Annotated in this window: 47 protein-coding genes and 2 pseudogenes; 29 read left to right on the forward strand and 20 right to left on the reverse strand. The window is 62.3% G+C overall.

The window, feature by feature from the left end; genetic code table 11:
- Nucleotides 1-84: 84 nt before the first annotated feature.
- Nucleotides 85-402, reverse strand: a complete 318-nt coding sequence (locus tag ACU18_RS15975; protein ID WP_050687152.1) for an HPr family phosphocarrier protein — start codon at nt 400-402, stop codon at nt 85-87.
- A gap of 157 nt (nt 403-559) precedes the next feature.
- Between ACU18_RS15975 and ACU18_RS15980 the strand changes: the two genes are divergently transcribed.
- Complete coding sequence (locus ACU18_RS15980) at nt 560-1,330, forward strand: GntR family transcriptional regulator (protein ID WP_050687154.1); 771 nt, start codon at nt 560-562, stop codon at nt 1,328-1,330.
- 139 nt (nt 1,331-1,469) lie between these two features.
- On the opposite strand, the gene qcrB is transcribed toward ACU18_RS15980, so the two are convergent.
- The 4 genes from qcrB to ctaE all read right to left on the reverse strand — a co-directional run bounded on the left by qcrB (nt 1,470) and on the right by ctaE (nt 5,801).
- The gene (qcrB, locus tag ACU18_RS15985; RefSeq protein WP_050687156.1) at nt 1,470-3,140 is read right to left on the reverse strand and encodes a cytochrome bc1 complex cytochrome b subunit; all 1,671 of its coding nucleotides are present in this window, start codon (nt 3,138-3,140) and stop codon (nt 1,470-1,472) included.
- On the reverse strand, nt 3,118-4,188 hold the full coding sequence (qcrA, locus tag ACU18_RS15990) for a cytochrome bc1 complex Rieske iron-sulfur subunit (protein WP_050687157.1): 1,071 nt from the start codon (nt 4,186-4,188) through the stop codon (nt 3,118-3,120). The genes qcrB and qcrA overlap by 23 nt, the downstream gene beginning before the upstream one ends.
- A 99-nt stretch (nt 4,189-4,287) precedes the next feature.
- Nucleotides 4,288-5,076 (reverse strand): cytochrome bc1 complex diheme cytochrome c subunit, encoded by a 789-nt coding sequence (gene qcrC, locus ACU18_RS15995; RefSeq protein WP_050687159.1) that lies wholly within the window; start codon nt 5,074-5,076, stop codon nt 4,288-4,290.
- 86 nt (nt 5,077-5,162) lie between these two features.
- Nucleotides 5,163-5,801, reverse strand: a complete 639-nt coding sequence (gene ctaE / locus ACU18_RS16000; RefSeq protein WP_197273605.1) for an aa3-type cytochrome oxidase subunit III — start codon at nt 5,799-5,801, stop codon at nt 5,163-5,165.
- 148 nt (nt 5,802-5,949) lie between these two features.
- Between ctaE and trpD the strand changes: the two genes are divergently transcribed.
- Nucleotides 5,950-7,005, forward strand: a complete 1,056-nt coding sequence (gene trpD, locus ACU18_RS16005) for an anthranilate phosphoribosyltransferase (RefSeq protein ID WP_050687161.1) — start codon at nt 5,950-5,952, stop codon at nt 7,003-7,005.
- A 33-nt stretch (nt 7,006-7,038) separates the two neighbouring features.
- Here the strand turns inward: trpD and ACU18_RS16010 are convergent, their stop codons facing one another.
- Together ACU18_RS16010 and ACU18_RS16015 are read right to left on the reverse strand one after the other, a co-directional pair.
- Complete coding sequence (locus ACU18_RS16010) at nt 7,039-7,320, reverse strand: Lrp/AsnC family transcriptional regulator (RefSeq protein WP_050687163.1); 282 nt, start codon at nt 7,318-7,320, stop codon at nt 7,039-7,041.
- Between the two features lie 118 nt (nt 7,321-7,438).
- Nucleotides 7,439-7,840 (reverse strand): DUF3054 domain-containing protein, encoded by a 402-nt coding sequence (locus ACU18_RS16015; RefSeq protein ID WP_050687165.1) that lies wholly within the window; start codon nt 7,838-7,840, stop codon nt 7,439-7,441.
- Between the two features lie 591 nt (nt 7,841-8,431).
- Here ACU18_RS16015 and ACU18_RS19970 point away from each other — a divergent pair.
- Nucleotides 8,432-8,581, forward strand: coding sequence for a hypothetical protein (locus ACU18_RS19970; protein WP_197273606.1), 150 nt, complete (start codon nt 8,432-8,434; stop codon nt 8,579-8,581).
- A 51-nt stretch (nt 8,582-8,632) separates the two neighbouring features.
- On the forward strand, nt 8,633-9,307 hold the full coding sequence (locus ACU18_RS16025; protein ID WP_050687168.1) for a DNA alkylation repair protein: 675 nt from the start codon (nt 8,633-8,635) through the stop codon (nt 9,305-9,307).
- 79 nt (nt 9,308-9,386) lie between these two features.
- Here the strand turns inward: ACU18_RS16025 and ACU18_RS16030 are convergent, their stop codons facing one another.
- Nucleotides 9,387-9,785 carry a VOC family protein gene (locus tag ACU18_RS16030; RefSeq protein WP_050687170.1) on the reverse strand — a complete coding sequence of 133 codons (399 nt, stop codon included), beginning with the start codon at nt 9,783-9,785 and terminating at the stop codon, nt 9,387-9,389.
- A 398-nt stretch (nt 9,786-10,183) separates the two neighbouring features.
- Between ACU18_RS16030 and ACU18_RS16035 the strand changes: the two genes are divergently transcribed.
- From ACU18_RS16035 to ACU18_RS16060, 7 genes and pseudogenes are all read left to right on the forward strand, one after another.
- Entirely contained in the window at nt 10,184-11,023 is an 840-nt protein-coding gene (locus tag ACU18_RS16035; RefSeq protein WP_050687172.1) for a sulfurtransferase, read from the forward strand.
- A 497-nt stretch (nt 11,024-11,520) separates the two neighbouring features.
- Entirely contained in the window at nt 11,521-12,009 is a 489-nt protein-coding gene (locus ACU18_RS16040) for a hypothetical protein (protein ID WP_157407779.1), read from the forward strand.
- Nucleotides 12,010-12,332: 323 nt separating this feature from the next.
- The gene (locus ACU18_RS16045; protein WP_157407781.1) at nt 12,333-12,716 is read left to right on the forward strand and encodes a hypothetical protein; all 384 of its coding nucleotides are present in this window, start codon (nt 12,333-12,335) and stop codon (nt 12,714-12,716) included.
- 86 nt (nt 12,717-12,802) lie between these two features.
- Complete coding sequence (locus ACU18_RS16050; RefSeq protein WP_050687177.1) at nt 12,803-13,735, forward strand: alpha/beta fold hydrolase; 933 nt, start codon at nt 12,803-12,805, stop codon at nt 13,733-13,735.
- A 228-nt stretch (nt 13,736-13,963) separates the two neighbouring features.
- Nucleotides 13,964-14,074 (forward strand): annotated as a pseudogene (locus tag ACU18_RS20285) (ABC transporter ATP-binding protein); the annotation flags it as partial.
- A gap of 580 nt (nt 14,075-14,654) precedes the next feature.
- The gene (locus tag ACU18_RS16055) at nt 14,655-15,074 is read left to right on the forward strand and encodes a hypothetical protein (protein WP_050687179.1); all 420 of its coding nucleotides are present in this window, start codon (nt 14,655-14,657) and stop codon (nt 15,072-15,074) included.
- A gap of 580 nt (nt 15,075-15,654) precedes the next feature.
- Nucleotides 15,655-16,443 (forward strand): hypothetical protein, encoded by a 789-nt coding sequence (locus ACU18_RS16060; protein ID WP_050687181.1) that lies wholly within the window; start codon nt 15,655-15,657, stop codon nt 16,441-16,443.
- Between the two features lie 683 nt (nt 16,444-17,126).
- Here the strand turns inward: ACU18_RS16060 and ACU18_RS16065 are convergent.
- Nucleotides 17,127-17,591 (reverse strand): hypothetical protein, encoded by a 465-nt coding sequence (locus ACU18_RS16065; protein ID WP_050687183.1) that lies wholly within the window; start codon nt 17,589-17,591, stop codon nt 17,127-17,129.
- Nucleotides 17,592-17,792: 201 nt separating this feature from the next.
- Here ACU18_RS16065 and ACU18_RS16070 point away from each other — a divergent pair, with 201 nt between their 5' ends.
- The 3 genes from ACU18_RS16070 to ACU18_RS19975 all read left to right on the forward strand — a co-directional run bounded on the left by ACU18_RS16070 (nt 17,793) and on the right by ACU18_RS19975 (nt 20,556).
- The gene (locus tag ACU18_RS16070; RefSeq protein WP_050687185.1) at nt 17,793-18,101 is read left to right on the forward strand and encodes a hypothetical protein; all 309 of its coding nucleotides are present in this window, start codon (nt 17,793-17,795) and stop codon (nt 18,099-18,101) included.
- The gene (locus tag ACU18_RS16075; RefSeq protein WP_157407783.1) at nt 18,098-19,276 is read left to right on the forward strand and encodes a hypothetical protein; all 1,179 of its coding nucleotides are present in this window, start codon (nt 18,098-18,100) and stop codon (nt 19,274-19,276) included. The genes ACU18_RS16070 and ACU18_RS16075 overlap by 4 nt, the downstream gene beginning before the upstream one ends.
- A gap of 626 nt (nt 19,277-19,902) precedes the next feature.
- Nucleotides 19,903-20,556: an META domain-containing protein gene (locus tag ACU18_RS19975; protein ID WP_050687189.1), complete on the forward strand. Its 654-nt coding sequence runs from the start codon at nt 19,903-19,905 to the stop codon at nt 20,554-20,556.
- A gap of 1,019 nt (nt 20,557-21,575) precedes the next feature.
- Here the strand turns inward: ACU18_RS19975 and ACU18_RS16085 are convergent.
- The 3 genes from ACU18_RS16085 to ACU18_RS19980 all read right to left on the reverse strand — a co-directional run bounded on the left by ACU18_RS16085 (nt 21,576) and on the right by ACU18_RS19980 (nt 22,789).
- The gene (locus ACU18_RS16085) at nt 21,576-22,109 is read right to left on the reverse strand and encodes a helicase associated domain-containing protein (protein WP_050687191.1); all 534 of its coding nucleotides are present in this window, start codon (nt 22,107-22,109) and stop codon (nt 21,576-21,578) included.
- 218 nt (nt 22,110-22,327) lie between these two features.
- The gene (locus tag ACU18_RS16090) at nt 22,328-22,528 is read right to left on the reverse strand and encodes a hypothetical protein (protein WP_157371001.1); all 201 of its coding nucleotides are present in this window, start codon (nt 22,526-22,528) and stop codon (nt 22,328-22,330) included.
- 42 nt (nt 22,529-22,570) lie between these two features.
- Entirely contained in the window at nt 22,571-22,789 is a 219-nt protein-coding gene (locus tag ACU18_RS19980; RefSeq protein ID WP_157371002.1) for a hypothetical protein, read from the reverse strand.
- Between the two features lie 584 nt (nt 22,790-23,373).
- On the opposite strand from ACU18_RS19980, the gene ACU18_RS19755 reads away from it, so the two are divergent.
- On the forward strand, nt 23,374-23,673 hold the full coding sequence (locus tag ACU18_RS19755) for a hypothetical protein (protein ID WP_157407785.1): 300 nt from the start codon (nt 23,374-23,376) through the stop codon (nt 23,671-23,673).
- Between the two features lie 165 nt (nt 23,674-23,838).
- Here the strand turns inward: ACU18_RS19755 and ACU18_RS20475 are convergent, their stop codons facing one another.
- From ACU18_RS20475 to ACU18_RS16120, 5 genes and pseudogenes are all read right to left on the reverse strand, one after another.
- Complete coding sequence (locus ACU18_RS20475) at nt 23,839-24,228, reverse strand: RCC1-like domain-containing protein (RefSeq protein ID WP_050687198.1); 390 nt, start codon at nt 24,226-24,228, stop codon at nt 23,839-23,841.
- Between the two features lie 576 nt (nt 24,229-24,804).
- Complete coding sequence (locus ACU18_RS16105) at nt 24,805-25,887, reverse strand: Ig-like domain-containing protein (protein ID WP_197273607.1); 1,083 nt, start codon at nt 25,885-25,887, stop codon at nt 24,805-24,807.
- Nucleotides 25,888-26,433: 546 nt separating this feature from the next.
- Entirely contained in the window at nt 26,434-26,709 is a 276-nt protein-coding gene (locus ACU18_RS16110; protein WP_050687202.1) for a hypothetical protein, read from the reverse strand.
- 36 nt (nt 26,710-26,745) lie between these two features.
- Nucleotides 26,746-28,027: pseudogene (locus tag ACU18_RS16115) on the reverse strand (Y-family DNA polymerase).
- A 29-nt stretch (nt 28,028-28,056) separates the two neighbouring features.
- Complete coding sequence (locus tag ACU18_RS16120; RefSeq protein ID WP_050687204.1) at nt 28,057-28,488, reverse strand: LexA family protein; 432 nt, start codon at nt 28,486-28,488, stop codon at nt 28,057-28,059.
- A gap of 284 nt (nt 28,489-28,772) precedes the next feature.
- Between ACU18_RS16120 and ACU18_RS19760 the strand changes: the two genes are divergently transcribed.
- Together ACU18_RS19760 and ACU18_RS16125 are read left to right on the forward strand one after the other, a co-directional pair.
- Complete coding sequence (locus tag ACU18_RS19760; RefSeq protein WP_157407788.1) at nt 28,773-29,006, forward strand: hypothetical protein; 234 nt, start codon at nt 28,773-28,775, stop codon at nt 29,004-29,006.
- Nucleotides 29,007-29,466: 460 nt separating this feature from the next.
- Nucleotides 29,467-30,189 carry a hypothetical protein gene (locus tag ACU18_RS16125; protein ID WP_157407790.1) on the forward strand — a complete coding sequence of 241 codons (723 nt, stop codon included), beginning with the start codon at nt 29,467-29,469 and terminating at the stop codon, nt 30,187-30,189.
- A 233-nt stretch (nt 30,190-30,422) separates the two neighbouring features.
- Here ACU18_RS16125 and ACU18_RS20480 read toward each other — a convergent pair whose 3' ends face one another.
- The gene (locus tag ACU18_RS20480; RefSeq protein WP_442853719.1) at nt 30,423-30,662 is read right to left on the reverse strand and encodes a DUF6924 domain-containing protein; all 240 of its coding nucleotides are present in this window, start codon (nt 30,660-30,662) and stop codon (nt 30,423-30,425) included.
- Between ACU18_RS20480 and ACU18_RS16130 the strand changes: the two genes are divergently transcribed.
- Nucleotides 30,627-31,250, forward strand: a complete 624-nt coding sequence (locus tag ACU18_RS16130; RefSeq protein ID WP_157407791.1) for an SRPBCC family protein — start codon at nt 30,627-30,629, stop codon at nt 31,248-31,250. The two genes, ACU18_RS20480 and ACU18_RS16130, sit on opposite strands and share 36 nt — an antisense overlap.
- A 72-nt stretch (nt 31,251-31,322) precedes the next feature.
- On the forward strand, nt 31,323-31,859 hold the full coding sequence (locus ACU18_RS16135; protein ID WP_050687209.1) for a DUF3090 domain-containing protein: 537 nt from the start codon (nt 31,323-31,325) through the stop codon (nt 31,857-31,859).
- Nucleotides 31,860-31,917: 58 nt separating this feature from the next.
- Here the strand turns inward: ACU18_RS16135 and pcp are convergent, their stop codons facing one another.
- A complete protein-coding gene (pcp, locus tag ACU18_RS16140; RefSeq protein ID WP_050687232.1) occupies nt 31,918-32,559 on the reverse strand; it encodes a pyroglutamyl-peptidase I in 642 nt (213 codons plus the stop codon).
- Nucleotides 32,560-32,611: 52 nt separating this feature from the next.
- Between pcp and arr the strand changes: the two genes are divergently transcribed.
- The 5 genes from arr to ACU18_RS16165 all read left to right on the forward strand — a co-directional run bounded on the left by arr (nt 32,612) and on the right by ACU18_RS16165 (nt 36,667).
- Nucleotides 32,612-33,022, forward strand: coding sequence for an NAD(+)--rifampin ADP-ribosyltransferase (gene arr / locus ACU18_RS16145; RefSeq protein WP_050687211.1), 411 nt, complete (start codon nt 32,612-32,614; stop codon nt 33,020-33,022).
- Nucleotides 33,023-33,073: 51 nt separating this feature from the next.
- Nucleotides 33,074-33,514, forward strand: coding sequence for a VOC family protein (locus ACU18_RS16150; RefSeq protein ID WP_050687213.1), 441 nt, complete (start codon nt 33,074-33,076; stop codon nt 33,512-33,514).
- 106 nt (nt 33,515-33,620) lie between these two features.
- A complete protein-coding gene (locus ACU18_RS16155) occupies nt 33,621-34,817 on the forward strand; it encodes a type III polyketide synthase (protein WP_050687215.1) in 1,197 nt (398 codons plus the stop codon).
- Nucleotides 34,818-34,866: 49 nt separating this feature from the next.
- The gene (locus ACU18_RS16160) at nt 34,867-35,517 is read left to right on the forward strand and encodes a class I SAM-dependent methyltransferase (RefSeq protein WP_050687235.1); all 651 of its coding nucleotides are present in this window, start codon (nt 34,867-34,869) and stop codon (nt 35,515-35,517) included.
- Nucleotide 35,518: 1 nt separating this feature from the next.
- A complete protein-coding gene (locus tag ACU18_RS16165; protein ID WP_050687217.1) occupies nt 35,519-36,667 on the forward strand; it encodes an FAD-dependent oxidoreductase in 1,149 nt (382 codons plus the stop codon).
- Nucleotides 36,668-36,679: 12 nt separating this feature from the next.
- On the opposite strand, the gene ACU18_RS16170 is transcribed toward ACU18_RS16165, so the two are convergent.
- Complete coding sequence (locus ACU18_RS16170) at nt 36,680-37,093, reverse strand: nuclear transport factor 2 family protein (RefSeq protein WP_050687219.1); 414 nt, start codon at nt 37,091-37,093, stop codon at nt 36,680-36,682.
- 61 nt (nt 37,094-37,154) lie between these two features.
- Between ACU18_RS16170 and ACU18_RS16175 the strand changes: the two genes are divergently transcribed.
- The 5 genes from ACU18_RS16175 to ACU18_RS16195 all read left to right on the forward strand — a co-directional run bounded on the left by ACU18_RS16175 (nt 37,155) and on the right by ACU18_RS16195 (nt 40,939).
- The gene (locus ACU18_RS16175) at nt 37,155-37,835 is read left to right on the forward strand and encodes a peptide deformylase (RefSeq protein ID WP_050687223.1); all 681 of its coding nucleotides are present in this window, start codon (nt 37,155-37,157) and stop codon (nt 37,833-37,835) included.
- A 59-nt stretch (nt 37,836-37,894) separates the two neighbouring features.
- Nucleotides 37,895-38,773, forward strand: coding sequence for a methyltransferase domain-containing protein (locus tag ACU18_RS16180; RefSeq protein WP_050687226.1), 879 nt, complete (start codon nt 37,895-37,897; stop codon nt 38,771-38,773).
- Nucleotides 38,774-38,900: 127 nt separating this feature from the next.
- On the forward strand, nt 38,901-39,368 hold the full coding sequence (locus ACU18_RS16185) for an NfeD family protein (protein ID WP_050687227.1): 468 nt from the start codon (nt 38,901-38,903) through the stop codon (nt 39,366-39,368).
- A gap of 33 nt (nt 39,369-39,401) precedes the next feature.
- Entirely contained in the window at nt 39,402-40,343 is a 942-nt protein-coding gene (locus ACU18_RS16190) for an SPFH domain-containing protein (RefSeq protein ID WP_050687229.1), read from the forward strand.
- A gap of 248 nt (nt 40,344-40,591) precedes the next feature.
- Nucleotides 40,592-40,939, forward strand: coding sequence for an RNA polymerase-binding protein RbpA (locus tag ACU18_RS16195; RefSeq protein ID WP_013600997.1), 348 nt, complete (start codon nt 40,592-40,594; stop codon nt 40,937-40,939).
- Nucleotides 40,940-40,966: the final 27 nt, after the last annotated feature.

Consider the following 40,966-nt stretch of genomic DNA (forward strand, 5'->3'; position numbering starts at 1 on the left):
TTGGTGGGGCCCGCCGTCGTTAGTGGTCAATTCAGCAGGGGAGGGCGGGTACCGGAGCAGCCCGCGCCGGCTTGCGGGCCGCGGTCAGGAAGCCTGCACGGGCGCCTTCGCGGCGGCATCCTGTGAAGCGATCAGGGCGGCAAGGCCACGCAGAGTTTCCTCCGCCGCCTGCAGCGCGGCCGCCCCCGCCAGGGCGTTATCGCTGATGCCGAGCTCCACTTCACAGCCTTGTTCAAAGTCGGCGGCCATCACCTGGAGGAGGGAGCGGGCGTCCACCGCTTCGGTCCCGCGTTTACTGATGGTGACCGGCAGGCCCGTTTCCATCACGGCACGGACAAACACGGCCGCGGGCCGGGCATGCAGGCCTACGGCTGCTGTGATCACTGCCTTGTGTACTGGCAAAGGGGACTCCTTCGTGATGACGGCCCCCACCGTCGCATCGTGCTGTCCAGATCAATATATCGGCCGTGCCGGCCGGCAGCTAAACCCGGACCTTGCGCACCTGACTGGTCTAGACCTGACCTAAAATGGTGGCAGGACAGATAACAGGGAGACCACCATGGCCGCTGGCGCCACAGCCATCACCGGAACCATCGACCGCACCAGCGGCACGGCCATCTACGTGCAGCTGCGCGAGATCCTGCGCGCCCACATCACCGGGTACTGCAAGCCAGGGGCGGCCCTGCCCTCCGAACGGGACTTGGCCGAGCGGTTCGGGCTGGCCCGCATGACGGTGCGGCAGGCCATCGACGCCCTTGTGGGTGAAGAAGTCATTGAGCGGGTGGTGGGGCTGGGCACCTTCGTCCGCCGGCCCAAGATGGACCTTCAGGTCAAGCTGACGTCCTACAGCGAAGAGATGCAGCGGCGTGGCATGGTTCCCGCCGCCAAGGTCCTCAGCTTTGAACAGATCGCCGCCAGCGCCTTCCTGGCACGAGAACTCCAGCTGGAGGAGGGAACGCCGCTGGTCCGGTTCCGCCGGCTTCTCCTCGCGGACGGTGAGCCCATGAGCGTGGACGAGAACTTCATTCCCGCGCACCGTGTTCCGGGCCTCCTGGACGGGGAACCGCCCACATCGCTCTACAACGTCCTCAACGAACAGTTTGGCCTGGTGATGGAGTGGGGCGAGGACATGATCGAAGCGACGGCAGCCTCACCGTCAACGGCCCGGCTGCTGAACGTTGAAGTAGGGGCGCCGCTGCTGAAGATCCAGCGGCACGCCTTTGTTGCCCGGGCCATGGTGGACTATTCGGTATCGTACTACCGGGCGGACCGCTATAAGCTCTGGGTGCCGCTTCAGCGGCCCGGCGCCCGCCGGACCCGCAACCACTAGCCGCGCACGGGGGAGGCCCTGCAGGGTGCCTCCGTTGGGCTGCAGGAGCGGTAGGTGGTCTGTGGCATCAATTCCGGGACGAGCATTGAACGCAGAAAGGCCCGGTCCGCAGGGACCGGGCCTTTCTTGTGCTGCGCAGTTAGTGCGTCAGGGACTTGGAGTCCTCGGAAGCCTCAACAGCTGCATGGCCGTGACCGTGCGCTGCTTCGAGTTCCGCCGGCGTTGCCGGGGCAACACGGTCTTCGAAGAACCACTTGGAGAGGAACGCGCGGCGCTTCTCCTTGCCGGTGACGACACCGTGTTCGTTCGGCTCCGCAGGAAGTACCTTGGGAGATTCGAATCCTACGAGCTTGTAGCGCTTGTACTCATCGAGCGGTGCGTGCACCTCAATGAACTCACCGTGCGGGAGCCGGACAATGCGTCCGGTCTCGCGGCCGTGCAGGGCGATCTCGCGGTCCTTGCGCTGCAGCGCCAGGGCCACACGCTTGGTCACGATGAACGCGATGATCGGGCCGATGAAGAAGAGTGTGCGCAGCCAGTACGTCACATCGTTCAGGGACACGTGGAAGTGCGTGGCGATGAGGTCGGAACCGGCAGCGGCCCACATCACGCAGTACCAGACGAAGCCTGCCATGCCGATGGCCGTACGGGTCGGGGCGTTGCGGGGACGGTCAAGGACGTGGTGCTCGCGGTCGTCCTTGGTGATCCACCGTTCGATCCACGGGTACATAAACATTACGGTGAACAGGATGCCTGCAGGCACCAGGGCCGGGAGCAGGACGTTCAGCGTCAGCGTGAATCCGAAGATGACGTACTCGAAGTGGAATCCGTTGATCACACCCGGCATCAGGCGCAGGGCGCCGTCAACGAATCCGATGTACCAGTCAGGCTGGGTACCGGCGGAAACGGGGGAGGGATCGTAGGGACCGTAGTTCCAGATCGGGTTGATGGTGAAGAAGCCTGCCATCAGGGCCAGCACGCCGAAGACGATGAAGAAGAATCCACCGGCCTTCGCAGCGTAAACCGGGCCCAGCGGGTAGCCCACAACATTGTTGTCGTTGCGGCCGGGGCCGGGGTACTGGGTGTGCTTGTGGACAACCACCATAAAGAGGTGCAGGACGATCATCAGCAGGATCAGGGCCGGTACCAGCAGGATGTGCAGCATGTAGAGGCGGCTGATGATGGCCGTGCCGGGGAACTCGCCGCCGAACAGGAAGAACGAGATGTACGTTCCAACGATCGGGATTGACTTGATCACGCCGTCGATGATGCGCAGGCCGTTACCGGAGAGCAGGTCATCGGGGAGTGAGTAGCCGGTGAAGCCGGCAGCCATGGCAAGGATGAGCAGGACGCTGCCCACAACCCAGTTCATTTCGCGGGGCTTGCGGAAGGCTCCGGTGAAGAAGACCCTCAGCATGTGCACGGCGATGGAGGCTACGAACAGCAGGGCTGCCCAGTGGTGGACCTGGCGCATGAACAGGCCGCCGCGGATGTCGAAGGAGATATCCAGCGAGGAGCTGTACGCCACGGACATTTCGACGCCCTTGAGGGGCACATACGAACCGTCGTAGTGGGTCTCGGCCATTGACGGATCAAAGAAGAACGTCAGGAACGTGCCGGAGAGCAGCAGGATGACGAACGAGTACAGGGCCACTTCGCCGAACATGAACGACCAGTGGTCCGGAAAGACCTTGCGGCCGAATTCGCGGAGAATTCCGGAACCGCCCACACGGGAATCGACGAAGTCGGTGACCCGGCCTGCCTTGGTTTTGGCGACGAAAGCGGGCTCAGCTGTTGTTGCTGCGCTCATGCATATCACGCTCCCAGTAACTCGGTCCTACGGGTTCTTTGAAGTCGCTGGTAGCGACCAGGTATCCCTCGTCGTCAACTGCGATGGGCAGCTGGGGGAGCGGACGGCTGGCGGGGCCAAAGATCACTTTGCACTCTTGCGTGAGGTCAAAGGTGGACTGGTGGCACGGGCACAGCAGGTGGTGCGTCTGCTGCTCATAGAGAGCAACGGGGCAACCGACGTGGGTGCAGATCTTGGAGTAAGCAACGATGCCGTTGTAACCCCAGTCCTCGCGGCCCGCGGACGGGTTGAGCGAGGAAGGGTCGAGGCGCATCAGCAGAACGACGGCTTTGGCCTTTTCGTTCAGCTTGCCCTCGTGGAGTTCGTTCAGGCCTTCGGGAATGACGTGGAAGGCTGAGCCCAGCGTCACGTCGGAGGCCTTGATGGGCGTTCCGTCGGGGTCGCGGGCGAGGCGCTTCAGGTTCCCGTCCTGGGGAGCCCACATGGTGTGTGCGAGCTTCTCGTCCGGGCGCGGTCCGAGGTCACCGAAAATGGCGATCGCGGGAAGCGGTGCCAGGGCCACGGCGCCGAGGAGCGTATTGCGGATGAGGGGGCGGCGTTTGATGCCGGTCTCTTCGACAATGTCATCGACAATGCGGACAGCTGCTACGCGGTCTTCCTCGTAGCGGATCGCATGGCGTTCCTCGGATACCTCGTGATCGGGCATCAGGGCCTTGGCCCAGTGCACGATGCCAGTACCGATGCCCAGCATGGCGAAGGCGGTGCCTACACCGAGGAGGGCGTTCTGGAGGCGGATGGTGGCAATGCCGGCATCCTCGCCCAGATCGATGGCGAAGTACGCCACCAGGAAGATTACGGTTCCAACAACAGAGAGGCCAAAAAGTAAGGCGACCTGCCGTTCTGCCCGCTTTGCGGCCTTCGGGTCCGTGTCAGCCAGGCGCAAACGGTGCGGGGGAATTCCAGGATCCTGGAACTTCTCCACCTCATTCTGACCAGCCGTAGCTACGGTGCCCGAGTGGTTCGGACTGCCGTCACTATGGTTGCCCATAATTCGCCTCATCCTTCTCTCGTCCCGGCGGCTGCCGGGTTAGTTTTCAATTTCAAGCTGCTGACGGATCAGCAGAAGTGCTGTGGTGCTGCGTGGACGTCAGGACGTCCGGGAGGTGAGCCAGATGGTGAAGGCGATGATGACACCAAGGCCTGCGACCCAGACGAACAGGCCTTCAGCAACCGGGCCAAGCGAACCGAGGTCGGCTCCGCCCGGGGAGCCGGTGGATTCGATCTGCTTCAGGAACGTGATGACGTCGCGCTTGCCTTCGGGGGTGATGTTCGTGTCGCTGAACACCGGCATGTTCTGCGGGCCGGTGACCATGGCCTCGTAGATGTGCTTGCCGGAAACGTCCGCCAGGGCGGGAGCGAACTTGCCACGGGTCAGGGCCCCGCCGGCTGCTGCCGCGTTGTGGCACATGGCGCAGTTGGTACGGAAGAGCTCGCCACCTGCAGCGGCGTCGCCGCCTTCGTCCAACAGGCCTTCTTCAGGAACTGCCGGGCCGGCTCCCAGGGAAGCCACATAGGCTGCAAGCTGGTGGGTCTGTTCGTCGTTGAACTGGGCCGGCTTTTCCATGGCCTGCGGGCCGTTCATCTGCATCGGCATACGGCCGGTGCCCACCTGGAAGTCAACAGCAGCAGCGCCGACGCCAACCAGCGACGGACCCGCCTGGGTTCCGCTGGCGCCCATGCCGTGGCAGGTGGCGCAGTTGGCGGCGAAAAGCTTGCCGCCCTCTTCGGTGTCGTTGGCGCTGTACGAGGTGGTGGAGGCCTTGGCCTCGTTCACCGTGGTAGCGACGGCGTAGAGCCCGCCCATGACGAGCAGCCCCATCAGTAGCAGCGCTACGGCTGCCAGTGGGTGACGCCGCTTTTGCGAAAGTGCCTTCACGTGGTGGTTCCTTTATTCGATCCTGCGCCGGCTCCGGGAGCCGCTACCTGAAATTCTGCCTCTTGTAGAAAAAGAATCAAAGCTGGCTACTTGAGGACGTAGATGACCAGGAAGAGGCCAATCCAGACGACATCCACGAAGTGCCAGTAGTAAGAGGTGACAATCGCGGACGTGGCCTCGAAGTGGCCGAACTTCTTCGCCGCGAAGGACCGGCCCATGATGAGCAGGAAGGCGATGAGGCCGCCGATGACGTGCAGGCCGTGGAAGCCGGTGGTCATGTAGAAAGCGGAGCCGTAGGCGTTCGAGGACAGCGATACATGCTCGGAAACGAGCATGGCGTACTCGAAGGACTGGCCGCCGACGAAGATGGCACCCATGATGAAGGTCAAGGTGAACCATTCATTCATTCCCCACTTGGAGAACTTGAGGGCGCCGCCGCTTCGGCGCGGCTGCAGCCTTTCGGCGGCGAAGACGCCCATCTGGCAAGTAAAGGAACTGGCCACAAGGACGATCGTGTTTGCTAGCGCGAAGGGGAAGTTGAGCTTGGCCGTCTCTTCCGCCCACATGGCACCACTCGTGGAGCGCAGTGTGAAGTACATGGCGAAGAGACCGGCGAAGAACATCAACTCGCTGGACAGCCACACCACGGTTCCAACGGAAACCATATTGGGGCGGTTCAGCGTGGGGTGCGCCGGGGTACTGGGGGCATGGGTCGCAGATGTCACATAGACATTATGTCTGTAAAAGTCCGTGCTGCCCAACGCAAACCGCCTTTTGGGGGGACTTTTTCTACAAAGACGCGAAATTGCCCGGAAAAGTTCCCGGGAGGGTTCATATTGGTCAGTCCCGGCCCTCGGTCGATAGCATCAGGGGGTGACTTCTCCGGCAACTGCAGCCCCCGCCAACACGTGGCCCCGGCTGATCTCGGCACTGATCAGCGGTTCGGACCTTACTGCCGCGAATACTTCATGGGCCATGGACACCATCATGTCCGGAGCGGCGACGCCCGCGCAGATCGCCGGTTTCCTGGTGGCGCTGAGCGCCAAGGGCGAAACGGTGGAGGAGCTTTCCGGCCTGGTGCACGCCATGCTTTCGCACGCCAACCCGATCTCAATTTCCGGCGAAAAGCTGGACATCGTGGGCACCGGCGGAGACCAGCTCAACACCGTCAACATCTCCACGATGGCCGCCCTGGTCGCTGCCGGCGCGGGCGCGAAAGTGGTTAAGCACGGCAACCGGGCGGCGTCGTCGTCGTCCGGTTCCGCCGATGTCCTCGAGGCACTGGGCGTGCGGCTGGACCTGGGAATCGAGCAGGTGGCGCGGAACGCGGAACTGGCAGGAATCACGTTCTGCTTTGCCCAGGTCTTCCATCCGTCATTCCGGCACACGGCCGTCCCGCGGCGGGAACTTGCCATCCCGACGGCGTTCAACTTCCTTGGTCCGTTGACCAATCCAGCCCAGGTCCAGGCATCAGCCGTTGGTGTTGCCAACGCGCGGATGGCGCCGCTCGTTGCCGGCGTACTTGCCCGGCGGGGCAGCAGGGGCCTGGTGTTCCGCGGGAACGACGGCTTGGATGAGCTGACCACGACCGGCCCGTCGACCGTTTGGGAGATCCGGAACGGCGGCGTGGCCGAGCTTGTCTTTTCGCCGCAGGATCTCGGCATCAGGCTCGCCACCGTCGACCAGCTCCGGGGCGGCGATGCGCAGGTGAATGCCGGCGTGGTGCGCGACGTCCTGGCAGGAAGTGCGGGGCCGGCGCGTGACGCCGTGCTGCTGAATGCTGCCGCCGGCCTGGTGGCGTTTGACCTGACCGCTGACGGGCCGTTCCTTGACCGCATGGCCGGTGCTTACCACCGCGCCGCCGAATCCATCGATTCGGGAGCCGCGGCCGCGGTTCTGGAGAAATGGGTGTCGCTCACCACGTCCTGACCCGGGAAGTGGGCCCAGCTGCGGTGGGGAGGATTACTGTTCGAACCCCAGCGAAAACGCGGCGTCCAGGTCATGTTGGGAGTAGGCGCGGAACGCAATGTGCGTGGTGGTGTGGACCACGGCGGGGACCTTCGACAGCCTGTCGGCAATGACGTCTGCGAGGTCCTCGTGCCGGGGGACCCGCGCCACGGCAATGAGGTCCCACTCGCCTGTGACGGAATAGACCTCACTGATGCCTTCGATGGCGGAGATTTCCTCTGCCGTCTCTGGAATGCGGGCGGCGTCGGTCTTGATCAGAACGAATGCGGTGATCACGTTTAACCCTTCCGGATCAGTTGCGCCGTAGCTTTGCCCGGCCAGCTTGTCAGTTCTGCCAGCCTATTACAGAAGGGCGCCGCAGGATCTCTGTCCGTGGCGGGCAGCAATGCCAAGGTCACGGGTGCCTGCGGCGGCGGATCAGTGCCGCAACAAGCCGGTAGCCCAGCAGCAGGACTGCAAGGCTGAGAGTGGCCACGATGATGAAGGGCAGCACCACGCCCTGCCCGGTCACGGCGCGCAGCAGCATTCCGCCCACCAGGGCGCCCAGCCAGACGGGAACTCCTGCCCGTGTTGGTGAGAATGGGTTCCGCCAGGCCCGCGCCGCAGCCCACCCGGCGGCGGCTCCCAGCAGGAACGGCCATGCGGTCAGCAGAACCCCGGTCACCACATCGCCGCGATGGTGGGCATCGCGGCCGACGGCGGCAAACACCAGGATCAGCACCACATCAACAAGGGCGGCGGCCGCCCAGGCCCTGGTGGCGGTGGGTTGAGGGGTCCGGCTTTTCAGGAAACTCATGGCTTCGAGCCTATCGCCCGGAACCGTTGTGCCCGCGCGGTCCACAACGAGCCCTGCAGGCAATGCTGGACGGCGGGAACGCGGCGGACGGCGGGGATCGTCAAGGTCCCCGGGGCGTGCGTCTGACCAGGCAGCCAGGCTCCCAGTGGTAGCTGCTGTCCGCGCCTTCGCCGTATTCCATCAGAATGTGGGTCACCGTATACGCCAGCGCCCGCCCTGGCCGGAAGCGGGCCTGTGCCTGGACGGGATACCGGAGCAGAACCGGCCTGCCGGGTGACTGATGCAGCGCGTCCGCTAAAGGGGTGGTGCCCTCAAAGGCGCGTGCCAGCGCCGCACCGACAGCAGGGGCGCTTGGGAAAAAATCCGGCATGGCAATCCTTCCGCAATCCGGCGGGCTACGGGCCTGAAAGCATTGGACAGCCAGGGCCCCCGAAGGTGAGTGCCGCCGTCGGCCGCCGTTTTGTGAGCCTACGGCTACGTGTCCTGCTGCGCACCCGTAGTGGCTACGCGGATCCGGCCGGCCCGTTACTTGTGCGGGCGCCCGGCACGACGGGTGTGGCTTACGCTGGACTTCCGACGAGTGGAGGCGCCATGAACAAGCCGCTGTGGATTTGCTGTCTGGTGGGGGCGGCGCTTGGCATCGCCCTGGGCCTGGCGATTTTTGACAGCCCTGTGGTGGGGGTTGCCTTGGGACTCGGGGTGGGCGCGGTGGTGGGTGCTGGACTCAAGCAGCGGCACTGAACCATCCCGGCCGATACGCTTGAATGGTAGGCGCTGATGCAGGAGGCTGGCATGAACGGGACGACGCTGGACGCCGTGATGGCGGAACTGTCCGGATTGCAGGATCCGAGGGTGCGTGAGGTCAACGAAAAACGCGGGGACGACCACGGCGTGAACCTGTCGAAGCTGCGCGGTGTGGCGAAACGGCTTAAGACCCAGCAGGACCTGGCCCGCGGGCTGTGGGCCACCGGGGACACTGCCGCACGGCTGCTGGCGTTGCTGATCTGCCGGCCCAAGGATTTTCCGGCGGCGGACCTGGATGCGATGCTGCGTGAGGCGCGGGCTCCCAAAGTGCACGACTGGCTGGTGAACTACGTGGTCCGGAAGAGTCCCCACGCCGAAGCCCTGCGCCTGGCGTGGACCGGGGATCCCGACCCGGTGGTGGCAAGTGCGGGCTGGGCGTTGACCGGTGACCGGGTGGCGAAGTCGCCGGACGGACTTGACCTGGCCGGCCTGCTGGACACCATCGAAGCGGAGATGAAGGACGCGCCGGACCGCCTGCAGTGGGCCATGAACAGCACGCTGGCGCAGATCGGGATTGTGCATCCCGAGCACCGTGGCAGGGCGCTTCGGATCGGCGAGCGGCTTGAAGTGCTCAAGGACTATCCCACGCCGCCGAACTGTACCTCCCCGTTCGCGCCCATCTGGATCAATGAGATGGTGCGGCGGAACGAAGCTCCTGCCTGATCCCCTAGCTGGTTTATGCCTAACGCGTGGCGGGGTTCACCGGTTGGTCCCGTTGGACCGGCGGAGATACGCCCAACACTCACGCGGGTTCGTAGCCGATCAGCCAATGCAGTCCATGCCGGTCGATGACCTGCCCGTCCGAGGCGCCCCAGGGTTTTGCAGCCAACGGATCGACAATCCGGCCGCCGGCAGCGAGGCTGTCGAACCACTGGTGCAGTACGGGCGCTTCCGCCGTTCCCAGCAGGGAGAGCATCAGCCCTTCGCAGTTCACCGGTTTGTCACCCTCGGACGCGTCGGTGCCGGCCATGGCCACGGGCCCTGAAAGGACACCGTGCGCTATGGCCGAGGGGTCGCCCGTGGAGTTTCCGAAGTCAGCGTTGGTATGCAGGGCGAGTTCACCGCCGAAAATGTTCGCGTAGAAGCCCAGTGCGTCCCGGGCCGTGCCAGGAAACGTGATGTAGATCATGGGTGCAGCCATGTCCCCAGCCTACAGATCCCAGGTGATGCCGCACAGGCAGTCTTTGTCGGTGCACCCGCGGTCCTTTAGGCCGCAGCAGGGGAGTGGTCGCGATTACTGGCTCGGCCCCGCCCATGCTCCCGGGGCATTGGTCCACCGACCACCGCTGTCGTCATCCCTTCCGCAACGCACGCAGCGCCGGAAGCGACGGCCATCGTCAGTGTGTTCAACGTGCCAGTCGTGACGGAGGTTCAATTTGCACAGCAGGGCCTGGATCATGGCACTGTCCGCTCTCTGGGTGGGTCCCCTTGGTACCAATTCCATGGTGGCACGCGAGGACCTCTAGGTACAGTCCGATGCCATCCACATTATGAGACTTTTTTGCTCAAAATATGGACACATCGATTAGCCTGCACTGTATGGACGACAGCCGGATAAACCCAGAAGATCTCCCACCCTTTGTTGATGTCGCGTGGCTCACGGCGCCCCGCCAGAACCTTGTCATCGCCGATGTTCGGTGGTACCTCGACGGTGCGTCCGGCCGTAACGCGTACGATGGCGGACATCTGCCAGGTGCGGTATTTGTGGACCTGGACGCATGGCTGTCAGGCGATTCTGGACCACGCGGGCTTAACCCGCTTCCCGGCCCGGAAGTGTTTGCGCATGGAATGTCCTCCCTCGGAATCGGCGACGGCTCAACCGTCGTCGCCTATGACGACGCGGGGGGAGTCATCGCCGCGCGGCTCGTGTGGATGCTGCGTTCGCTCGGACATAGGGCGGCGTTGCTCGACGGCGGGATTTCCGCATGGATGGGACCGCTGGAAACAACGCCCGTGGAGCCTTCGCCGGTGGCCTTCACGCCGTCTCCATGGCCCGGGGCCCGTCTCGCCACGCTTGAGGACATCACTTCGGGGGCTGCCGGAATCGTCGTAGACGCCCGCAACAACGACCGCTTCGACGGAAGCCTCCAACTGCCCACCGATCCCCAAGCCGGACACATCCCCGGTGCAGTGAACGTCCCGTGCCGTGGGAACCTCGACTCCGACAGATGCCTGCGCCCGGTCGAAGACGTCCGACGGGCGTTTGCGAAGGTTGGGATCGAAGACGCGACCGACGTCATCTCCTACTGTGGTTCAGGCGTCACCGCGTGCCATAACCTTCTCGCTCTTGAGTATGCAGGGCTTGGTCAGGGCCGTCTCTACGCGGGCGGGTGGTCAGAGTATGGGGCCGACCTTCGCCGCCGGGCCGAGCTTGGATGACAACTGGCCTGCGGTGCTCGCGGCTTGTTTATCCATCACATGACGGTGACTTCGGTGGGCGACTACCCGCTTAGGCAGAAATACGCCATTTCGAGTACGACCCGGTATGCCTCTTCGAAGGCAGCGTATTAGTGGGGATCCTTTACCGGACGCTGTCGGGAGGTGCGGAAGCTAATCACGGGTTCGGCTTGAATGCGGTGTGCGCTAATAGACGTTCGTAAGTCGCATTGCGTTCTCGTGGCTGATGCCAACCTGCAGCGCCGCAGCCTTTGCCCCATGCGCGTACAACTCAATGTCCCAATCCCCGAGCTGAACTAGTCCTGGCGCTGCGTCATCATTCCCCATGACCTACAATCTGCCTCGCTACCACGAGTTGCACCTACCGTAAGGCGCCCCTTAATCGGACGCAGGACCGGATCAGCCAAAGTCGTCGTCCAGGTTCGTGCTCTTGGATGCCGTGACCTCATTCATAGAGGCACACCGGTAGGGTTGCCAATATGGATGAAGCGGCTTCAGTCTCAAAGGATAAAGCTGACCGCCTCCACGCCACATTGCTCCTCCCTGACGAGGTGGTCAAGAAACGTAATGCCGCGCACGTACCAACAGTGTTGATTTTGCTGGCGTTCGTGATCATCGAAGCCGTGCTGATAGCCACACAAAGTTTCGTCCCTTTTGCCTTTGTACTGGTGTTAGGGACTGCGGGGCTAGTCATTTGGGGCAAGGCCATGACCAAGACGTTCATGTCTGGTGCTAACCATGAGATAGCGAAGTTCCTCACCACCGAACTTGGTCAAGGCGATGCATTCCAACACGCTCTCTACGAGTCCTTGAGTAATGAGGTGTTTACTCGCGTGTTCCGTAAGTCGCTTTCGTCTGCCTACGAGATGGAATACCTTGCCGTTCCAATCAAGCCTGCTGGTGAACCGCCTTGGACGATCAGGATGCTCAAAGGTGCAATGGGATACGAATTACGCCAGCACCAATAGAGGTCTTCGAGACACCTTGGCCTGCGCGCCAGAGTGCTGCTAACCGCGTTCGCTCAGCAAAACAGCCTTTCGGTGGCAGACGTCTTCACGGGACGACGATGAGTCGCGCTGACTGAGCATCGGGGTGTGGCGGCACATACAACGAATCACCCACCGACACGGCACATTCACCACAGCACGCAGCCCTCGATACTGAACTTCCAGGCTGGAAACGTGGCCGGCCACACAACGACGGCCACCATAAACCAGCCAAAAAAGCGCAGGTCCCCTCCAGCCCGAAAACTGCAGGGGATCTGGTAAAACATGCCCCGTAGACTATGTCGATGGGGGCGGAAGAGCATGTATCAGGGCGAATCGTGAATATAAGGGCACAAGCCGATGAACGAAGTGTCAGACAGCCCTCGACCGTCGACCGCGTCTTTTCAATCGTTTTTTTGGTTGCGCAGCCGTTCGTCGCCGTCGCACAGTTTTTGATTGTCGCCCTCGGCGCATCCCAGTGGGTGGACGGAAGCCGTTCAATACCGCTATGGGCGGCAACGATTGCCTATGTTCTGATCTTCCTCATCCCACTCGCAGCGGCAATAGCCACGATCGTGATGCTTTCCAAACGCCGAATAGCGTTCTGGGTGCCGCTCCTCGCGGCGGTCCTTACGTCCATGATGGTCGTCGTCCTCGACGCCTACGGGCATACCCGTGACATCTTTTAACCTTGTTTTTACGAGGACTCAACGCGTTCGATGTGAATGTGGGGGGCCCTCAACGTCTCGTGCAGTTCCCTTGAAAGGTGAACCGGATGTCGTCCCATCCCCTGGCTGAGATCGCCATAGAGAATTACGCACGTTTCCTGCCGCTTGATAGAAGGTTGTCAATGGTTGCGCCCCTCTCTGAGTGGTGGCGTTGGAAGAACCATCAGATTCACCTCCTCCGGTTGCCGGACAGTAACGCTCCGGTTCGGTTGCTTGTTGTCCACGGTGCGGGCGCCCACGGATCAGCGCTCTGGCCTGTTGCATCTCTGTTTGCGGGGCGCGGGGTTGATATCACAGTGGTTGACTTGCCTCTCTATGGCCGCACGATAACGGCATTCCCCGGAACAGTGACATACCAGGACTGGATCGACTTGGTAGTTGACCTAGTTTCAGCGGAAGTTGACGGCCGGCCGGTTATTCTCCTTGGGGCCAGCATTGGTGGCTTGCTCACGGTCGAAGCAGCGGCTCTTTCAGGCGGTGTCGCGGCCGTGGTGGCCACCTGCCTGCTTGACCCACAAAAGAGAAAAGCGCGCTCTGCCATGACGCGGTTTGGGCCCCTCGCAGTACTTTTGATGCCAATGCTCAGACTGGTTAGGGATCCGGTTGCCAGAGTCCCAGTCAAAATTGCCTGGCTCGCCAACTTGGGGCGCATGGGACGCGATCCCGGTTTGGGGCGGCTGTGCGCGAAAGATGCACGCGGCGGCGGCGCCTGGGTTCCGCTGGGGTTCCTTGCGAGCTATATGCGACATCCGCACGCCAAGGCCCGCACAACATTCCTTCCGGTCCATCTAATGCACCCAGAGTTCGACGAGTGGACGCCATTGGCCCTCAGCGAGGCCATGCTGCGGACTTTGCCCGGGCCCATCACCAGTCGGCTCCTGCGTGGTTGCGGCCATTTTCCCTTGGAAGAGCCCGGTCTGCAGGATCTTCTGAACGGTGTCAACGACGTGGCGGTCGAAGTTTCGTCCAGCATGAAGTAGCCGCTGCATGCGTTCCTGAGATGAACGGCGGACCACCACTAATGGGTGGGGGAGTTCCGTCTAGTACCCTCCAGTTGCTGCCAGCGGGATTATCGCGAACCTGAGCGGAATATCGGCAGAGGTCGGGGGTAGTACCGGGTACTGCGGCGGCGCCCTGGTTCGGTGCCGTGGAGGGACGTATCGTCCGGTCTCTCTCCGTAGGTTTGAATGAAAGCGAAAGGAAGATAAGTGATTGAGCCACAGACTCTTACGAAGAGGTTTGGTTCCCGCACGGCCGTTGACGGCATTGATGTCACGGTCCGTCCTGGACAGGTCACGGGTTTTCTTGGTCCTAATGGCTAGCTCAAGAGGACCCAGATAGACGCAATTACGCGGAGCTGCGCCTTTTGTTAACGCCAGCCGAAAATAGGGCTAGGAACGCCAACTGAAAATAGGGCCACCGACCATTATGGAAGGTTGTGAGGTCCGGACAATAGAACCAAAACCCCTGGCCCCGTTTTCAAATGGCACTAATGGCCCTATTTTCGGTTGGCGTTCACACCTTTCCGCGCTGGGCCCACCACGAAATATCCATGCCGTCCCGGACTCAAGACCCGATAACCGCCGAGCCTTTGCCCAAGACACCAGCAGCCATCCAGAGAAACAACCCGCCCCAAAGAAGCGCCAGCCTAAAAACTACTGCTGCACTCATCTGCGACTCCTCGTCTTGCGCGCGCTGGAAAGGTTTTGCGGTTCCATTAAGTCACTCACGACTCCACTCCAGTGGAAAGAACCTTGCCACTTTCTTGCGCTGCGAGGCGCCGGCAAAAGCGCCCGTTAGTCGATCCTTTACCGGACACCTTATGCCAGCCCGTATACCGCTGCTGTGGCTGGTCATGGCACTGTCGGCCGTGTCAGCGGTCAGGATAATGTCTGGATTATGCGTGAGTTGTTGATAGAGGCCCTCAGCTTGTTCTTTGTAGTCGGATGCATAGCGACCTTCCTCTGGATTCGGACGGTTGAGCGCAGGACAAGCCAGCTCGGGTGGACGGATCCACGTCAGGCGTTCGGGAAGCGGCGCCTGATTCAGTTTGCTTTGTGCGTGGCAGCCGCGGCGGGCACCTATTTGATTGCCGTGTCCGGGCCTCTGCGGTTTCCGGGGACCGCAGAGGTTAACGTAGCTGGACTGGTAGCTGTTCTCGTGTCCACGGTTTGGTTCATATTCCGCAGGGACATAGCCCAGTATCAGTACCAGACCGTCATGACAATGTTCAACCGCAACCGACCCGAGAAGGAAGAAGCGCAACGACAGATCAAAGCGATGGCGGCCCTCGGAACTGGGTTCATCGCGTTCTCTTGACGCTGACCCTCCAATAGACCGCCTTAGGATCCTTCACCGGGTGCTGTTTAGCTTCTTGAGTGAAGGGCGCTTTGACCGCCCGGATCATGGACAAGAAAATTGTTACGACCGCAGAAATGCTCACAATCGTCTGCCTCGGCGCTCCAAGTCTGCCCGGCGTAGATCTTCCTCGTCCCAGAATGGAGCATCATTTCGGCGTACACGGAGCATGTTCAGGACTTGGCCAGCGCTGAGCAAAAACCACGCTGCGAAAAGGCAGAAGAACCCAATATTCCAACCGTCGTTCAACCCCTTCGCGAATTCGTTGGTTGCGAGGAGTGCACTGGCTACAATCTGGGTACCGTAAGCCCACATACCGGTCGGAGAAAGCTGCCTCAAATTGGCGTTTCCTCGCCGCGGCTTCAGCGTGCTCCGGTCATTTCGGGGGGATTGCATGAGTCGAACTGATCTCCGTGCAGTTCTTCATTGTCACGGGTTTACTGCCGGAGGAGACTTGAGGCGACGGCATCCAATCTCGGGCCGCCCGCGGGGCCACCCGGCTGCGGGGCCCCACAGGACTTTGTAGCGGCCTGGTGGATCAATGAGTTCCGTGACGCCCCCTGAAAAGGCCGCTAAGAGGTCGTGTCATCTCTTGCCTTTGGCGACTGTCGCCCTGCTTGGATGTCTCAGCGGGTGCCAGTATGAGCCTGACGACGCGTTCCTCGCGTCTGCCACTTCTCCGGTCACGGAGGCTCGCACAGTCCCGCCGCTGCCGGAGAGTCGCGACCCTCGTACGGTCTCACCGCTGCCGGAGAGCGGCGACATCGACGCCGGCACATACCTAGTCCCCGTCGTCGGCTACACGGAGCCTTTCGAGATCACCGTCCCGGACGGCTGGTATACCCTTGACGGCCAAAGCCTGGGCAAGGATGACCCGGGTCACCCGGCTGAATGGGCCGTCTACCTGACTCTTTCGCCCGCGGACTATGTGTCAATGGACGCATGCAGCTGGATGGGCGCTCTTGCCAATGTCGGACCGTCGGCCGAGGCCTTCGTCAAAGCGATGGCGGCACAGTCATGGACGGTAAGCACCCCTCCCGTCCAGGTAATGGTGGGCGATTACTCCGGCTTCGAGTTCGACCACTCCGTCGAGGGTGACGTGGACTTCAAAGCCTGCGGCGCCCGAAGGTTATGTATCCACTCAGAATCTTTCGCCACCTGCTCACACTGGTACTCAACTCAGAATGAACACGAAACCTACCGGGCGATCGATCTGAACGGCCAGCGAGCTGTGGTCTCGGTGGGCTATATCGACGAATTGATCAATTCGGAACTGATGAGAGAGGCACGCGCCGTCTTCGACTCGATCGTGTTCAGGTCCTACAAGTGACCAGTTAATCCGATTGGCGATCCCACCCGCGGCTCCGACTCCTTCTCTGAACTCACCGGGTGTCTCAGATCCGCAGCGCCTCGAAACGCTAGGGTTTCACGGCAGTCTGAGGCGTAGCAGTTAGGGCACCCTCACCGTGCATTTCATCGTTCGGGGTAAACGTACACATCAGGGGCCGACAACGGAGCAGAGGAATGGATCCATGCCTGGCTGAACGCTAAACGACCGGCTTACGGACGGGGCCACTCGGAAGCGTAAAGCCTCTGCTGACCGGTTCCGGAGCGGATATACCTGATGCGGGATGCCTTGACTGGTGTGGCTAGGCTTTGAGCAATGACCGGCGGATGAGTCGGAGCAAGTTCACTGGGGCGTTCGCGGGGACTAGATGAAAAAAATTGAAGCGCCCCGAACATGGGCCGTCTACGCAGGTATCGGGATCGTTCTCTGGGTGGTGTTTGGTGCAATCGATTTCGCTAACAACGGGGCTTCGTGGCGAACGATCGCGTATGCGCTGCTTGAAGCAGGGTCGATTTACCTCTTGTTTAGGGCGATTAGCACCTTGAAGCGCGAGAGAACCCAAGGGCGGTAGCCGCCCGCAGCGGTACCCTAGCCGGGCGCCATACCGTTCATTCCGGCTGTCTTGTATGGCTTGTGTTTCGAAGCGCAGAGGTTGAGCAAGTAAGTCAATCGAAGCTGTGGAGGTACTTGTCTACGTCCGCCCAGATTTCATCTTCGGTCCTTGGGGGGATGTAGTTGCTGGTGAGCTCGTCCCAAAGCTGCCATAGGACATACGCTTCCTCGGCGTCTCGATCGGCATACTCGACTGCTCGAAGGTATTGAACGGCATCTCGGAGGATTTGCCCCCTGGTTCGCTGGCCAGTTTTCCATGAGGCTAGTTCGTATGCCCAGATCAAAGGCCACTGCTTTTCAAGTGGAATGGCTTGGACTTCTAAGTCCTGCAGGGTTGCCGTCCACAAGTCACGGATGTCGTTGGGATCCTCGTTGTCGGCGCCGGCAAGTGTGCGAAGGTTCGCCGAATCCATGCCGTCCGCCAGCCACTGGGCGGCAATGTCAGGAAAGTCGTCGACGTCCAACAGCCCGGAAGTCATCAGGGCCATGGCCTGGTCAGGGGTCGGTTGAAGCTCCATTTGATCAGCCTTACATACGTACCGCACGATTCGAGCGCGTCACGCCATAGGGTCGGGGACGCATATATTGTGCCTTCTCTGCGACGGAGCGGCGCCCCGGTAGAGGATCCTTCACCGGACGCCGGCGCTGCGGAACGGTCAAAGGCTCAAGAAAGAATCAGGGGTCCGCTTTTAGGCGAGGTTTCGTGCGTAACTGTCCGTATGGACTGGGACGAGGCTGGCGGTAGTGGTGTTCTTGGCGCAAGTGCGGGAAATTTGGAGACGAAGGCTTCGCGGGATTTGTATACGTTCGCGGTTCCGGCTGGTGGGCAGTTCCTTTACCTCGATATTGGGACGTATCCCTATTACGGGCGATGGCAGCTGATGTCTCAGGGCACGGGCGCGCAGATCGCGACTGGGCGATGCTGGGCCGGGGACAAGCAGGTCAACAACTTTCCCGCAGGGAACTACACCCTGGATTTTCATGGCGTCAAAGAAGCCCTGGGCACCTACTCTTTCGAGATCCGATGAAGATTGAAGCCAGTGATCTGAGCGTCAGTGAAAAGATGATTTTGCATGAATGGAGGCGGTGTGGAACGGTCCACCTGCGTTTACGCTCAGACTTATCGGTAGATCAGGCTGCTTCATGTTTACGAAAATCCAGGTTGGAACTCGCACTACCCGGCCTTGGGGAAATGGGCCTCGGGGGAGTGGCCGCAACCTCCCAGGGGCCGGTGCTGATCCTTCATGATGTGCCTGACCGCAAAGAGGCTTTGGAACTGGTGCGCAGGATCGCCGATAACTTGCGAGAGCAGGGAGTTACCGGCCGGTTGATGTCCTGCGGGTTCCAAAAGTCTCCCCTCGAAAACTCTGACCGGTTCTTTCCAGCGATAGCGGCCGGGATCAGCCTGCGGGGAAACCCATCATTTGTTCGCCCGGTTCCGAATGCCGGCCGTGCGCGGGCGGAATATCACTGGGATATCGATCCCATGGTGCTGGGGACGGTTTTTGACTATGCCCTTCGCTGGTGCAACGTCCCGTCCGGGAAGTACTTCGTTAACTCTGGGTTGACACAGTTTAAGTGCGAGCAACAAGAGTGCGGGGATCTTCTGTTGGCGGCCTACGGGGCCATCCCCACGGCCGCGCTGACTTGTGCGGCGGGACCCAACGAGGCACGCCGCGTCGCCATTACCAGGGATGGTTTCCTTACGTTTGAATGGTATCTTCCACCCAGCGGCTGGAAGGACGGTGTCGCCGAGCTGACGGGGGTGCTGGAGGCGATGGCCGACTACGCGCAGTACGGACTGGTCAAGAGAATCAACATGCCTGGTTTCACCTGGCAGACCTTGATTGACCTCGACTGGCCAGTCAGGCCCCATTTGCGAACATCGTCCATGTGGGGGCAAGAGCTCATGGCCGGGCTCATTCCTGATGCCTTCGCGGTTCAGCTCCTCAGCAGCACCCACAAGCTTCCGAACTTCAACGGACAGTGGGCTTCCAGACCAGCTGGCCGCTCCTCTCTGCTTCTCACCCACACCGACCTGTCAGCCTGGTTTGACGGGCGTCATCCCCATCAGGAAACTCTTGACGCGGCACGCCACAGCCTGTCCGCGCTCTTCATGAATGATGCGATGCTCAGGGACAAAAAGGCAGACTTCTTCGGAGAACACCTCAGGACGCCGGCTCACACGCTATTCGGGCACTGAACTAGAGCCACTTGGGCGAGCTTATGTCCATTTGTACTAACTCCAGACTGACGTCAGGGCGAGATTTCCCGCATGCGTGACTGTCGGCGGTAAACCACGCCTTTTCACGGTCCTATCGGATGCGCGGAGTAGCCCGCAAGGGGATCCTTTACGGGACATCACAGGGGCGTTTTCGGTAGATTTTTAGCTGTCCCGCTTCCACCTTCACAAAAGGGGATACAGGTGGAATGCTGAGGGCACCTGCCCAGCCTTCCACGGCAGCGGACAGTGGGGACAAGCGAATGCAACGAAGCCAGCCGCGGTTGTGGCGTTCCGGTGTTCCTCTTTTATTTGTTGGGATGCTGCTGACATCGTGCGGTGACATGAGAATAGGCGGGCCAGGCAGCGCCGCGCCCGTCTCCATCGAATCCCCAACGTCAACCAACCCAACTCCGCATTCCAGCAGCACTTCCCCGCCCGAAGAATCATGCGCGGCGTTCCTACCGTCGGCCCCGTGCACGGACTACACGGCCATCTCAGCCACCGGCAACAATCAAGACCTTCCATGGGCAGCTGCCGGCGTGAGCGCGCAGCTGGCTGCCGCACATGGGGAACTTTGGCTTGCTGTATCAACCAAATGCGGACCCATGAGCGGCCCAGCGACCATCACTGGTACCACCCTGACCGTCGGGGACATCGCAATCGGCGCGAGCGGTTGCACTGGCGATTCCGGCGAGCAGCAGCAGTGGGTATTAAATTTCCTGCAGCGCCCGATTGAACAGACCTTCAGCAACGGGAATCTCACCTGGAAGAGCGACAGTGACACACTCAACTTCAGAAAGTCTCCAGGCGAACCGGGAACGGCCGAGCCCACGATAACCTCCACCGGTTCAATCTCTGGTCCTCCTAGCAGCCCACTTTCAGACGGCGGGCCGGTGTCGTGCGTTGACTGGGTCCGGTTCGAAACCCCTCAGGACTTATACGACAACGCCGCCGCGGTGCTCGTTGGAAGGTCCGTCGGCCGGGCCGGCGAAACCAGCATTTATGGTTCCAAGGCAACGACCCACCTTGTTGAAGTCGAGCAGATACTCAAGGGGGATCCCGGAGACGGGAACCTCCACATTTCCTCCATGCCCCCGACCTGCACTGGAAGCGATTCCTACCCCGAAGGGGATCCACTCGATTCCAACCAGAGATTCATCATTTTCGCCGCCAAGCAGGGCGGCGAGTGGTTCACTCTAACCCCCGCACAAGGAGTCTCTCCCTTCCCGCCTAACGCCCAGCTTCCCTTTCACCAGTAAGCCCAGCCGTTGCCGATCAACTCCATGCGTTCTCATAGTTACCGCTAAAGGATCCTTTACGGGGCCCTGCGTTGTCATTGAGAGTGCTTGTCCCATGTTTCGGGCTCCGGGCGCAGCACGTTTAGGCCGAGTAATTTCAATCGTCTGAAGCGACAATGACGTGAAGGATGCAATACCTGAAAGCGGGCACCTAAGCAGTCACTCAGCGGACCCCCCCATATCTTGCGACATACTGTTCTCGTTGGCCGCTATCCAACAACACAGAAGAAGGGAGTGCACGGGTCCATACCCGTTCACTCCCTTCGCTGGCTACGGCCCGGGGGATTAGTCCTTACTAGACCCCATTAACCAGTCCGAAAATTGATAGTCCCAGGCCGAAAAGAGCAAGCGATGAGCCCGTGATTCTGATGAGGAAAAGCTGTCGTTTTTGAAACCTGATTCGATCAGTATCTGTTGCGAGAAACGGGTGGGATCTGCCTGCGATCCTAGCTAGGCGTTTCGAAATTAGCCATCCGAAGATGCCGGCTGCCAGAACAACCAGGCCTGCGATCAGTACGGGCGTCATGGCATGTTCCCCCTAGTGCAGCTTGGAGTAATCAGTGAGATTCAACGAATGAGGGTTCTTCCCGTCGCTCATCGGAGACCCTGGTATCCGCCGAAGAACCTCACGAACTGCCTCGAACTGGAAGGCAGGCTTCCCCGCGGGTTCGAGATCTGACGGGAAGCGTTCTACCGGCACTTCGGCGCCCTCGTGCGTGAGCGATCTCCTACTCATCGAATGACGCCCAACGTCGCTTCGGTAGAAGGCTGATTCAGCAGGAAAAGGACCAAGCAGGTCGCAACGAGAACCAAACCAGGGACACTTGAGATGACAGTTCTTTTTCTGAACTCCGGTGATCGTCCACGGCGATCTGCCGTTTGCCAGAGAAAGTAGCTTATTCCGAACCCCACGAAGAAGATGCAGCCAGCAACCAGGTAGAGAAGTGCCATGTTCTTGTCCTAACTATTGCTTCAGATATCTACGCCTGCGGTCCGCGGTTGCTGTGTTTCCTGCCGGCCCGCCACCCTGGGAGTGTGGTGTCGAGCATTGCTGCTTTCCGTGGTTCGAGCTTTGAGGCGCGAGCGGTGATCCGTTGGCCATGGAGCCAGAGGCCGAGTTGGCGTTCGTATGGGTCGGTGGTCTTGTTGTGTCGGGGCCAGTCGTTGCCCTCGGCGCGGTAGGCGACGAGTGCTGCGAAGCGGGTGGCCCAGCGGGTTTCGTCCCGTTCCCGGGCCGTGGTCCCGCCAGCGGAGGGGAGCCGGCCCGTGCTGTGGAAGAAGGTAAGGATTTCTTGGAGGTTGGTGCGGCCGGCGGTGGTGGTCCTTGGTGTGCGGGGGAGTAGCTGTTGGTTTGCCTCAGCAAGGCCGGGGTCCTGCCGTTTAGCCAGGGCGAGGTGATATCGGACCGAGGAGCCGGCGACTCTGGCCAGGGTAGCGATCTTCCGGGCGGGTATGCCCTGTCTGTACATCTGGACCCATTCGGGGTTCGGCGCTGCACGCCGGCGCTCGGTCATTTCCTAGGCATTCCTCGCTGTGCTGATCGTCTCGGGGGCGTCGGGGCCTATTTTCGTCTGTTCATACGTTTATAGATGATGAACGCGCACAGACTGATGATGCGGAGACCGGGTCCGATGATCTCTGTCTGCATTGCATCGCGGAATGCTTCTCTACCCGAGATGGTGGCGAGCACTTCAGGCGCCCCTGCTTTCGTGGTCTTGTTTGCTGTCGCGGGTTACGGCTCTTTGTGGCCACGTTCCTGCGAATAGAGGTACAGGGCCCCGCATGCAGCTATCCCGAGTGCAAGGAAGAAGACGAGCCAGTTTTGTTGGCTGAGAGCAATGAACACGCCAATGATCATGAACACCAAGGCACTGACGCCGAAACCAGCAGCGATGAGACGGCTCCGGTCACGATTCGACTTTGGCAGCATCAAAACTTCTCCTTGAACGGATAGCGTGGCAGATGTTTCGGGGCCTCACCGTGGCGCATCACGGTGATCTCTTTCATTGACGTAGATGTATCCCGCTGCGGCGAGGGTCACTGCAGCTGGGATGAGAAGAACGAACCAGTTTGAGCTTTCAATGCCGACGTAGACGGCCAAAACCCAGGAAACGACGGCCATAACGCAGTAGCCAAGCCCGACTTTCCTCGCCCGGGACCGGTTGCTGTCTGGTTTGCCCTTGCCTGTGAACATGCGCCCCAATCTGTAGAGAGCCTGACGCTCATCATCCCGGAGAGTTCATGCCGGTGGAGCTTCCTTTCGTATTTCTTTCGCAATGTCTTGTAGGCGCCTCCGCTCGAATTTCTCGCCACGGCTGACCGGGAGGCCTAACCAGTCTCTGCACCGCACCCAACGGCCCACCCTGGCGCGAATTCACCGAGAACAGAGATCTCGACCTGGACTTCGAACTCCACTACTAACCGGTCCCTTGCCCACTACGCTGGGTGATGAGCGGATGTTTCACTGCTCTACGAAATCCCTCCGGCCTCAGGCTGGAGGGATTTCGTTTTTCGCTTCGGATCTACAAAGAATTCTGAGTCCTATTCAGTTGATCGTTCAGAGCTGGAAGGACGATTACCCGCGGCCGTCCTGGGCAGTACAGCCGGCTGGCACGAGCCTCCTGATCAATCGCCGGCGATCGCGGCAGACCTGATGGCCTTCCCCGTGTCTCATAAGTAAAGGGGGAGACCTCAACATAGGTCCGCGTCAGTATGACTGCCACGGCGCAAGTTTTGGAGCAAGCGCAGCAACTCTGACTGCTCGAAAAGCAACTGATCATGCTCCAGCGCTATACGCCGGTCTTCCGCGGCTATCTGTCTCGCATTCCGGCGATCCAGCGCGGAAATGACCAACGCAATTATCGCGGCTACGACGGCCGCGACCACGGCGGCAACCTGAACCCAGAGGGCTATTTCTTCTTTCGTCATGGCTCCACGGTATGTGGCGTCGCCGTGCTACGTGGCCTTGTAAGAAAAGGGGTCTCACTTAGAAGCTGGGAACCTGTCGGCGGCAGCACTCACAAACGACGTATTGTGAGAATTGATCTAATCGAGAACAAAGCTTTCCCTTTTTATTAGAGCTCAGCCCACGTGTATCGGCACACTCGAGTCTGTGGTGGTGCCGTCGCCTAGCCGTATTGACCGCGGTCGTTGTGACCCCAGGCCCATACGCCCCATCAGTCTTTACCGCGTATCCCGATTCGTAGGCGGTGGTCATGTTCTCAACGCCCGCCAGCTGCGAGACTAGGACGGGAATGGTGGATAGATTGGGACTGAAGTTCCCGAGCTGGCCGTAGTCGTTACTGCCCACGCCCACACCGTTCCGTCAGTCTTCACCGCGTGGACCGAGAAAGAGTCGGCAACCACGTTTCTGACCCCGGTTAAACCCGTTACCTGGACCGACACGTAGGAGTCGGTGGTGGTGCCGTTCCCAAGTTGGCCAAAGAAGCTGTTCAGGCCCCAGGACCACACCGTCCCATCGGTCTTCACCGCGTAAGCAGAACAGTAAGGGCTGACGATACTCTGAACGACGGTTAGGCCCCTGACCTGCACCGGCACGAAGCAGAGATATTGCTCAGGAAGTACCAGCCGGATACCGAACTGCTGGACCTTTCTCAGATCCACAAAGCACACCTCGTTTTAACGTGTCGGCATACTCCTTCAGGAAATCAAATGACAGAGAAAAGTGCTTCCGAAGCAGCCGGCTCCTGTGCCGGTCTCGCAAAAGAAACGACTTATGCCGACTGCTGCAGCGCAAAAGAGGACTCCACTACCTCCCGTGGATCCTCACTCCGGAAACACCGCTGTTGCTCATGACGAGGATCGAATCAATGACCTCCCGGTAAGGGGCCGGTGCCGGCATAACCCCTCTGACAACCTCAACTTTGGAATGTTCGGAAACTGGCGCGACGATTGGGACAACACATTGCCCTGAGTGGCCACGACAGGTCACTCCAGCCCCAGCGCCGGCCGGCAGCCGTACCGCATCGCAAGCGACTTCTGACTGCTTTGACATCCCTGCTGTCTCCCGCAGGGCTGCATCGCCGGATCTCAGTGATGCGCGTCGACTCAGGTGTCAGTCACTCTCCAGGGCCGGCGGGTGTACATTCGATGCGCATATGCGGGCCTTTCATCAGACCGCAAGGGATCCCGGCCGGACGTTTGTCCGGCCGGCTGATCACATCAGCAGAACATCACCGGGCGCCGGCATCAGCTGCCGATGATGACCGTCCTTGCCGGAGTAAACACCGCCATATAGGAACTGGAGCCAAGGTACCTGGCCTGAAGGACATGCTTCCCATACTTCAGCGTCGAATGCGTGTAGCCCGCTTTGCCGTTGACCAGCTTCACCGGCGACCCTACTTTGGTGTTCCAGTCGTAAAATTGCACCCATCCCGAAGGCGTGGCTCCGCCAACAACACCGGGTTTGATCACCGCTTGGACCGTAACGGCAGTCCCGGCCGGAATGTCACCGTGATGCGAGGAATGAAACTCGGTCTTCACCGCACCCAGTGCAGGCGTGACTGTGTAGGTCACCGGCGCGGACGTCGACGATCCGTAGTTACCTAGCTGGTCCACGTACCTTACGGTGAACATGTGCTGTCCCGCGGGCAGGTTAGTGACGGTAAAGACGTACTGCCACCCCGCCCCTATGTAGTGGTAATCGACCTCAACGCCGTCGATCTCCAGGATGTATTCCCCAACGGGGCGTCCGGTGAGCGGACCGGAAGGCAGCGCCGTGGTCCGGGCCGTGATGGTGATGGGTAGGCCAGCGACGGACGATCCGGCCGGACTGACGGTGATAGCTGTTTGGGTTTTTGGTCCGCTGATGCCCTGTATCGCGAATCTGATGGTCTTGGGCGAAAAGTTGGCGTCGCCCGAATACGCCGCCTTGAAGTAATTCGCCCCCAGAGAAAGAGCGGGCGAGTCCATGAACGTCACGCCCAAGAACGGCTCATCGGTGTTTACATCGCCTACGCTCAGCACCTTGCCGGTGGTGTCGGACAGTAGGCTGACGGTGCCGGACGGGACTTTGGTGCTGGGCAGCGCCGAACTAACCCACGCCACAACCTGTATCGAGTTGTTCGCGAACGCCAGGTCAGACTCGTAGGCAACCAGGCCAACTTCCGACCGGCCCGTCGTGTAGGTGCCGGCCGTACCGGCAGCCTGCGCCGGCGCCGCGAAGCCCGCACACGCGATGATCGCGGCGGCCATCAATGACAGGACTGGGGAGATCCGATACCGCAGGCTGCGGGCTGCTGCTGGGGCAGTGGACTTGGATGAGTTCTCCATGGGGTACCGACTCTCTTTTTCCGATGACATAACGTCACGGAAAGCCCCAGCACCTCCGCAGGCCTGGTGTGGCCAACACCCACAGAATAGGCCCGCTCCAGGGAATGCGATAGGTGTCCGGCTGCGCGAAGTCCGGGACTGGTCTGATTCCCCCTATATGGAGAAAATTCAGCAGGGCTCACCGTGGCTTCCATCTCAACCCCCGCTGAGGCCGGGGACAACGACCTCATGCGGCCAGGCGACCCGTCCTGCCAGGAATAATTCTGTCTTCGTTTCATCGTTGCTACCGGCCTTGGCAACGAAACTCTGACTCCTCGTTCGCGGCCCGCCACAGGAAGACCTCGGGGTCACAGACCAGCTGCGCACGGCGGCTGGGGCAGCGGCCCGGGACGCTGAGTAGCGGTGGTACCTAACGCACCGCAGTTCGCGAATTTCTCTGGTGCGTCCCCTGCCGGCCAAACCGTGGAAGTGGACCTTGGTGTCGACTGGCGCGCGGCCGAGCCCTGGACCGCCTGCCCATGCAGCACCGCCGCGGCCGTGGTGGGGTTAGGCGGCGTCATCGATGGAGGTCAGGATCCAGTGGTCGGTCATCGCTGGCTGGCGCAGCTGCATGGTCCGTAAGGGGGCGCCGCCGTGGAGTTGGACCTGGACTTGCCAGATGGTGACGTCAACAACGGCGGCGCCGGCGGGCACTCTTGTCTGGTTTTCCCACCAGGATTCGCGTTCGTACCGGCGCACAGGGTCCGCGGCGACGCCCCAGATGTGTCCGTCGTACCTCACCGCCAACGGGGTGCCGTCGAGGGTGAAGCGGACGTCGACCACGGGTGCTGTGCTGTGGGGTGTTCGGGGTGGGGGTGGTTAGCCGGCTTTGGCTAGGGGCAGTTCGTCCCAGTGGGTGGTGTATCGGGGGGGAGAGCATGTCGCGTTTCATGGTCCAGTTCAGGCCTTGGCGGATCCCGCCGTGCCCGAGTCCGATGGATCCACGGCCGTAGCGTTTGGTGACGTTTTCAACGAGGGTGCCGATGTGGCGTTCTTCGTGCGGGTTCTCGAACAGGGAGAGGGGGGATTGGTTTCCGGAGGGGCGTAGGTCGGTGACCATGATCCCGGCCCTGGCGTAGCGGATGCCGTCGACGATTTTGGGCAGCAGCGCGTGGGCTGCCCGGGTGAGGAGGACCGGGTCCGCGGTCGGCATGGGCAGCGGTACACACACGGAGGGGTAGGAGGTGTCTTGGGGGTTGAAGTGGGAGGTCCCGGCGAAAGCGGTGAGGACTTTGGCTTGCTGGTTGTGTTTGGCCAGCCGGGCTGCGGCTTGTTGTCCGTAGACGCTCATGACCTGCCGGATCCCTGCGGCGGTGGTGATGGGTGTGGCGAACGAACGGGAGAAGATCAGTTGTTCCTTCCCGATACGTTCTTCTTCCATGGGGATACAGGGGGGGCCTTGGAGTTCCAGGACGGTGCGCATCATGACAACGGAGAACCGGTCCCTGATCATGACGGGGTTTGCGGCGGCGAGGTCGTGGATGGAGTGGATCCCCAGGGCGTTGAGGCGTTTGGTGAGTCTGGTGGCCACGCCCCAGATTTCGATGACGGGCAGGGATCGCATTAGCCGTTGCCGTTCCGCTGTGGGCACGGAGTCCCAGTGGCAGACCCCGGCGAATGCCGGGTTGTTCTTCGCCCATTTGTTCGCCAGTTTCGCCAGGGTCTTAGTTGGTGCGATCCCGACACAGACCGGGACCCCGATATGGGCCCGGACGGCGTCTTTTATCTCCCGGCCCAGGGTGCGGAGGTGGGTGGGTTCGCCTTTGACGCCGAGGAAGGCTTCATCGATGCTGTAGACCTCGAGCCAGGCCGAGTACCGGCCCAGCAGCTCCATGACCCGTGAGCTGATGTCGCCGTAGAGCTCGTAGTTACTCGACAGTGCGATCAGCCCCCATTCCTTGGCGCGGGGGGCGATTTTGAACCACGGGTCACCCATACCGATACCGAGGGCTTTGGCTTCGGGGGAGCGGGTGACTGCGCACCCGTCATTGTTCGAAAGCACGATCACGGGTTTGCCTTCCAGGGACGGATTGAACGCCCGTTCCGCGGAAGCGTAGAAGCAGTTCACATCCACATGGGCGAGCTGCGGCATATGCCGCATCAACGCTGGCTTCGACACGGACCGCGCCCCTAGACGTGGTGAAGGCATCGGGTCGCGACACCCCAAATGGTCAGATCCGACAGGGCCGGGACTTCAATGTCGGGGTAGCGGGGGTTCTCAGACTGCAGGATCACTTTGCCGGCGGTGATCCGCAGCCGTTTGATGGTCAACTCACCGTCCAGGACAGCGACAACAACGGACCCGTCTGTGGGCCGCAGGGCACGGTTGACGATGAGCTCATCCCCGTCGCTGATCCCCGCGCCCTCCATCGACTCCCCGGACACCCGCACCACATAGGTGCTGGTGACGTCCTTGATCAGGTGCGCATTCAAATCGATCCGCCCATCAAAATAGTCCTGCGCCGGCGAGGGGAAACCCGCCGCGACCGGCATTGGAGAGAGTAACGCCGAAACCAACGACACGCCCGCATCTATCACGCGGGGACCAACAACAACGCTCACAACACACCTTTATTCGAATATATGTTCGACTCTTTGAGTGTATGCCGGGACGCTGACATTCGGGGTGCCGACCGGGAGGGTTGAACCCACGGGGGACAGCTTTGAGCTGTTCGCAAGGGCTTCATCTGCCCGCCAATGGGCACTGCCGACCTATAGCAAGGTCCACAGCGCAGCAGGAACTCGGGGATCCCGATTCGACTGGCGACGTGGCGGGGACGTGCGGGCTCGGCGCCTGCAGGGCTGCTCTGTAACCCGTGCCCGCGGGGTTCTGCTAAGTTGTCCGGGTGAGGTTCTTTCCCTACCTGGTGGCCATCTTCCTGACGGTGGCCGTGGGGGTTGTGGCGTTTTTGGAGGTGCCGCTTTGGTCGAAAGCCCTCGCCGTGGTGTGGATTGCATCCCCATGGGTTGTGAACGCGTTCCGGCTGAGACAAGGCAAGCGGATCGCTGCTGAGTTAGCTTCGCACTCTTCAAGCTCAGTGCAGGACCGGATTCTGCACGACTACCGTCAGCGCCAATAGCACTCTGAATTAGCCCCTGAGTCCCATTGATGCCTGTACAAACATCCCGGGCACGGCAAAAGCTCAACCCCTCCGGGCCTTTGTCGAGCACGGGGAAACGGAACCCAACTGACCGGATGACCACACAGAGATCCCCGCATCTTCAGGATCCAGGTGGGTCAGAGGAAGAGTCCCGCACCAGCTGGTCACTGGCGGCACCCCCGTGGCGGATTTCCAGCCGGGGGAGTAGCGGGTGGAATGTAAAGCAGGTACTGATTACTGTGCCCGGTTTGCGATTGGGCCGCATAGCTTGGTGGGTATCGCGCCAGGCAGCGGTGGCAAGGAGGGGGTAAACCCCGCCCGGCCGCTTCTGTGCGTGAGCAGCACGGCCGTATCAGCCTGGGGCAGGAACTCCCAGGGTTACGGTTCCGGGACATGCCCCGAAACTCGGGGCGGCCGGCGAACTGAAGGGGATCAGTCCATGCAAAGGCGCACTACATTCACAGCCCTCGTCCTGACCGCATTCTTTGCCCTCGCGGGGTGTGGAACAGGCACCGGAACAGAACCAGTAACCTCCGCTGCACCTGAACCATCCGCCAGCCCGGAGCCCAGCCCTGCGAAGACCTACACGGATGCAGACCTCAGCTCTGTGCTGGCCACCCTGAAGGACGCCCAGGGCCGCGACCTGACGGTGGTTCCCGCGGCGCAGATCGACCAGGGCATCATCAAAGCCAAAGAGCTCCTGAAAACAGCCGTGTTCACCCCGCCGGAGTGCAAAGCCTTTTCCGATAGCAATGCCCAGGTCCCCGAAGGCAGCACCTACGCCGCCGGAACCACCGTGTCAGCGGAAGAAAAGACATCGATCGTGGTGACCGTCATTGCCCTCAAAAACGCCCAGGAAATGACCGGTCAGCTGGAAGCTTCACAAAAAGCGGCCGCCGCGTGCAGCAACTTCACCATCGAACTTGGCGGACAGAAGATCACCACCGAAGTCCAGCAAATAACCGCGAAAACCGCCGGAGACCAATCATTCGCCGCCCTGGGCAAACAAACCCTTGCCACCGGGGAAACCCAGACAACGCTGACCATGACGGGCATCAAAGGGACCCTGGCAGCCACAGCAGTGAAAGCCGGGCCGGCAGTCACCCCGAACGACGCACCGGATTTGGCCCAACTCATCGACGCCATCCTGGCCCACGGCTAACGAAACACCCTGCCACGAAGTCCACGGTGTATGGCGCAGGGCACCGTCGCCGGACGCGTGGTGATCATGGAAAAAATGCGAGGATTCTTGTCCTACTTGACATAATGTAGATTATCGGCGTTTAGAACAATCGAGTAGAAGTGGCTATGAAAACTCCCGGCCCATCACGAATCCGACGACGCGTACTCGGCCGCCGCTAACGCCCATGTACTGTTCAAGTTGTTATCGACTCCTCAAAGTTCATTGGCAACGCACCGGAATGATTCATGTGACAAGTCGCCCAAGTGAACTACCAATAGCGGATAGTCAGGTTCTAGAGCGGCGCTGTCCACAATGAAGATAACGACTGCTTGTTTGTCTGTTTCCAGAGCCGCACGACGGACCTGCCCGGGGAGCCGCTCCGTGCCACGAATACCCGCGCAGGCCAGTTTGGGAATGTGGCGGAAGAGAAGCTGAGTGTAGGCTCGCACCATCAAGGTTTGTACCGACCAATCGGCTGGGGGGAAGCATTGGCCACCGACTCAGTTTCGTTGATTGCCGAGCAGAAACGTTCGGCACGTGCCTACGCCGGCCGCAGCCGCATCGGTGGACTGGCGCTCCTCGAGGAACCGGATGAAGTATGTGAGTTACGTGTGGAATCTTGGTTGCCTCGGCCGGCTGACGTTGTGATCGATTTCTGCCTCCAGCGTCAAAATTTCATTGCGATTATGCCTGGCGCCATGCAGGTCATTTGGTCGTCAACCGAGACGGGCGAACTGGGCGGCACCTACCATTTCCGTTGGTGGCTGAAGAACGTGGTCCCTGTGCAGTGGGTGGCGTTCATCGACTCCTACAGGCCAGGTTCTGGATTCAGCGACCAGCAGGTGCGGGGCTTCTTCCGGTACTTCCACCACACCCATACTGCGGTGGACGACGGCGCCGGGAGCCGCTATACCGACACCCTGCGTTTCGCCGGTCCGTTCGGGGCACGGGTGGACCGCACGTTGCTCGTGGGCCAGCTGCGCAGGACATTCGAAGCACGGCATCAGCGGATGAACCGGATGCTCCCGGTACTCCCCTAGCCATCGAACCGCCGACGCCCCGAAAACGCCGGGCGAAAGACGCCATGAACCCCATGTGCCTAAGATATTCACATGCCTACACGTGTTCACGAGTTTGCCTGGCCTGACCGGGTCGTCGTTGGCACCATCGGCCTCCCCGGGGCGCGCACGTTTTATCTGCAGGTGCGCGCCGGGACGCAGATCGTGACCATCGCCCTTGAAAAGCAGCAGTCAGCCCTGCTCGCCGAAAAGGTCGACGAAATCCTCGACCAACTCATCACCATCGACGGCAACCCGTTCAGCGTCCCCACGGGCACTCCCATCGAACTTGTCGACAACGACCAGCTCGAGCCCGTCCAGGAACAGTTCCGGACCGGCGCGATGAGCCTCGGGTGGGACCCCACGACGGCGCAGGTTGTCGTCGAGGCCTACCCGCTCACCGACGCCGATCCCGAGGATATCGACGACGCTGAGGAAACCGAAAAACTTCTGGTCCGGATGCCCGTAGGAACAGCCCGCGCGTTCGCCAAGCGCACGCGCGAAATCGTGGGTGCCGGACGTCCGATGTGCCCGCTCTGCGGTTATCCCATGGACGCCGACGGGCATACCTGCACAGTTCCCGAAGGCTGACGCCGACGGCGCGCACCGGGAGGTCCTGCAATATAGGCAGCAGCCCGCAAAGCAAGGCTTAGTGGGTGGCGCCGGCTGACATTTCAACATCGGTTCGGGTGCGCAGGCTTGCGCGGACGACGGCGGCGATTCCGTTGGCTGCCGTTTCCACCGTCATCGACGGGGCGGCGCTGCCCGGCGGGACTTGTTCTGGAAGGTACGGAAGGTGGACAAAGCCGCCCCGGGCACCGGGCCTGTCCGCGAGGGCATGCATCAGGGCGTAAAAAATGTGGTTGCACACGTAAGTGCCTGCCGTCTGCGAGACCTCGCCGTCGATGCCCGCAAGGTTGAGATCCCGAAGCGCAGCCTTGATGGGAAGGGTGGAGAAGTATGCGGCCGGTCCGCCGGGGACAACTTCCTGATCAATGGGCCGCCCGCCCTTGTTATCCGGGATGCGGGCGTCATCGCAGTTGATGGCCACGCGTTCGAGGGACACCCGTCCCCTGCCGCCCGCCAGGCCTGCGCAGACCACCAGCTCCGGATCCAGTCGGGTAATGGCTTCCCGGAGGACCTCCGCCGATTCACCGAAGACGCAAGGCAGCTCCATCGCCTCCACCGCAAGGCCTTCGGCCCGAAGGATCGCCACTGCCCGGCGCGCAGCCAGCCAGGATGGATTTATTTTCTCGTGTCCGAACGGCTCGAAGCCGGTAATCAGGATCATGGGTTCCACCCTAACCAGCCTGCCTCTCCCCCGGCATGCCTAGACTGAAAGCGTGAGCCAACCCCTGGATGAAGGACCGTTCTTTCACGGTACAAAAGCCGATCTCCGCGACGGCGATTTCCTCAGGGCCGGATTCCGGTCCAACTATCGTCCGGAGGTGGTGATGAACCATATCTATTTCACCGCCCTGAAGGACGGTGCCGGACTCGCCGCGGAACTCGCACCTGGCGACGGGGCCCCGCGCGTCTACGCCGTGGAGCCCACCGGGGCGTTCGAAAACGACCCCAACGTGACCGACAAAAAATTCCCGGGGAATCCCACCCGGTCGTTCCGCAGTGCAGAGCCGCTGCGGGTCATCGGCGAGGTCACTGACTGGACCCGACTGACGCCCGCTGCGCTGCTGGCCTGGCAGGAGCGGCTGGCGGTACTGCGCTCGGACCAAAGTGCCAAAATCATCAATTGACCAGGATCCTGCCCTTTCCAGGGCCCGGCCCGGCTGGGTAGCGTGCTGTGCATGGCCATCAAACTTGAAAACGTCGGCATTGCCGTTCGCGACATCGAAGCAACCATCGCCTTCTTCACCGACCTCGGTCTCACAGTGGTGGGCCGGGACACCGTCAGCGGAGAATGGGCCGATACCGCCGTGGGCCTCGACGGCAACCATGCCAAAATTGCGATGCTCCAGACACCCGATGGCCACGGCACCCTGGAGCTCTTCGAATACATCCATCCGGACGCCATCGAAACGGAGCCCACCCTCCCCAACGAGATCGGCATGCACCGCGTCGCGTTCTCCGTCGACAACATCGACGCTGCCCTGGAGATCGCCGCGAAGCACGGCTGCCGGCCACTGCGTGGAGTTGCCACTTACGGGGACGTCTACAAACTCTCCTACGTCCGGGGCCCCAGCGGAATCATCGTGATGCTCGCCGAGGCATTGAACACAAAAAACTGACGGCTGCGCCGAAGCAGGGCTGCTCACCGGCTCCCCCATCAACAGATTGTGCAGGTCAACGGCCCAAAGCATTGTCTTCTTCCGGAGGCTCGCCAAGAATGAACCAATGACGGTCTATGTGCGGGCACTCGAAACAGCAGTTCCAAAAACCACCCTGGTCCAGTCCGAGGCGCGTGACGTGTTCGCTGCCCAACCCGGCTTGACCCGGCTCGGATCGCGGCTGGTCAGCACGTGTTTCGACTCGGCCGCCATCGACACCCGCTACACCGCCGTGGATGAACTGACCAAGGACTTCCGCGCGGACGATCCGCAGTTCTTCGACCCGGCCACCGGGCTCCTGCTGAATCCCAGCACCAAGGTGCGCAATGAAATCTTCGGCCGGGAAGCCACCAAACTTTTTGTTGAAGCTGCCGCTGCAGCCCTCAGGGCCTGCCCTGACCTCAGCCCGGGCGACGTCACGCACCTCATCACGGTGTCCTGCACCGGCTTCTTCAACCCCGGCCCGGACTACAAAATCGTCCGGGAATTGGGACTGAACCCCTCTGTGCAGCGTTACCACCTCGGCTTTATGGGCTGTTATGCAGCTTTTCCCGCCCTCCGCGCCGCGAAGCTGTTCTGCGAGGCGGACCCGGGCGCCGTGGTGCTGGTGGTTTGTGCAGAACTCTGCTCGTTGCACGTCCGGACCTCCAACGACCCCGACACCATCATGGGGTCGGCGCTGTTCGCGGACGGAGCCGCGGCCGCCGTCGTGACCTCCCAACCCGCCCCGGACGGGACGGCGCTGCTGCAGCTGGACCACTTCGAGACGGTCCTGACGCCGGTGGGCGAGGACTCCATGGCGTGGAACATCGGTGACCACGGCTTCGAGATGGTTTTGGGCAACTACGTCCCGCACATCATCGATGACCACATCGTAGCGGCGCTCGAGCCGCTCCTGGCCCGCGACCCGGACCTGGTGCCGCTCCCCTACACCGCCATCCGGCACTGGGCCATCCATCCCGGCGGGCGGAGCATCCTGGACAAAGTCCAGTCCCGCCTGGGCCTGACGGACCAGCAGCTGGTGCCGGCCCGGGAAACCCTCCGCAACTACGGCAACATGAGCAGCGCCACCGTCCTGTTTGTCCTCAAGTACATTGTGGAACAGGAACCGGAGCCGGGCGATGAACGGATCTGTTCCATGGCTTTCGGGCCGGGCCTGACAGTGGAAACTGCCCTGTTCACCAAACTGCCGAGCACCTCCGCCGCGGCCGGCAGCGAAACCGTTTCCGGCCGAGCCTCGCTGCAGGAAGCGCCGGTGGCCTGACCCGGTGAGACTCCTGCTGAGCGAGCGGGCGGTGGACGCCGTGGAACTGATGGACCGCCCCGACTGCAATCCCGTGCTGCTCGAAAATACCTACCGCCAGTTCGGCCCGGTGAACCGGCTGTTTTCCGGCTGGCGGGGACTGTACCGCCGGGAACTGCGGCCGCTCCTCGCCACGGCGGTCTGGCCGGTCTCCCTGCTGGACATCGGCTGCGGCGGGGGCGACCTCGCCACCCTGCTTGCCCGGTGGGCCGCCCGGGACGGGCTGCGGCTTGACCTGACGGGCATCGATCCTGACCCCCGTGCTGCCGCGTTTGCGTTGCGGCGCCCTGCCCGGCCGGGTGTCCTGTTCCGCCAGGCCCACAGCCGGGACCTTGTGGCCGAGGGACGCAGGTACGACGTGGTGATTTCCAACCACGTCATCCATCACTTGCCGCCGGAACAGCTCAACGAGCTGCTGTCCCACTCCGAACAGCTGGCCACACGATCGGTCCTGCACAACGACCTGCGCCGCAGCCCCACGGCGTTTGCCCTTTTCAGCGCCGCAGCCCTGCCGTTCCGGAGCTCCTTCATCCGCGCGGACGGGCTCACCTCCATCCGGCGCAGCTATACCCCGGCCGAGTTGCGGGCTGCCGCTCCCCAGGGGTGGCAGGTGGAACTGAACCAGGCGTTCCACCAGGTCCTCACCTTCCGGCACGGCTGATATGGAAACGGATGTGGTCATAGTGGGCGGCGGTCCGGTGGGGCTTTACCTGGCTGCCCTGCTGCTCCAGGCCGGCGTCCGCGTCCGGGTCCTGGAGCAGCGGCCATCCCCCAACGGGCACTCCCGTGCCATCGGCATCCACCCTCCGGCGCTGGCGGCGCTTGCGGACGTCGGGCTTGCCTCCGCCCTGGTCCACGCCGGCGTCCCCATCCGCCGCGGCCTGGCCATCAGCGGCGGCAGGACGGTAGGTGCCATGGAATTCAGCAGCGTTTCGCGCCGTTATCCCTTTGTCCTGGCGCTCCCCCAGCACCGGACGGAGCAGCTCCTGGCAGAACGCGTCCGGACCCTGGACCCGGACGCGCTGGTGCGGGGTGCACGGGTCACGGGCGTAGCGGACGACGGCGGACAGGTTGCCGTCAGCGTTGGGCCCGGCCTGGGTGCCGCGGACCCGGCCCGCGGCTACGCGGCACAAGTGGTCATCGCCGCGGACGGGGCCCGGTCCGGCCTGCGGCAGCAGCTGGGTGTACCCGTCGCCCGGAAAACGTATCCGGACCATTACCTGATGGGTGATTTCGCCGATGCCGGCACCCATGGAGAAAAGGCCGTCCTGTTCCTGGAACGGCACGGCATCGTGGAATCCTTTCCGCTGCCCGGTGGCGTCCGCCGCTGGGTGGTCCGCCTCGGGGCACCCGCAGCCGCCACGGATCCGCTGCATCTTGCCCACCTGGTCCGAGACCGGACGGGAATCCTGCCCGAGCCAGGCAGCAACTCCATGCTGAGCGCCTTCTCCGTCCACACCACCGCCGCCCGGAAAACAGTCCTGGGCCGGGTGGTCCTGCTGGGTGATGCCGCCCATGAAATCAGTCCCATCGGCGGGCAGGGCATGAACCTGGGTTGGCTGGATGCCCAGGCCCTGGCCCCCTTGATCCACCGCGTGCTGGCCGGCACCGCCACGCCCGCGGAGGTGTGCCGCTATGAGTCCGGCAGGCGGCAGGCCGCCGCCCGGGCCGCCCGGCAGGCCGGAATCAACATGATGCTGGGCCGGCCGCTCCCACCGGCGTTGCTGGGCCTGCGGAACGCCGCCCTGGCCGCGGTCGCGTCCAGCCCGCCTGTGAACCGCTGGGTGGCCCGCCGGTTCACCATGCAGTGACCGGGGCGGAGCCTACCGGTAGTAGCAGTCGTAGCTGGCCTGGCTGGTGATCAGGCCGTCGCTGACTTCGAACACGGAGGAAGTGCTGGCGCGGATGGTTTCGCCGCGGTCCCAGTAACGCAGGTCCATGCGGACCGTGGCGGACCAGTCGGCTTCCACCACAACGCGTCCGTCCCCGCTGGTGGTCCGCTTGATCACAAACTCCTGGCCGGAAACAACTTCGGAGCTCTGGTCCGCTCCTTGCAGCACCTGGGCCAGGTTCCGGGTGGCACCCTCGGGCGCCAGCAGGTGCGGCGCCTCCACCAGCGTGAAGGTATCCGCCAGGAAGGGCCTCAGTTGCGCCGCGCCGCCGCCGGCTTCCAGGGTCCGGATGAACTCGAGCACCAGCTCACGCGGGGATGAAACACGTTGGGGTTCAGTGGCCATGCCTTCGAGACTAACCCAGCCGCCGGCCGTGCACGCCCGGCGGCGCCGCTAGGCTTTGCCCATGAGCAACAATCCCCCGGAAGCAACCCAGAGCCCGGCGCAGATCGCCGAACAGGTCGAGGCCATGCTGGCCACCGGTGACCTGCCGCCCATTGTGCAGGCGGGACACCCGGTACTGCGGCAGCGTGCAGCCGCCTACGACGGCCAGCTGCCCGGCGACCAGCTGGAACGGCTGATCGAGTTGATGCGGCGGGTTATGCATGATGCGCCCGGCGTGGGACTCGCCGCACCGCAGTTGGGCATCCCGCTGCAGCTGGCGGTCCTGGAGGACAAATTCGACGTCGACCCGGAGGCGGCAGCGCTCAGGCGGCGGGAACCGCTGGACTTCCTGGCCATCGTCAATCCCCGGTACACGCCGCTGGGAGCCAGCCACGCCTCGTTCTACGAAGGCTGCCTGTCGCTGAACGGACTGCAGGCAGTGGTGGCCCGGCCGGAAACTGTCCGGCTCGACTTCCTGACGGTCGACGGCGGTGCGGTGCAGCGGGAATTTTTTGGCTGGCAGGCCAGGATTGTCCAACATGAGACGGACCACCTGAACGGGGTTCTGTACGTGGACCGCGCCCAGTTGCGCTCGCTGAGCAGCAACGCCGAATACGCTGCGCACTGGGCGGGCCCCGGCATCGACAAGGCCAGCGAAGGGCTGGGGTTCGACGCCGGACCGGCGGGTATCAGCGTCGCCTGACGGCAGCGGCCGCGGCACTGCGCCGGGCAGCGCCGGGTCCGCCGCCTAAAGTGGTATCCATGCCCTTTGCCCCGCACCTTTCCCTGCTGTGCCCGGTATGCCGGCAACCCTTCGAGCCTTCCGGAGCCCATCCGCAGGCCGGGAAGCGGCTGGTCTGTCCGGCAGGGCACAGTTTCGACGCCGCACGGCAGGGCTACTTCAACTTTCTGGTCGGGAAAGGGACGGCTTTCGAGGCGGACTCTGCCGCCATGGTCGAAGCCCGCCACTCCTTCCTCGCCGCGGGGCATTACCTGCCGCTGGCAACCGCCGTGGCAGCCGCCGTCGTCCGTGTCCTGCCGGCTACCGGCGCGGCGGTCCTTGATTCCGGCACCGGGACGGGCCAGTACCTTCGGGTGCTCCTTGACCAGGCAGCGGCAACGGCCCCCGCTGCCTACGGCCTGGACATCTCCAAATACGCGCTGCGGCGGGCAGCCCGGCTCAACCCGGAGGCCATGAACCTGGTCTGGGACATCTGGCAGCCGCTTCCCCTGGCAACAGATTCCGTGGACGCCGTCACGGTGGTGTTCGCGCCCCGGAATCCTGCCGAGTTCGCCCGGGTCCTGCGGCCCGCCGGTCGGCTGGTGGTGGTCACCCCCCGCAGCGGCCACCTCGCCGAACTCGCTGCGCGCACCGGGATGCTGGCCATTGAGGAGGGTAAGGACGCGCGGCTGGCTGCTGCCATGGCCTCGCATTTCGATCTCGAATCATCCTCGGACATCGACATTCCGTTGTCACTCACGGTGTCGCAGGCAACGGACCTGGCTTTTATGGGGCCAGCCGGCCACCACCTGGGCCGCGAGGCCATCGCCGGCAGGCTCGCGGGCAGCAGGGAGCCCGTGACTGCCGAAGCCCGCCTCAAGCTGTTGGTGTTCACCCCTGCGCAGACGCCGGCGGAGTAACGACTTGGCCAATATCCCGGCCCGCACGGATGCGCCCGCCCCCTCCGGGAGGCGTCCGGACTAGGATGGAAGTGCAGTGACTGGGGGGTCTGCGGCACGCGGCTCCACGAAGCAGAGGGGGAACGGCATGTTCGAATGGCTGGGCGAAAACTGGTGGGCATTGTGGCTCACCGCGTTCCTGGCATTTGCGGTGATCGAGATGATCACCCTCGACCTGTTCTTCATCATGCTGGGCGGCGGCGCCCTTGCGGCCCTGGTTGCCGACTTCGCCGGCGCCGAGGGCTGGCTGCAGATCATCATTTTCTGCGTCGTTTCGCTGCTGATGATTGCCTTCGTCCGCCCCGTGGCCCTTTCGCACATCAAGAAGGGTCCGGCTGAGCAGCGGACCAACGTGGACCGCCTGATCGGCGAGTCCGCCGTGGTGATGGAAGCCGTCACCACAGCCGGCGGGCTGGTAAAAATCGGTGGCGACATCTGGAGCGCACGCTCCTCCGCGGGCGACCTGCCCGCCGGCCAGCACGTGGTGGTGGCCGCCATTGAAGGCGCCACAGCAGTGGTGTCAACGCCGCCACCGGCCACCCCCGCCCAGTCCTGACAGAGTCTTATCAATTGGGGAAAGAGGAGATGTATGGAAAACGCAGGAGGGACCGCCCTGGCCATTGTGCTGGTAGTCCTGATCATATTTGTGGTGATTGTCCTGGTCAGGTCGGTGCGGATCATTCCGCAGGCCCGGGCCGGCGTGGTGGAGCGGCTGGGTAAGTACCAGCGCACGCTCAATCCCGGCCTGACCATCCTGATCCCGTTTGTGGACCGGCTGCTGCCGCTGCTGGACCTGCGTGAACAGGTGGTTTCGTTCCCGCCGCAGCCCGTGATCACCGAGGACAACCTGGTGGTCTCCATCGACACGGTGGTCTACTTCCAGGTCACCGACGCCCGCGCCGCGACCTACGAGATCGCCAACTACATCCAGGCCGTGGAACAGCTCACCACCACCACCTTGCGCAACGTGGTGGGCGGGCTGAACCTCGAAGAGGCGCTCACCTCCCGGGACCAGATCAACGGCCAGCTCCGCGGCGTCCTCGACGAAGCGACCGGCCGCTGGGGCATCCGGGTGTCCCGGGTGGAGCTCAAGGCCATCGATCCGCCCCACTCCATCCAGGATTCGATGGAGAAGCAGATGCGCGCCGAGCGGGACCGCCGTGCGGCCATCCTCACGGCTGAGGGTACCAAGCAGTCCGCCATCCTTACGGCCGAAGGCCAGCGGCAGTCGTCCATCCTGAAGGCTGAGGGCGACGCGAAAGCGGCGATCCTCCGCGCCGACGGTGAAGCGCAAGCCATCCAGAAGGTCTTCGACGCCATCCATAAGGGCAACCCTGACCAGAAGCTGTTGGCGTACCAGTACCTGCAGACCCTGCCGAAACTTGCCGAAGGCACGTCGAACAAGCTGTGGATCATCCCCAGCGAACTCACTGAGGCACTGAAGGGAATCGGGGGCGCCCTGGGCGGCACCAACCCGGATCCCTCAGCGGACGGATTCGCCGCCACCCCGGCAGCGCCCGCCCAGCCCTGAACCACCGGGCTGATTGCCCGGGAGGGGATCCGCAGTAACCTGCGGGTCCCCTCCCCTGTTTTGTGCCTGCGCCGGTTGAACCGGTATACTCGGGTATTTGTCCGGCTGGAGCAATCCGCTGGAACAACACAGCTTCGCGATGCGTTGAATCCTATGATGCAGCACAGAGCACAAAGAAGTCCGGCGGTGCTTCGTTACTGCCGGCCAGCGCGGGTTTTCCTACCGCGTAACGACCAGAGGGAGAAATCATGAGCGATCGCAGCCTGCGGGGCATGCGCCTTGGCGCGCAGAGCATGGAGACCGAGTCCGGCGTCGAGCCGGCGCCGCGCCAGCGGGTCGAGTACCGCTGCGAAGACGGCGAGCAGGTTTTTGTCACCTTCTCCTCCGAAGCGGAAATTCCCCCGGTCTGGGTTTCGAAGACCGGCAAGGAAGCGCTCCTGGTGGACGGCGAACGCCCCGACACCAGCAACGACAAAGCTGTCCGCACGCACTGGGACATGCTGCTGGAACGCCGGTCCCTTCCCGAGCTGGAGCAGATTCTTGAGGACCGCCTGACCATCCTGCGGGAACGCCGCGGAGAGCGTCGCTCAGCCTAGCTGCCGCAACAGAAAAGGGGCCATCCC

Source organism: Arthrobacter sp. ZBG10 (genome assembly GCF_001238605.1).
In the GTDB taxonomy this organism is placed as follows: domain Bacteria; phylum Actinomycetota; class Actinomycetes; order Actinomycetales; family Micrococcaceae; genus Arthrobacter.

Excerpts from the sequence above, each read along its gene's own strand:
- ACU18_RS15980 (WP_050687154.1), top strand. The coding sequence starts at position 560 with ATGGCCGCTGGCGCCACAGCCATCACCGGAACCATCGACCGCACCAGC.
- qcrB (WP_050687156.1), bottom strand. The coding sequence starts at position 3,140 with ATGAGCGCAGCAACAACAGCTGAGCCCGCTTTCGTCGCCAAAACCAAG.
- qcrA (WP_050687157.1), bottom strand. The coding sequence starts at position 4,188 with ATGGGCAACCATAGTGACGGCAGTCCGAACCACTCGGGCACCGTAGCT.
- ACU18_RS16015 (WP_050687165.1), bottom strand. The coding sequence starts at position 7,840 with ATGAGTTTCCTGAAAAGCCGGACCCCTCAACCCACCGCCACCAGGGCC.
- ACU18_RS19970 (WP_197273606.1), top strand. The coding sequence starts at position 8,432 with ATGAACAAGCCGCTGTGGATTTGCTGTCTGGTGGGGGCGGCGCTTGGC.
- ACU18_RS16025 (WP_050687168.1), top strand. The coding sequence starts at position 8,633 with ATGAACGGGACGACGCTGGACGCCGTGATGGCGGAACTGTCCGGATTG.
- ACU18_RS16030 (WP_050687170.1), bottom strand. The coding sequence starts at position 9,785 with ATGGCTGCACCCATGATCTACATCACGTTTCCTGGCACGGCCCGGGAC.
- ACU18_RS16035 (WP_050687172.1), top strand. The coding sequence starts at position 10,184 with ATGGACGACAGCCGGATAAACCCAGAAGATCTCCCACCCTTTGTTGAT.
- ACU18_RS16040 (WP_157407779.1), top strand. The coding sequence starts at position 11,521 with ATGGATGAAGCGGCTTCAGTCTCAAAGGATAAAGCTGACCGCCTCCAC.
- ACU18_RS16045 (WP_157407781.1), top strand. The coding sequence starts at position 12,333 with ATGGGGGCGGAAGAGCATGTATCAGGGCGAATCGTGAATATAAGGGCA.
- ACU18_RS16050 (WP_050687177.1), top strand. The coding sequence starts at position 12,803 with ATGTCGTCCCATCCCCTGGCTGAGATCGCCATAGAGAATTACGCACGT.
- ACU18_RS16055 (WP_050687179.1), top strand. The coding sequence starts at position 14,655 with ATGCGTGAGTTGTTGATAGAGGCCCTCAGCTTGTTCTTTGTAGTCGGA.
- ACU18_RS16060 (WP_050687181.1), top strand. The coding sequence starts at position 15,655 with ATGAGTTCCGTGACGCCCCCTGAAAAGGCCGCTAAGAGGTCGTGTCAT.
- ACU18_RS16065 (WP_050687183.1), bottom strand. The coding sequence starts at position 17,591 with ATGGAGCTTCAACCGACCCCTGACCAGGCCATGGCCCTGATGACTTCC.
- ACU18_RS16070 (WP_050687185.1), top strand. The coding sequence starts at position 17,793 with ATGGACTGGGACGAGGCTGGCGGTAGTGGTGTTCTTGGCGCAAGTGCG.
- ACU18_RS16075 (WP_157407783.1), top strand. The coding sequence starts at position 18,098 with ATGAAGATTGAAGCCAGTGATCTGAGCGTCAGTGAAAAGATGATTTTG.
- ACU18_RS19975 (WP_050687189.1), top strand. The coding sequence starts at position 19,903 with ATGAGCGGCCCAGCGACCATCACTGGTACCACCCTGACCGTCGGGGAC.
- ACU18_RS16085 (WP_050687191.1), bottom strand. The coding sequence starts at position 22,109 with ATGACCGAGCGCCGGCGTGCAGCGCCGAACCCCGAATGGGTCCAGATG.
- ACU18_RS19980 (WP_157371002.1), bottom strand. The coding sequence starts at position 22,789 with ATGTTCACAGGCAAGGGCAAACCAGACAGCAACCGGTCCCGGGCGAGG.
- ACU18_RS19755 (WP_157407785.1), top strand. The coding sequence starts at position 23,374 with ATGCTCCAGCGCTATACGCCGGTCTTCCGCGGCTATCTGTCTCGCATT.
- ACU18_RS16105 (WP_197273607.1), bottom strand. The coding sequence starts at position 25,887 with ATGGAGAACTCATCCAAGTCCACTGCCCCAGCAGCAGCCCGCAGCCTG.
- ACU18_RS16125 (WP_157407790.1), top strand. The coding sequence starts at position 29,467 with ATGCAAAGGCGCACTACATTCACAGCCCTCGTCCTGACCGCATTCTTT.
- ACU18_RS20480 (WP_442853719.1), bottom strand. The coding sequence starts at position 30,662 with ATGGTGCGAGCCTACACTCAGCTTCTCTTCCGCCACATTCCCAAACTG.
- ACU18_RS16135 (WP_050687209.1), top strand. The coding sequence starts at position 31,323 with ATGCCTACACGTGTTCACGAGTTTGCCTGGCCTGACCGGGTCGTCGTT.
- pcp (WP_050687232.1), bottom strand. The coding sequence starts at position 32,559 with ATGATCCTGATTACCGGCTTCGAGCCGTTCGGACACGAGAAAATAAAT.
- ACU18_RS16150 (WP_050687213.1), top strand. The coding sequence starts at position 33,074 with ATGGCCATCAAACTTGAAAACGTCGGCATTGCCGTTCGCGACATCGAA.
- ACU18_RS16155 (WP_050687215.1), top strand. The coding sequence starts at position 33,621 with ATGACGGTCTATGTGCGGGCACTCGAAACAGCAGTTCCAAAAACCACC.
- ACU18_RS16160 (WP_050687235.1), top strand. The coding sequence starts at position 34,867 with ATGGACCGCCCCGACTGCAATCCCGTGCTGCTCGAAAATACCTACCGC.
- ACU18_RS16165 (WP_050687217.1), top strand. The coding sequence starts at position 35,519 with ATGGAAACGGATGTGGTCATAGTGGGCGGCGGTCCGGTGGGGCTTTAC.
- ACU18_RS16170 (WP_050687219.1), bottom strand. The coding sequence starts at position 37,093 with ATGGCCACTGAACCCCAACGTGTTTCATCCCCGCGTGAGCTGGTGCTC.
- ACU18_RS16175 (WP_050687223.1), top strand. The coding sequence starts at position 37,155 with ATGAGCAACAATCCCCCGGAAGCAACCCAGAGCCCGGCGCAGATCGCC.
- ACU18_RS16180 (WP_050687226.1), top strand. The coding sequence starts at position 37,895 with ATGCCCTTTGCCCCGCACCTTTCCCTGCTGTGCCCGGTATGCCGGCAA.
- ACU18_RS16185 (WP_050687227.1), top strand. The coding sequence starts at position 38,901 with ATGTTCGAATGGCTGGGCGAAAACTGGTGGGCATTGTGGCTCACCGCG.
- ACU18_RS16190 (WP_050687229.1), top strand. The coding sequence starts at position 39,402 with ATGGAAAACGCAGGAGGGACCGCCCTGGCCATTGTGCTGGTAGTCCTG.
- ACU18_RS16195 (WP_013600997.1), top strand. The coding sequence starts at position 40,592 with ATGAGCGATCGCAGCCTGCGGGGCATGCGCCTTGGCGCGCAGAGCATG.